The organism is Serratia sp. 22278, from assembly GCF_052045405.1.
In the GTDB taxonomy this organism is placed as follows: domain Bacteria; phylum Pseudomonadota; class Gammaproteobacteria; order Enterobacterales; family Enterobacteriaceae; genus Serratia; species Serratia marcescens.
Map to the genome: position 1 here is coordinate 283,868 of NZ_JBQEOW010000001.1, position 57,671 is coordinate 341,538.

The following is a 57,671-nucleotide window of genomic DNA, read 5'->3' on the forward strand; positions in this document are numbered from 1 at the left end:
ATGAGTAAATGCAAGTCGGCCTGTAATCCAGACCTATTTATGTTCGAGTTTAGAGTTAAGCAGTTCCTCCAAAAACGTTATCATCCGATTCCGCTTCAAAGACGAACCTTCTAAGTACCTCCCATAAGTAATGTTTCTGAAATGGCCGCAATTGCCTCTTATGGCAGGTTTTGTAAATATATTTAAAGGTAAAAGTAATGTCTAAGAAGACTGGTCAAGTTAAGTGGTTCAACGAAAGCAAAGGTTTTGGTTTCATTGAGCAGCACGACGGCGGCAAAGATGTATTTGTACACTTCTCCGCAATCATGACCGACGGTTTCAAGACCCTGGCTGAAGGCCAGCGTGTCGAGTACACCATCCAGGACAGCCTGCGCGGGCCGGCTGCCGCCAACGTAGTTGCTCTGTAAGAAGACAGGGAACGCGTATAAAGAGATCTTAATACAACCATGGTGACGCTTCAGCGCTGAGTCATGCGGAAGATATTAAGTTCAACAAGCCCGCCTTAGTGCGGGTTTTTTATTTTTTTGCTCACGAGAGGTTTGTTACGAAAAACTTTAGGATGGGCTGGTAGCGTCCAGACAATATAAAAAATGACGTTGTCAAGGATGCTCAAGTAAAAGGATATAAGTTATGTTTAAAAATACTGTGTTAAAAATGGGTCGTGTGAAATGGTTTAATCAGGCCGAAGGCTATGGTTTTATTTCACCGGTAGATGGCAGCGACGAAATCTATGTCAACCGCAACGCTATCGCCAACACCAAAAATAAGTCGTTGAACGAAGGTCAGAACGTTGAGTTCTCGATCTATCGCAGCTCGCATGGGCTGTCCGCGGCAGACGTTATCGCGTTCTGATCGCATCCTCCTTCCTCGCCAGTGCCGGTGTCGCCACCCGCAAGCACTGGCGAAGATAAATCCCGCGATATCCACTATTATCAGGCCATTGCCTACTCGCCACGGATATCAGGATGACCACCCCGACCATTTCCCTTACCGCCGCTCGCGCGTTGCACCTTGCTGCCCAGGGGCTGCTTTCTCCGCTTAAACGCCAGGCTCGGCCCGATGACGTCGTGAGCGCGATCCAGCGCATGGGGCTGTTACAAATCGATACCATTAGCGTCGTCGCTCGCAGCCCGTATCTGGTGCTGTTCAGCCGTTTGGGAACCTATCAGCCGGAGTGGCTTGAGCAGGCGCTCGCCGGCCGCAAGCTGTTCGAGTATTGGGCGCACGAGGCCTGTTTCCTGCCGATCGAAGATTTTGGTCTGCTGCGCCACCGCATGCTGGCGCCGCATGATATGGGCTGGAAATACTCGGCCGACTGGGTGCAGCAGCACCAGGCCGCGATGGACAACCTGCTGCGGCACATCGAACAACAGGGGCCGGTGCGTTCCGCCGATTTCAGCGCCGAGAAGAAAGGCAACAGCGGGTGGTGGGACTGGAAACCGGAGAAACGGCACCTGGAGATCCTGTTTACCGCCGGCAAGCTGATGGTGGCCGAGCGTCGCAACTTCCACCGGGTTTACGAGCTGACCGAAAGGCTGCTGCCGGCCTGGGACGATGCGCGTCATGCGCTGCCTGCGGAGCGGGCGCGCCGGCAGATGCTGCATCGCACATGCCGCTATCTGGGCATTTTTCGCGCCGAATGGTTGGCGGATTATTATCGGCTGAAACGCGTGGCGCCAAAAGCCTTGCTGGCAGAGCTGCAGGCGCAGGGGGAAATTTCGCCGGTGCAGGTAGAGGGGCTGGAAGGGCAGTTCTATGTGCATGAATCACTGGCGGAACTGCTGCCGCTGGCGGAGCAGGGCAAATTGAAATCGACGGTCACCAGCCTGCTGTCGCCTTTTGATCCGGTGGTGTGGGATCGCCGCCGGGCGCTCGAACTGTTCAACTTTGACTATCGGCTGGAGTGTTACACGCCGAAAGAAAAACGCCGCTACGGTTACTTCACGTTGCCGGTGCTGCATCGGGGCGAGCTGGTGGGGCGGATTGACGCCAAGGCGCACCGTCGCCAGGGCATCTTCGAGATCATCAGTTTCCATGCGGAGCCGCAGGTGCGCTTCGGCAAACAGCGAACGCAGGATATCCGGCAGGCCATCGCGCGCACGGCCAAATGGCACGGTGCGCAACGCGTCGCGCTGGGTGACATTCCGGCCGCGTTAGCCGCTGAATGGGGTGCCGGCTGGGAAGTGGGATAACGAGCGACGCCGTCGGTGGGGTAAAACGAAGTGAAGCGTCGCTCGTTACAAAGGGGCTCAGTGGCTGAAGTTAGCGAACAGAGCGATGATTTTATGCAGACGTTTGATCATGTATCACTGCTTTCTTTTGTGATTTTCATCACAAAATTCTACGCCGGGATGCGCCGCAGTTCAAGCTGTCACGCTGACGCAGTGAGGAAATATCGGCGGGTTGGCGCTGCCGATGATTAACCTGGGGCCGGGCATTATGCTATCCTCACTGCCTTTCCCAGATGACCTATCCCCTAGCGGAGGATGCATGGACCACCGTTTACTCGAAATCGTTGCCTGCCCGGTATGCAACGGCAAACTCTATTTCAATAAAGAAAACCAGGAGCTGGTGTGCAAAGCGGACGGGTTGGCTTACCCGCTGCGTGACGGCATTCCGGTACTGTTGGAAAATGAAGCGCGTGCGCTGTCGCTGGATGAGAAGCACGCATGAGTTTTATCGCTATTATTCCCGCCCGCTACGCCTCAACCCGTTTGCCGGGCAAACCGCTGGCCGATATTCACGGCAAGCCGATGGTGGTGCACGTGATGGAGCGTGCCCGTGAGTCCGGCGCCAGCCGCGTCATCGTGGCGACCGATCATCCTGAAGTCGCCAAAGCGGTGGAAGCCGCCGGCGGCGAAGTGTGCATGACCAGCCCGGATCACCATTCCGGCACCGAGCGTCTGGCGGAAGTGATCGCGCACTACGGCTTTGCCGACGATCAGATCATCGTTAACGTGCAGGGCGACGAACCGCTGATCCCACCGGTGATCGTGCGGCAGGTGGCGGAGAACCTGGCGGGCAGCCAGGCCGGCATGGCGACGCTGGCGGTGCCGATCGAGAGCGCCGAAGAGGCTTTCAACCCCAACGCGGTGAAGGTTGTGATGGACGCGCAGGGCTACGCGCTCTATTTCTCACGCGCCACCATTCCGTGGGATCGCGAGCGTTTCGCCGCGTCGAAAGAGAGCATCGGCGACAGCCTGCTGCGTCATATCGGCATCTACGCGTACCGCGCGGGCTTCGTGCGCCGCTACGTCAGCTGGGCGCCGAGCCAGCTGGAGCAGATCGAGCTGTTGGAACAGCTGCGCGTGCTGTGGTACGGTGAAAAGATCCACGTGGCGGTCGCGAAAGCGATCCCGAGCGTGGGGGTCGATACGCCGGAAGACCTCCAGCGCGTGCGCGACAGCATTCAACCTTGAGCCTGATTTCGTCGGCGCGCCGCGCAACGCGCCGACGAGGCAACACCCCCATTATTGATCCCCGTTTTGTTGATCTGCGTTGAAGAATTTTTCCGCTCGCCGTTTGATGATGTTACGCATCCCCCCTAATTAGCCTGAGGTGAATGCCTTATGGAGCAGTTACGCGCCGAACTGAGCATTGTGCTGGGTGAGTCCATCAGCCGGCTGGAGCGGGTGAGCGAACAGCCTTATGCGCATATGTATTCACTGTACGATCGGCAGGGCAACGCGATCCCGTTGATGGCGAAAAGCTTTATCTGTCGGGGCATCGCCCAGCAGGAGGCGTACAAGCTGTCGATGCTGGCGCGCGACGGGGATATTCGCCTGCCTACGGTGTATGGCGTGGTGTGCACCCACCAGGCGCCGTATACGGAAATCCTGCTGTTCGAGCGCCTGCGCGGCGTGTCGGCTGAGGCGCCGACGCGCTCGCCGGATCGCTGGAATATGCTGATGGAGCAGATCGTTGACGGGATATTGGCCTGGCACCGCATCGACAGCCACGGCAGCGTCGGCAGCGTTGACAGCACGCAGGAGAATGACTGGTTTTGCTGGTATCAACAGCGGGTCGAAGTGTTGTGGGCGACGGTGGTCAATCTCACCACCCCGCAGTTGACCATGGCGGATCGGCGTTTGCTGTACCGCACGCGCGAAACGCTGACCCATTTCTTCGTCGGCTTCGATGATCCCTGTGTTCTGGTGCACGGTAACTTATCGCTGCGCAGCATGTTGAAAGATCCCAAAACCGATCAACTGCTGGCGATGCTCAACCCCGGCGTAGTACTGTGGGCGCCGCGCGAATACGATCTTTTCCGCCTCTGCGAGGCGGGCATGCCCAGCCAGCTGTTGTTCAGCTATCTGCAGCGGGCGCCGGTCGCCGACGCTTTCCTGGCGCGGCGCTGGCTATATGCGGTATGGGAAGCGGTAGGGCGTTTGATCCATACCGGCAAGCTGGAGCGGCGGCCGTTCGACTATGCGTCGCAACAGCTGCTGCCCTGGCTGGCCGGTTGAACGGGCTTTACTCTGCGCCGGCGCTATCTGCGCCCTTCAGCCATTGCCACAGGCTACCCAGCGTTTCATACCAGGCGCGCTCGGTATGGCCGAGGAACATTGACGACGGTGTGGCGCGATCCCAGATATTCAGCGGCGAGTCGATAGCCAACTGATTGGCCGGCGCCGGGATCGGGTGCAGCCCCTTAGCCTTGAAGAAACGCATGGCGCGCGGCAGATGGTTGGCGGAGGTCACCAGAATGAACGGTTGCTCGCCGACCAACTTGGCGACCTGAGCGGCCTCTTGCTCGGTATCGCGCGGTTCCCCCAAGATCACCATATCACTGCGCGGCACGCCCAGGCTTTCGGCCACCAGCGCCGCAGTGGCGGCGTTGCTTTGCATGGGGCCGGCGGACGCGCCGGTGAACACCATCCTGGCGCCGGGATGTGCAAGGTAGAGCCGCACGCCTTCCGTGACGCGCGGCAGACTGTTGCCGAGCAGGTTTGAACTGGGCGCCCAATCGGGATTGTAGGTATAGCCCCCGCCCAACACGACGATGTAGCTGACCGGATCGTTACCGCGATAAGTCTGGTATTCGGCTTCGATCGGCCGCAGCAGCCGGTCGGCCACCGGTTGCAGGCTGAAAAGCAGTAAAAACAGCCAGCTCAGCGTGAAAATCGTCTTACCGCTTTTTTGCCAGCGGGTGAACCACAGCAGCAGCAGCGCCAGCCCCATCAGCAGCATCAACAGCGGCAGTGGCATCAGCAGGGCGCCAAAGAACTTTTTCAGGTTGAACAGCATCGAAAATCAGATCCTTTTGGGTGAAAAATCGGCATCCAGGTATAAACAGGCCGCAAGAAGATACATTCTAAGCTAGTCTGTGCCAAAATAGCAGGTTTGAATGGGCGTGCGCTTTGCCGCCGACAAGACTGAGATCAGCGGAGCCGTTGTCCATGCAGGATCGCAATTTTGACGATATTGCTGAAAAATTTGCGCGTAATATTTACGGCACCACGAAAGGAAAAATCCGCCAGGCGGTGGTTTGGCAGGATCTGACCGGGCTGCTGGCGCAGTTGCCGCAGCGGCCGCTGCGCATTCTCGACGCCGGGGGCGGTGAAGGCCATATGGCCTGCCAACTGGCAGAATTAGGACATCAGGTGTTGTTGTGCGATCTTTCTGGTGAGATGATCCAGCGCGCCGCGCAGCTGGCGGAGCAGAAAGGTGTGAGCCAGAACATGCAATTCGTACAAAGTTCTGCGCAGGATATCGCTCAACATTTGGAACAGCCGGTTGATCTGATATTGTTTCATGCAGTGCTTGAATGGATCGCCGAGCCCGAAGCGGCGCTGCAGGCGTTGTATGACTGCCTGACGCCGGGCGGCGCGCTGTCGCTGATGTTCTTCAACGCCAACGGCCTCTTGATGCGCAACGTGGTGTTGGGTAATTTCCAACTGGTGGATCCCGAGGTCAGACGGCGCCGCAAGCGTTCGCTGTCGCCGCAATATCCGCACGATCCGCTATTGGTCTACGGTTGGTTGGAACAGCTGGGCATGCGCATCGGCGGCAAAACCGGCGTGCGGGTGTTCCACGACTATCTGCAGAGCAGACAGCTGCAAACACAAAAATTTGAAGAGTTACTGGCGCTTGAACAGCACTATTGCCGGCAGGAGCCGTACGTGAGTTTGGGGCGCTATATTCACGTCATGGCGCATAAACCAAACCTGAAGGACGAACTATGAGTGAATTTTCCCAGACAGTACCCGAACTGGTCGCCTGGGCACGGAAAAATGATTTCTCTATTTCGCTCCCTACGGAGCGTCTCGCATTTCTGCTCGCCATCGCCACCCTGAACGGCGAACGACTGGATGGCGAGATGAGCGAAGGTGAGCTGGTTGATGCATTTCGCCATGTCAGCAAGGGTTTTGAACAGACGCATGAAACGGTGGCGATGCGCGCCAACAATGCGATTAACGACATGGTGCGCCAGCGCCTGTTGAACCGTTTTACCAGCGAGCTGGCGGACGGCAACGCGATTTACCGCCTGACGCCGCTGGGTATCGGCATTACCGACTACTATATTCGCCAACGCGAATTCTCCACGCTGCGTTTGTCGATGCAGCTGTCGATCGTGGCGCAGGAACTCAAACGCGCCGCCGATGCCGCCGACGAGGGCGGCGACGATTTCCATTGGCATCGCAACGTGTTCGCGCCGTTGAAATATTCGGTGGCGGAAATCTTCGACAGCATCGACATGACCCAACGCGTGATGGATGAGCAGCAGCAGAGCGTGAAGAACGACATCGCGGCGCTGCTGAGCAAGGATTGGCGGGCGGCGATCTCCAGCTGCGAGATGCTGTTGTCGGAAACCTCGGGTACCCTGCGCGAGCTGCAGGATACGCTGGATGCGGCGGGCGATAAGCTGCAGGCCAACCTGCTGCGCATCCAGGACGCAACCCTCGGCAACGTGGAGCTGGGTTTCGTCGACAAGCTGGTGTTCGATCTGCAAAGCAAGCTGGATCGCATCATCAGCTGGGGCCAGCAGGCGATCGACCTGTGGATCGGCTACGATCGCCACGTGCATAAATTTATCCGTACCGCTATCGATATGGACAAAAACCGCGTGTTCGCCCAGCGCCTGCGTCAGTCGGTGCAAACCTATTTCGACCACCCGTGGGCGCTGACCCATGCCAATGCCGATCGTCTGCTGGACATGCGCGACGAAGAACTGGCGCTGCGCAGCGAGGAAGTGACCGGGGAACTGCCGCCGGATCTGGAATTCGAAGAGTTCAGCGAGATTCGCGAACAGCTGGCGGCGATGATCGAAGAGGCGCTGAAGGTGTACCAGGAACAGCAGATGCCGCTCAACCTTGCGGCGGTGATGCGCGATTACCTGGCGCAATATCCGCGTGCGCGTCATTTCGACGTGGCACGTTTAGTGGTCGACCAGGCTGTTCGCCTCGGTGTGGCTGAAGCAGATTTCTCAGGGTTGCCGGCGGAATGGCAGGCAATCAATGATTACGGAGCCAAGGTCCAGGCCCATGTCATCGACAAATATTGAACAAGTAATGCCAGTCAAGCTGGCCAAGGCGCTGTCCAACTCGCTGTTTCCGGCGTTGGACAGCCAACTGCGCGCGGGTCGTCACATCGGTATCGATGAGCTGGACAATCACGCCTTTTTAATGGATTTCCAGGATGAGCTGGAAGAATTTTACAACCGTTACAGCGTCGAGCTGATTCGGGCGCCGGAAGGCTTCTTCTATTTGCGCCCGCGCTCCACCACGCTGATCCCGCGTTCGGTGCTGTCCGAGCTGGATATGATGGTGGGTAAGATCTTGTGCTACCTGTATCTCAGCCCCGAGCGCCTGGCGCACGAAGGCATTTTCAGTCATCAGGAGCTGTACGACGAGCTGCTGAGCCTGGCCGATGAGAACAAGCTGCTGAAGTTCGTCAACCAGCGCTCCACCGGTTCGGATCTCGATCGGCAGAAGCTGCACGAAAAGGTGCGCACTTCCCTGAACCGCCTGCGCCGTCTCGGCATGGTCTATTTCATGGGCAATGACAGCAGCAAGTTCCGCATTACCGAGGCGGTGTTCCGCTTCGGCGCCGACGTGCGCAGCGGCGACGATCCGCGTGAAGCGCAGCTGCGCATGATTCGCGACGGCGAGGCGATGCCGGTTGAAACCAGCCTGTCGCTGAACGATGAGAATGACGCTGAGGATCAGCAGGTTGATAACGCTCCTGACGGTGCAGAGGATGAACAGGAATGATTGAACGCGGTAAATTTCGCTCGTTGACGCTGGTTAACTGGAACGGCTTCTTCGCCCGCACCTTTGATCTGGATGAGCTGGTGACCACGCTGTCCGGCGGTAACGGGGCGGGGAAATCCACCACCATGGCGGCCTTCGTCACCGCACTGATCCCCGACCTGACGCTGCTGCACTTCCGTAACACCACCGAAGCGGGCGCCACCAGCGGCTCACGCGACAAAGGCCTGCACGGCAAGCTGCGCGCCGGCGTGTGTTACTCCACCCTTGACGTCGTCAACTCACGCCACCAGCGCGTGGTGGTTGGCGTGCGTCTGCAGCAGGTGGCGGGGCGCGATCGCAAGGTCGATATCAAACCGTTCACCATTCAGGGGTTGCCGACCGCGGTACAGCCGACTGAATTGCTGACCCAGACCGTGGGTGAGCGCCAGGCGCGCGTGCTGTCGCTGCAAGAGTTGAAAGAGCGCGTGGAAGAGATGGAGGGCGTGCAGTTCAAGCAGTTCAACTCCATCACCGATTACCACTCGCTGATGTTCGATCTGGGCGTGATCCCGAAACGCCTGCGTTCGTCCGCCGATCGCAGCAAGTTCTACCGTCTGATTGAGGCGTCGCTGTACGGCGGTATTTCCAGCGCCATCACCCGCTCGCTGCGCGATTACCTGCTGCCGGAAAACAGCGGCGTGCGCAAGGCGTTCCAGGACATGGAAGCGGCGCTGCGCGAAAACCGCATGACGCTGGAAGCGATCCGCGTCACCCAGTCGGATCGCGACCTGTTCAAGCATCTGATCTCCGAGGCCACCTCCTATGTGGCGGCGGACTATATGCGTCATGCCAACGAACGCCGAATCCATCTGGATGGCGCGCTGGCGCTGCGCAGCGATCTGTTGGGCAGCCGCAAGCAGCTGGCCGCCGAACAGTATCGCCATGTGGAAATGGCGCGCGAGCTGAGCGAACAGAGCGGCGCTGAATCCGATCTGGAAACCGATTACCAGGCCGCCAGCGACCACTTGAATCTGGTGCAGACGGCCATGCGTCAGCAGGAGAAGATCGAACGCTATGAAGCCGATCTTGAAGAGCTGACCTACCGTCTGGAAGAGCAGAACGAAGTGGTGGCCGAGGCGAGCGAGCAACAGGCCGAAAACGAAGCGCGCGCCGAAGCGGCCGAGCTGGAAGTGGATGAGCTGAAGAGCCAGTTGGCCGACTACCAGCAGGCGCTCGATGTGCAGCAGACACGCGCCATTCAGTACCAGCAGGCTCTGCAGGCACTGGAGCGCGCGCGCGCGCTGTGCCAACTGCCGGACCTGACTGCCGATAATGCCGAACAGTGGTTGGATACCTTCCAGGCCCGCGAGCAGGAGGCGACCGAAGCGCTGCTGATGCTGGAACAGAAGCTGAGCGTGGCCGACGCCGCGCACGGCCAGTTCGAACAGGCCTATCAGCTGGTGGGTAAAATCGCCGGTCAGGTCAGCCGCAGCGAAGCCTGGCAGTGCGCGCGCGAATTGCTGCGCGATTGGCCTTCGCAGCAGCACTTAGCCGAGCGCGTTCAGCCGCTGCGCCTGCGCCTGAGCGAACTGGAGCAGCGCTTGCGCTCGCAGCAGGACGCCGAGCGCCTGCTGCAAGAGTTTTGCAAACGCCATGGCCAAGAGTACCAGCCGGACGATCTCGACATGCTGCAGCAGGAGCTGGAAGAGCGCCTGGAAGCGCTGTCGCAGAACGTCAGCGAAGCCGGCGAACGCCGCATGGAGATGCGCCAGGAGCTGGAACAGATCCAGCAGCGCATCCGTGAGCTGACGGCGCGCGCCCCAGTGTGGCTGGCGGCGCAGGATGCCCTGAGCCAGCTCAGCGATCAGAGCGGGGAGCCGCTGGAAAATAGCCAGCAGGTGACCGAATACATGCAGCAACTGCTGGAGCGCGAGCGTGAAACTACCGTCGAGCGCGACGAAGTGGCGGCCCGCAAGCGCGAAGTGGAAGCGCAGATCGAGCGCCTCAGCCAGCCGGGCGGCGCGGAAGATCAACGCCTGGTCACCTTGGCCGAACGTTTCGGCGGCGTGCTGCTGTCGGAAATTTACGATGACGTCACTATTGATGACGCACCTTACTTCTCGGCGCTGTATGGCCCTTCGCGCCACGCCATCGTGGTGCCGGATCTGTCGCTGGTGCGCGAGATGCTGGAAGGACTGGAAGATTGCCCGGAAGATCTTTACCTGATCGAAGGGGATCCGCAGTCGTTCGATGACAGCGTATTTGCCGTCGAAGAACAGGACAAAGCGGTGGTGGTGAAGATCGCCGATCGCCAGTGGCGTTATTCCCGCTACCCGGAAGTGCCGTTGTTCGGCCGTGCGGCGCGCGAAAACCGGCTGGAGGTGCTGCATGCCGAGCGTGAAACGCTGGCGGAGCGTTACGCCACGCTGTCGTTCGACGTGCAGAAAACTCAGCGCTCGCACCAGGCTTTCAGCCGCTTTATCGGCACCCATCTGGCGGTGGCGTTCGACGCCGATCCGGAAGCGGAGATCCGCGGTCTGAACGCCCGTCGAGGCGAGATCGAGCGTGCGCTGAACAATCACGAAGCGCAGAATCAGCAGCAGCGTCAGCAGTACGACCAGGCCAAAGAGGGCATTTCCGCGCTCAACCGCCTGATGCCGCTGGTGTCGTTGCTGAACGATGAAACGCTGCAGGATCGCGTCGACGAGATCCGCGAAGAGCTGGAAGAAGCGCAGGACGCCGCGCGCCACATTCAACAGCACGGGGTGTCACTGACCAAACTGGAGCCGCTGCTGTCAGTGCTGCAGAGCGATCCGCAGCAGCATGAACAGCTGCAGCAGGACTATGCGCAGGCGCAAAGCGTGCAGCGTCAGGCTAAACAGCAGGCGTTCGCGTTGACAGAAGTGGTGCAGCGTCGCGCGCACTTCAGCTATACCGACTCCGCCGGCATGCAGAATGCCAACAACGATCTCAACGACAAGCTGCGTCAGCGTCTGGAGCAGGCGGAAGCCGAACGCGCCCGCGCCCGTGAGCAGCTGCGTCAGTATCAAACCCAGTTCACCCAATACAGCCAGGTGCTGGCCTCGCTGAAAAGCTCGTATGACGCCAAGCGCGACATGCTGAAAGAGCTGAGCCAGGAGCTGGTGGATATCGGCGTGCAGGCCGACGCCAACGCTGAAGCGCGCGCGCGCGCGCGTCGCGACGAGCTGCATGCGGCGCTGAGCAACAACCGCGCTCGCCGCAATCAGTTGGAGAAACAGCTGACCTTCTGCGAAGCTGAAATGGACGGCCTGCAGAAGAAACTGCGGAAGCTGGAACGCGACTATCATCAGCTGCGCGAGCAGGTGGTGACCGCCAAGGCGGGGTGGTGCGCGGTGATGCGCCTGGTGAAAGACAACGGCATGGAACGCCGCCTGCACCGCCGCGAGCTGGCGTATATGGATGGCGACGAGCTGCGCTCGATGTCGGATAAGGCGCTCGGCGCGCTGCGTCTGGCGGTGGCGGATAACGAACACCTGCGCGACGTGCTGCGCCTGTCGGAAGATCCGAAGCGGCCGGAGCGTAAGATTCAGTTCTATATCGCGGTGTACCAACACCTGCGCGAGCGTATCCGTCAGGACATCATCCGCACCGACGATCCGGTCGAGGCCATCGAGCAGATGGAAATCGAGCTGGGCCGTCTGACCGAAGAGCTGACCGCGCGCGAGCAGAAGCTGGCGATCAGTTCGAAAAGCGTGGCTAACATCATTCGCAAAACCATTCAGCGCGAACAGAACCGCATTCGCATGCTGAACCAGGGTCTGCAGGCCGTTGCCTTCGGCCAGGTGAAGAGCGTCCGTCTGAACGTCAATGTACGCGAAGCGCATGCCACTCTGCTGGATGTGCTCTCCGAGCAGCAGGAACAGCATCAGGATCTGTTCAACAGCAACCGCCTGACCTTCTCCGAAGCGCTGGCCAAGCTGTATCAGCGCCTGAATCCTCAGATCGACATGGGGCAGCGCACGCCGCAGACCATCGGCGAGGAGTTGCTGGACTACCGCAACTACCTGGAAATGGAAGTTGAGGTGTACCGTGGTTCCGACGGCTGGCTGCGTGCGGAAAGCGGCGCGTTGTCTACCGGTGAAGCCATCGGTACCGGGATGTCAATCCTGGTGATGGTGGTGCAGAGCTGGGAAGAAGAATCCCGCCGCCTGCGCGGTAAAGATATCTCGCCGTGTCGCCTGCTGTTCCTCGATGAAGCGGCGCGTCTGGATGCCAAGTCGATCGCCACGCTGTTCGAACTGTGCGATCGTCTGGAGATGCAGCTGATCATCGCGGCGCCGGAAAACATCAGTCCGGAGAAGGGCACCACCTATAAACTGGTACGTAAGGTGTTCCAGAACCACGAGCATGTGCACGTGGTGGGGCTTCGCGGTTTCGCCGGCGAGCCGCCGGCGCTGGGCACTGCGCCGGTTGAAACGCCATAACGCAGAAAAACGCCCTAAAAATCCGAAAATAGCCGCCGCAGGGTGGCTATTTTTTTGTGCGCGTGGATGATAGTCCTGCTTTTTTATCCGTTGAAAAGCGGTTAGTTTAATCAGATAAACAGTTATTCGACGCCCGTAGGGCGAAACGGCCTTTCTGTTTGTATACTGAAACTATATGCAATTTTTGACGTTTTTTTTGTGAGCATACAGGGGGCAAGGGATGTTGCTTAAAAAGGGAAACTCTCTACGACGTTTGGCGCTGAGTGGCGCTATCGCCTGTAGTCTTGTGTCGTCGTTTTCCGCCTTGGCCACCGTAACGGCGTTACCGGTGGCAACAGCAGGCATGTCCGTTGCGCAGAGTCGTTCTGAACTGCTGGCCGCGTTGCCGCGCGGTATGGATCTGCACTACCTTTCCACGCTGGCGCCGCTGTATGCGGCGAATCATATGCAGCCGATGTGGCAGGATCGCGAGGCCGTTCAGCAGTTTCAACAGCAGCTGGCCGAACTGGCGATGTCCGGCGTGCAGCCGCAGTTCACCCAGTGGGTGAAGATGTTGACCGATCCGGCGCTCAGTGAAGCGGGCCGCGATGCGGTGCTGTCCGATGCGATGCTGGGTTATTTGCAGTTTGTATCCGCCATCGGCGCCAACGGCAACAACTGGCTGTACAGCAATATTCCCTACAAGCTTGGTTTGCCGCCCACGGCGGTGATCAATCAATGGCAGCTGGCGGTGCGCCAGGCGCGAACCCTGAGCTACGTAAATTCGCTCGCGCCGCAGCATCCGCAATATGCCAAGATGCATCAGGCGCTGCGTGACATGCTGGCGGACAACCGCCCCTGGCCGCAGGTGGGCAGTGGCCCGAGCCTGCGCCCTGGCCAAATGAGCAACGATATCCCGGCGCTGCGTGAGATCCTGACGCGCACCGGCATGCTGGCCGCCTCGGCGCCGGAAGCGGAGCCGGAACCGGCGGTGGTTTCGGCGAAGAGCAATGAACCCGACGACGGCGGGCTGACGGTAGATGAAGAGAAAAGCCGCGTGACGGTGAGCCCATCGGCGGCGCCGGTGACGGACTTGACCGCGGAACAGACGCCGCCGCAGATCGGCAGCGTGGTGAGCGACAACCTCTATACCAACGAGCTGGTGGAGGGCGTCAAGCGTTTCCAGAAATGGCAGGGGTTGACGGCGGACGGCGTGATCGGCGTGCGCACCCGCGAGTGGCTCAACGTGTCACCGAAAACCCGCGCCGCGCTGTTGGCGCTGAATATCCAGCGCCTGCGCATTTTGCCGGGGCATGTCGGCACCGGCATTATGGTGAACATTCCCAACTACTCGCTGACCTACTATCAGAACGGCAACGAAGTGTTGTCCTCCCGCGTTATCGTCGGGCGGCCGAGCCGTAAGACGCCGCTGATGAGCAGCGCATTGAACAACGTGGTGGTCAACCCGCCTTGGAACGTGCCGACCACTCTGGTGCGTGAGGATATTGTGCCGAAGGCGATGCGCGACGGTAACTATTTCCAGAAACACGGCTATACCGTGCTGTCAGGCTGGAGCAACGATGCGGAAGTGATCAACCCGGCGATGATCGACTGGAGCATGGTTTCCGCGCGCAATTTCCCGTATCGCGTCCGTCAGGCGCCGGGGGCCACCAACTCGTTGGGACGTTTCAAGTTCAATATGCCGAGCTCGGATGCCATCTACCTGCACGATACCCCGAACCACAGCCTGTTCCAGAAAGACATCCGCGCGCTCAGCTCCGGCTGCGTGCGGGTGAACAAGGCTTCCGATTTGGCGAATATGCTGCTGCAGGATGCCGGCTGGAACAATAGCCGCGTTTCCTCCACGCTGAAAGAAGGCAATACCACTTATGTGAATATTCGCCAGCGTATTCCCGTAAAACTGTATTATCTGACCGCCTGGGTTTCGGATGATGGCCAACCGCAATTCCGTACAGATATTTACAATTATGATAATACGGTGAGATCGGGCGCACAAATTTTGGCTCAGGCCAAAAAATTAATGCAGTAAATGCAGTAATTATAAATAAATAACGGTCAGAATGTTTGGCTATACCGCAGGCCCTCGTAGGCGGGGGCCTGTAAACCTAGGCGTATCGCGGGTTGACTCAGCATACGCAGGCGGTTATGGTTCGGACAGTGCGCTGCTTTGTGCATTTATTTTGACATTCTTGCCGGGTTTAACAGAGTCATGGACAAAATTGATCATCATCGCCGTAAATGGCTGGCGCTAGGTGGCGCCGCTATGGGCATAGCGCTGCTTCCAGGGCAGGCATTTGCCAGTCTTTCCACCGCTCGACCGCGTATTTTAGTGCTGAATAACCTGAATACCGGTGAATCTATTAAAGCCGAGTTCTTTGACGGCAAAGGCTACAATAAAGAAGAGTTGGTTCGGCTAAATCATCTGTTCCGCGATTATCGCGCCAACAAGGTTAAATCGATCGATCCCAGCTTGTTTGATCACCTCTATCGCCTGCAGGGGCTGCTGGGCACCAGCAAGCCGGTGCAGCTGATCTCCGGTTACCGCTCCGTAGATACCAACAACGAATTGCGCGCACACAGCCGCGGCGTGGCCAAGCACAGCTACCATACCAAGGGCCAGGCGATGGATTTCCACATTGAAGGTATCCAATTGAGTAATATCCGTAAAGCGGCGTTAAAAATGCGCGCCGGTGGTGTAGGATATTACCCACGTAGCAACTTCGTGCACATCGATACCGGCCCGGTTCGGAGCTGGTAATCGCGGTGCCCTCAGTGAATAACGCTGCTCCTTGCAGAGGCGGCGTTATTGTCGTTGGAGCCTTATGAAATACCATCTTATTCCCGTTACCGCCTTTAGCCAGAACTGCAGCCTGATCTGGTGTGAAAACACGCAGCAGGCGGCGTTGGTTGATCCCGGCGGCGAAGCGGAAAAAATCAAAGCGGAAGTGGCGAAGCAGGGTGTGACAATCACGCAGATTTTGCTGACGCACGGCCATTTGGATCACGTCGGCGCGGCGGCGGAGCTGGCGGACCATTATCAGGTGCCGATTTACGGCCCGGATAAAGAGGACGCTTTTTGGCTGGATGGTTTGCCGGCGCAGAGCCGGATGTTCGGGCTGGAGGAGTGTGCGCCGCTGACCCCGACTCGTTGGCTGTCGGAAGGCGATGAGATGCAGGTGGGCGAAATGACGCTCAAGGTGCTGCACTGCCCCGGGCACACACCAGGCCACATTGTCTTTATCAATGAGCAGGCGCGTTTGGCGCTGGTCGGCGACGTGCTGTTTAACGGCGGCGTGGGGCGCAGCGACTTCCCGCGCGGTGATCATCAGGCGTTGATCGCCTCTATTCGCACCAAGCTGCTGCCATTGGGCGACGATATGCGCTTTATTCCCGGCCACGGCCCGATGTCGACCTTTGGCCACGAGCGCCAGACCAACCCGTTCCTGCGCGAAGAGCCGGCGGTGTGGTAACGATTATTTCCCGGCCGAAATAATCAAGGGCGCATAGAGCGCCCTTTTTTTATGATTTATGGCCTGCGTCGATGCTTTTAGAGCACGGCGACGATGGCTTCACACAGCGGCGCCATGTTGTCCGGGGTCATGCCGGCCACGTTCACCCGGCCCGAGTTCACGGCGTATACGCCGAACTCTTCACGCAGACGCAGCACCTGTTCTTTGGTCAGGCCGCTGAATGAGAACATGCCGTTCTGCTGGATGATGAAGCTGAAGTCCTGTTGTGCGCCTTTCTCCTGCAGGGTGTTCACGAACAGCTGACGCATGCGGTGAATGCGCTGGCGCATGTCGGTCAGCTCCTGCTCCCACATCGCGCGCAGGGCGTCGTTGCCCAGAATGGTGGCGACAACGGCCGCGCCGTGTGACGGCGGGTTGGAGTAGTTGGCACGAATGGCCGCCTTCACTTGGCTGAAGGCGCGATCGGCGGTTTCGGCATCGGCAGCTACAATGGTGCAAGCGCCGACGCGCTCATTGTACAGGCCGAAGTTTTTCGAGTAGGAGCTGGCGACGATCAGCTCTTGATGTTTGGCGGCGAAAATACGCAGACCCTGCGCATCCTCTTCCAGACCGTTGGCGAAGCCCTGGTAGGCGAAGTCGAACAGCGGCAGCCAGCCATTGGCGACGGAAAGCTCAGCCAGTTGTGCCCACTGTTCCGCCGTTGGATCGATACCGGTCGGGTTATGGCAGCAGCCGTGGAACAACACGACATCCCCGGCCTGAGCCTGTTTCAGACTGTTCAGCAGGCCGTCAAAATCCAGCGCGTGGTTGGCAGCGTCGTAGTAGGCGTACTCCAGCACTTCCAGGCCAACGGCGCTAAAGACGTTCTTGTGGTTCGGCCAGCTTGGGTTGCTGATCCAGATGCGCTTGGCGCTGGTCTGGTTGGCGATAAAGTCTGCCGCCACGCGCAGGCCGCCGGTGCCGCCTGGCGTCTGCGCGGTGCGCGCGCGACGATTGGTGACGATCGGGCTCTCTTTACCGAACAGCAGCTCTTGCGTGCAGCTGGCAAACGCCGGGATGCCTTCAATGCCGAGATAGTTTTTGGTGGTCTCGTTTTCCAGCAGATACTGTTCAGCTTTTTTTACGCTGGTCAGCACCGGGGTTTTGCCGGTTTCGTCTTTATAAACGCCAATGCCTAAATTGATTTTATTCGGGCGGGCGTCGGCGCGGAAAATGTCGGTCAGGCCCAGGATCGGGTCGGCGGGTGCGGCGGTGATTTTTTCAAACATGTCAGGTGCTTCCAAATCTCGGAGTTAAGCAGACAGAAGCATCAGGGTAGCGCCAGTTATCGGCTTTGCCAACCGTTTGCGATAAAAACACCGCGATCTTGTGAACGGGAAGGATTCGACAGAAAAAATGAGGGGGAAGGGGAAATCTGCAGGATAAAACGTTACCGGAAGACACAAATAAAAACAGGGCCGAAGCCCTGTTTTTTTAACTTAGCCGACGGTGAACCGCCGTTAAGCGAGACAACTTAGAACTGGTATACCAGACCAACAGCTACGATATCGTCGGTAGCGGTGCCGGTTGCTTTGGTGAACTCGTTGTCATCCAGCAGGTTGATTTTGTAATCAACGTAGGTGGACATGTTCTTGTTGAAGTAGTAAGTGGTACCAACAGAAACATATTTAACCAGATCCTGGTCAGAACCCACGCCAGGAACGTTCAGGTTTTTACCTTTAGATTGCAGGTAAGATACTTCTGGACGCAGACCGAAGTCGAACTGGTACTGAGCAGTCACTTCGAAGTTCTGAGTTTTGCTCGCGAAGCCGCCGCACTTGTCATCGGTAGCTGCACAGCCTGCACCGAAGTTACCGCCGCCGAACGGGGTCATGTTACGGGTTTCTGCGTACATCGCCGCCAGGTAAACGTTGTTGGCGTCGTATTTCGCACCTACGGTCCATGCGTCAGCCTTGTCGCCACGCTCGTTGGAACGCAGTTTCTGGTCGTCGGTACGGTTAGAAGACGCGTATGCAGCGCCGAAGCTTACGCCTTCGCCGATGTCATAAGTAGAGGAGATGCCCCAGCCGTCGCCGTTTTGTTTCTTGACGTTACGGCCGTCGTTCTGGTTTTTGCCCTGGTACTGAACGGCGAAGTTCAGACCGTCAACCAGACCGAAGAAGTTGTTGTTACGATAGGTCGCAACGCCGTTGGTACGGCCGGTCATGAAGTTGTCGGTGTAGGTGTAAGTATCGCCACCGAACTCTGGCAGCATATCGGTCCAGCCTTCCACGTCGTACAGTACGCCGTAGTTACGGCCGTAGTCGAAGGAGCCGTAGTCAGCGAATTTCAGACCCGCGAAGCCCAGACGGGTTTTGGTGCCTTCGGTGCCCTGAGATTCGGAATGGTTAGCCTGGACGTTGTATTCCCACTGGCCGTAACCGGTCAGTTGGTCAGTAATCTGAGTTTCACCTTTGAAGCCGAAACGAACATAGGTCTGATCGCCGTCGTTACCTTTGTCGTCGGAGAAGTAGTGCAGACCGTCAACTTTGCCGTACAGATCCAGCTTGTTGCCGTCTTTGTTGTAGATTTCAGCTGCGTTTGCTGCACCAGCAGCCAACAGAGCCGGGATAACCACTGCAAGAATGTTGCGCTTCATCATTATTACCCTCATTGGTGTTATTCGGACACCTTTGCCACTGCCGCCAATAATTCCTTGGGAACTATTGTAGATAGATTGGTGTCGTCCTGTGTCTGAACGCAGTGTTCCATTCACAGGCGGGTTAATCTAGGACGAAAATGATACCAATGTCGCAATGAGGTTGCAAAAGGAAAGTATGTGTAACTAAATGTAATTTTTCGGGAACTTTGTGACGTGCGTCAATATTAAAAAATGCGAAAGGCCAGCGAGGCTGGCCTTTGTTTTGTAACGAAATCGTTTAAAAAACGTGTGATCGTATGAATTAGAAGCTTGCGTTACGTGGTGTGCGTGGGAACGGGATCACATCGCGCACGTTTTGCACGCCGGTGACATAGGCGATTAAACGTTCAAAGCCCAGGCCGAAACCGGAATGCGGCACGGTGCCGTAACGACGCAGATCGCGATACCACCAGTAGTCTTCCTTATTCAGGCCCATCTCTTCCAGACGCTGATCGAGCACGTCGAGGCGTTCTTCACGCTGAGAACCACCGATGATTTCACCGATGCCCGGCGCCAGCACGTCCATGGCCGCGACGGTTTTGCCGTCTTCGTTCATGCGCATGTAGAACGCCTTGATGTCTTTCGGGTAGTTTTTCACCACCACCGGCGCCTGGAAGTGTTTCTCCGCCAGATAACGCTCATGTTCGGAAGAGAGATCGATACCCCAGGAGACCGGGTTTTCGAAGGTTTGGCCCGAGGCCAGCAGGATCTCAATGGCGTCGGTGTAGTCTACCTGGGCGAAATCGGAAGAGACGAAGCGCTCCAGACGCGCGATAGCGTCTTTATCCACGCGCTCGGCGAAGAATTTCAGATCGTCTGCACGTTCATCCAGCACCGCCTGGAACACATACTTCAGCATGCTTTCGGCCAGGCCGGCGACATCGTCCAGCGTCGCGAAGGCCACTTCCGGCTCGATCATCCAGAATTCCGCCAGGTGGCGGCTGGTGTTGGAGTTTTCGGCGCGGAAGGTTGGGCCGAAGGTGTAAACCTTCGACAGCGCGCAGGCGTAGGTTTCGCCGTTCAGCTGGCCGGAAACGGTAAGGAAGGCTTCCTTACCGAAGAAGTCTTCGCTGAAGTCGACGGCGCCCTTGTCGGTGCGCGGCAGGTTTTCCAGGTCCAGCGTGGACACGCGGAACATCTCGCCGGCGCCTTCGGTGTCGGAGGCGGTGATCAGCGGGGTGGACACCCAGAAATAGCCATTTTCATGGAAGAAGCGGTGGATCGCCTGCGCCAGCGTATGACGCACGCGCGCCACGGCGCCGATCAGGTTGGTGCGCGGGCGCAGGTGGGCCACTTCGCGCAGGTATTCGATGCTGTGACGTTTGGCCGCCATCGGGTAAGTGTCCGGATCGTCGACCCAGCCGACCACTTTGATCGCGGTGGCCTGCAGCTCGAAGCTCTGGCCTTCGCCCGGTGAAGCAACGACCTTGCCGGTAACTTCGACCGAACAGCCGGTGGTCAGGTGCAGCACTTCATCTTGATAATTCGGCAGAGAATTATTAACGACGGCCTGTAACGGATCAAAGCAGGAACCGTCATAGACGGCCAGGAAGGAGATACCAGCTTTTGAATCTCTCCGGGTACGTACCCAGCCGCGTACGGTGACTTCACTGTCAACCGCAGCACGACCTTGCAGTACGTCGACTACAGGCACTACGCTCATAGATTTCTCTCTTTAATAATTTGGTTTAGAAATAGCTTACAACCCAAGAATATGGGGGTAATGGCTATGTTACTTGCCGCGGTGCAGAGCACAAGCAGAAATCATCGGATTGGCGCAACATTTATCGCGGCTGACTGAAAAGAGGGCGTTCGGGATAAAAACAAAAAGCCGGCGCGAGAACCGGGCCGGCTTTCTCTCTTTATATAAAGAAGGCTCAGCTGGCTTTCTTCACCAGCGGCAGATCGAAGGCCTTGCGCAGAGCCCTGACGAACGCCTGGTCCTGGCAGATGGTCTTGCCGGGGCTGTCGGAGAGCTTGGCCACCGGCTTGCCTTTGCACTCGACCAGCTTGATCACGATATTTAACGGCTTAACGCCGGGAATATCGCAGGTCAGGCGCGTGCCGATGCCGAAGCCGAGATTAATGCGCTGGTAGAAATGGCGATAGAGCGCCAGCGCTTTTTCCAGATCCAGGTTGTCCGAGAACACCAGCGTTTTGCTCAGTGGGTCGATGCCCAGTTTCTGATAGTGGGCAATGGCCTTTTCACCCCACTCGACGGGATCGCCCGAATCGTGGCGAAGCCCCTGATAACGCTCGGCGAACTGCGGGCCGAAGTCGCGCAGGAAGGCATCCATGGTGATGCAGTCGGTGAGCGCTATGCCAAGCTGGTCCGGATATTCATCCAGCCAGGCCTGCAATGCGGCGCGCTGGCTGTTGGCCAGCACCGGGCTTATCTGCTGATGCGCCTGGAACCACTCATGCGCCTGCGTGCCGACCGGCGCCAGACCCAGCTGGTGCGCCAGATCGTAATTGCTGGTGCCCGACAGGTACGGGAATTCGGCCTGCAATGTGCTGACGATGGCCTGTTGCACGCCCTGAGAGAAACGGCGGCGGGTGCCGAAGTCCATCAACTTGAAGCGTGAAAGATCCAGATCGCCCGCCAACGTCTTGAACTGCGCCAGCTTGGTTTGCAGATGCGCCACCGCCTGTTCCGGCGTCGCCAGCGGCGAGCGCCGGCGGTGCACCACTTCGCTGATCACCGCCAGCAACGGCACTTCCCACATGATCACTTCACGCCAGGGGCCGGCGATGCGGATGTGCAGCTTGCCGTCGCGGTTGTCGATGGTGACCTGCTGCGGATCGTAGCGGAACGTGCGCAGCCAGTTCAGGTAATCTTGACGGAAGAAGGGCAGGCCCGAAAGATAAGCGAATTCGGCGTCGGTTAGCGCCAGCCGGCTCATCAGCGCCACCTGCGCGCGGATCTCGTCGGCATATTCGCCCAGCAGTTCGTCGCCGCGGCAGCGGAATTCCGCCGCCACGCTGATCGCGGGATAGCGATGGAACACTGCTTGCTGCATATGAAGCTTATAAGCATCGGTATCAAGCAGTGATGTCAAAATCGGGGAAGCGTATTGAGTCATAGCGCGTTACAGCATCCTCGTCAGGCGCGTGTCCAAATCCGGATAATCATAAAAGTGGGGGTGGAGTATACCCGGATTATCCTGTTATTGAAGCTGCATCACACCATAAATCACCGAAGCGGGTCGAGGATTAAACGTGCCTTTATGGCAGCCGGATAGCGGCGGGGAGGAAAAAAAGCCAGATATGCCTGTAAGGTGAATGACTTAGCCTAATTAGTCATAAAAATTATAATGTTAATTATTTTAAACAACGAATCAGATAAAGCCGGCCTGGGTATGCACGCTGACCCGATCCTTGCCGTTCTTTTTGCAAAAATAGAGCGCTTCGTCCGCCTGTTTGATCGCCGCCTGCAGCGCGGCGAACGCGCTGACCGGCGCGATGCCGCAGCTGGTGGTGAAGCGCACTTGCCGTCCGTCGGCCAGATTTAGCGTCAGGCGATGAGTACGTGCGCGCAATTGCTCCATGATGTCCCGCGCGTTGTCCAACGAACAGTTGCCCAGCAGCACCGCGAACTCTTCGCCGCCATAGCGGCAGAAGATGTCGCTGGCGCGGAACGCGCGTTGCAGCAAGTGGCCGAATGCCACCAGTGCCCGGTCACCCACGTCGTGGCCGTAGCTGTCGTTGAGTTGTTTGAAATTGTCGATGTCGATCAGGCAAAAGGCCTGCGGGTAGCTGGCGTTGCCCAGCAGTTGACATTCAAGGAAGAATTTACGGCGGTTGTAGATATTGGTGAGCGGATCGAGGAAGGAAGAGGCCTCGAGCTCTTTAATCAGCAGTTGTTTCTCGCTCTCCAGCGAGACCTTGTCCAGCTGGTATTGCCTGAGCTGCTGAATGGCGTCGCTGATGGCGATCAATTCTTGGCTGTAGAAGGCATCGTTGCGATCGATATTCATCTCACCGCGCGACAGCCGCACGATATTGTTGTGGGTCTTGGTCAACCAGCGGTTGATGCTGGTGCAGAACACCAACGCCGGCAAAATGAACAGCAAAACCACCAGGCCGGCGAGTGCGATCATGCCGTAAATGGTCGTCTGGCTGTCGTAAATCTTGTGGCGCGAGGCGAGGGTTTCCAATTCGAAACTGCGTTGATACAGCGCCTGCGAAAGCCCGCTCACATCGTCGACATAGCGAGAAATAAGCGCTGTGGGGTAGGGCTTATGGGTATCGATAGCGGTATACAGCCCATTGGTAATCTGCTGGAGGCGCTCAGCGGACACCTGGGCGAGCAACGCATTGACGATGTTGGTGATTTGTCCATCGTCGTAGTTGATCTTCATGAAGATCAATCGGGTGCTCAGTGCGTTCAGCACGCCGGTAAGCTGAATGGACTTTAGATAGGCGTCTTTGCGAACGAGCTGGCTGACGTTGACGTCGATAATCTGATCGCTCAATTCCGTCAATGACATATTTAACCGGTTATTGAGACGGATGGCCTCGAGAAACATAAAGGAGTCGGTATCCACCATCCGGGTATCGTAGGTGTAACGGTAATAACTCTTGCTGGTTTGCGAGATGTAATAGGCGCTGTTGATGTTGAACAGATTGGCGTTGGTGTTATTGACCTGCGAAAGCTGCAGGTTGTCATTATCCAGCAGCTGCTCCATCAACGCGATCATCGACAGCGCGGCGATTTTTTGCCGAACCCCGAGCTGTCTGGCGACCTCATCGTCCAGATGTTCGCGGATCCGGGTGATTCTCTCGCGTGCCACCCGATCGGCGGCCAAACATTGCGCACGGGTGATTTGCGGATCGATCAGGCTCAATCGTTTGAGGCGATGAGCCAGCAGCGCAGCCTGAAAGGCTTCGGAAATTTCTTTGGCGCGATCGATTTTGTACAGGTTCAGCTGGTTGTCGCGGTAGTCGGTATGGGCTTCGAGCAGCTCATCGACGATGAACAGAGAGAAGGAAGTCATCAGGCACAGGGTAAAAAAATAGATTGCGTATTTAATTTTCATAGTGCGAGTCATCCCTGAGCCTGATGCCGCAATTATACCACCATGCCGCCTGTGTCGCCTCAACTATGCCGGCGCGCCGCGATGGCGGCTTTTTAGCATTAAATGCTGATTTTTATTTAGCCATTGGTCACCCGCACTGCCGCCTGCCGGCCGATTTATGATTTGCCTCTGATTTCTCTCTCTTTGTCGCCCTGCGGCTCTGGGCTTTTCGGCCAGCTGTGATACAGTTTATTCACAATTCAGGCTCACCGCGCGCCGCAGGGGAACATACCGGCTGCGGTACGAAGGAGAAGCGCAGCCTGGCACCTATAACTCACTGAGACGTTTAAGGGTTTTTATGACACAACAGCCACAGGCAAAATACCGCCACGATTATCGCGCGCCCGATTACACCACGACCGATATCGATTTGGACTTCAGTCTGGATGCGGAAACCACGCGCGTGACCGCCGTCAGTAAAATCAAACGTCAGGGGGCGGCCGGTGCACCGCTGGTGCTGGATGGCGAAGATTTGACGCTGGTGAGCATTCAGGTCGACGGCCAACCGTGGAGCGCCTACCGTCAGCAGGATAACCAGCTGATCATCGAAGAGTTGCCGGCACAATTCACTCTTACCATTGTCAACGATATTCACCCGGCGAAGAACACCGCGCTGGAAGGGCTGTACCTGTCCGGCGATGCGCTGTGCACGCAATGCGAAGCCGAAGGCTTCCACCACATTACCTATTACCAGGATCGCCCGGACGTGCTGGCGCGCTTTACCACCCGCATCGTGGCCGACAAGACGCGCTATCCGTTCCTGCTGTCGAACGGCAACCGCATCGGCCAGGGCGAATTGGCTGATGGCCGCCACTGGGTGCAATGGCAGGATCCGTTCCCGAAACCTTGCTACCTGTTCGCGCTGGTGGCGGGGGACTTCGACGTGCTGCGCGACAGCTTCACCACCCGTTCCGGCCGTAAGGTCGCACTGGAGCTGTTCGTCGATCGCGGCAACCTGGATCGCGCCGACTGGGCGATGACTTCGCTGAAGAACTCGATGAAGTGGGACGAGACCCGCTTCGGCCTGGAATACGATCTCGACATTTATATGATTGTGGCGGTCGATTTCTTCAATATGGGCGCGATGGAGAACAAAGGGTTAAATATCTTTAACTCCAAATATGTGCTGGCGAAGGCGGAAACCGCTACCGACAAGGATTACCTGAACATCGAAGCGGTGATCGGCCACGAATACTTCCACAACTGGACCGGTAACCGCGTGACCTGCCGTGACTGGTTCCAGCTCAGTCTGAAAGAGGGGCTGACGGTGTTCCGCGATCAGGAATTCAGTTCCGATCTGGGATCGCGTTCAGTCAACCGCATCGACAATGTGCGCGTGATGCGCGGCGCGCAATTTGCCGAAGACGCCAGCCCGATGGCGCACGCCATCCGCCCGGACAAAGTCATCGAGATGAACAACTTCTACACCCTCACGGTGTATGAAAAGGGTTCCGAGGTGATCCGTATGATGCATACCCTGTTGGGGGAGGAGAACTTCCAGAAAGGGATGCAGCTCTATTTCGAACGCCACGACGGCAGCGCCGCTACCTGCGACGATTTCGTTCAGGCGATGGAGGATGCGTCTAACGTCGATCTGTCGCGCTTCCGCCGTTGGTATAGCCAGTCCGGCACGCCGCTGTTGACGGTGCGCGACGAGTACGACGCGGAAACCCAACAGTATCGCCTGCATGTCAGCCAGAAGACCGCGCCGACCGCCGATCAGCCGGAGAAGTTGCCGCTGCATATTCCGCTGGATATCGAACTGTACGACAGCGAAGGCAATGTCATTCCATTGCAAAAAGGCGGCCTGCCGGTCAACAACGTGCTGAACGTCACCGAAGCGGAGCAAACTTTCGTGTTCGACGGCGTGGCGCACAAGCCGGTGCCGTCGCTGCTGCGCGAATTCTCCGCGCCGGTGAAGCTGGACTATCCGTACAGCGATCAGCAACTGACCTTCCTGATGCAGCACGCTCGCAATGAATTTGCGCGTTGGGATGCGGCACAGAGCCTGCTGGCGACCTATATCAAGCTGAACGTGGCGCGGCACCAGCAGAAGCAGCCGCTGTCGCTGCCGCTGCACGTGGCCGATGCGTTCCGCGCGGTGCTGCTGGACGAAAAACTGGATCCGGCGCTGGCGGCGCAGATCCTGACGCTGCCGTCGGAGAACGAAATCGCCGAGCTGTTCGCCACTATCGATCCGGAAGCGATCGCCGCGGTGCACGAAGCGATCGTACGCTGTCTGGCGCGGGAGTTGGCCGATGAGTGGCTGGCGGTGTATCACGCCAACAAGACCGACGGCTACCGCGTGGAGCATGCCGAGATCGCCAAGCGCGCCTTGCGTAATGTGTGCCTGGGCTATCTGGCGTTCGGCGAAGATGTGGCGCTGGCGGACCAGCTGGTGAGCGAACAGTATCGCCAGGCGGACAACATGACCGACTCGCTGGCGGCGCTGTCTGCTGCGGTCGCGGCCCAGCTGCCGTGCCGCGATGCGCTGCTGGCGGCGTTCGACGAGCGCTGGCATCAGGATGGCCTGGTGATGGACAAGTGGTTCGTGCTGCAGGGCAGCAGCCCGGCGGCAGATGTGTTGAGCAAGGTGCGCGCACTGTTGCATCACCGTTCGTTCAGCCTGAGCAACCCGAACCGCACCCGTTCGCTGATCGGCGGCTTCGCTTCCGGCAACCCGGCGGCGTTCCATGCCGCGGACGGCAGCGGCTATCAGTTCCTGGCGGAGATCCTCAGCGATCTCAACCAGCGCAACCCGCAGATCGCCGCGCGCCTGATTGAACCGCTGATTCGCCTGAAGCGTTACGACGCGGGCCGTCAGGCGCTGATGCGCAAGGCGTTGGAACAGCTGAAAGGGTTGGAAAACCTGTCCGGCGATCTGTACGAGAAGATCAGCAAGGCGCTCGACGCCTGATCTTTTCGCGCTGAATAGATAAGGGGGACGGCCTGCGCCGTCCCTTTTTTTATCCGTTCAGTTCACCGCCCGGCGGGTACTGTCCGCTGCGGCCGGCGGCGATAACACCCGTTCCAGCACTTCGGCCTCCAGTTCCGCCAGCCTGGCCGAGCCTTTGCGGCGCGGCCGCGGCAGATCGATGGCCAGATCCAGCCCGATATGCCCCTCTTCGATCAGGATCACCCGATCCGCCAGCGCGATGGCTTCGCTGACGTCATGTGTGACCAGCAGTACGGTAAAACCGTGTTGTTGCCACAGCGTTTCTATCAGCCCTTGCATCTCGATGCGCGTCAGGGCATCCAGCGCTCCGAGCGGTTCGTCCAGCAGCAGCAGGCGGGGGCGGTGGATCAGCGCGCGCGCCAGGGCGACCCGCTGTTTTTGTCCACCGGACAGCGCCGCCGGCCAATCGTGGGCGCGATCCGCCAAACCGACCGCGTCCAGCGCCTGCAGCGCCGCGTCGCGCCACTGGCCGCGCAGCCCCAGACCTACGTTGTCGATCACCGTTTTCCACGGCAACAGGCGCGCATCCTGAAACATCAACCGGGTATCCTCTTTAGCGGCGGCAAGCGGCGCGTTGCCGCTGAGCAGCGCGCCGCTGCTGGCCTGTTCCAGGCCGGCCAACAGGCGCAGCAGGGTGCTCTTGCCGCAGCCGCTGCGGCCGACCACCGCCACGAACTGCCCGGCGGAAATGCGCAGCTGAATATTGTCCAGCACCGTGCGGTTGCCGTAACGTTTGCCGATGGACTCCAGCGTCACCGGCGTGCCTTGCGCAAGGCGAGCGGGAAGGGTCATAGCGCTTCTCCCTGTTTCAGTTGATAGGCCGGATGCCAGCGCAACCAGACGCGCTCCAACAGCTGCGCGCCCACGTCCGCCAGCTTGCCGAGCAGGGCGTACAGCACGATCGCCACCACCACCACGTCGGTTTGCAGAAATTCACGCGCGTTCATCGCCAGGTAGCCGATGCCCGAATTGGCCGAGATGGTTTCGGCGACGATCAGCGTCAGCCACATGAAGCCGAGAGCGAAACGCACGCCGACCATAATCGACGGCAGCGCGCCCGGCAGCACCACCTGTGTAAACAGGCGGAAACCGCTCAGGCCGTAGCTGCGGGCCATCTCCAACAGGCCGCGATCGATGTTTTTGATGCCGTGATAGGTGTTGAGATAAATCGGGAACAGCGTACCGAGCGCCACCAGAAAGATCTTGGCGGATTCATCGATGCCGAACCACAGGATCACCAACGGGATCAGCGCCAGATGAGGCACGTTGCGGATCATTTGCACCGAGCTGTCCAGCAGGCGTTCACCCCAGCGTGACAGCCCGGTAATAAAGCCGAGTATCAGTCCGATGCTGCCGCCGATGCCAAAGCCGATCAACGCGCGCTGGCTGCTGATGCTCAGGTGCTGCCACAGTTCGCCGCTTTGGCTCAGGCGCCAGAAGGCGGCCAGCACCGCACTCGGCGCCGGCAAAATGCGGTTGGACAGCCAGCCGGTTTCGACGGCGATCTGCCAGATGATCACCAGCGCCAACGGCAGCGCCCAGGGAGCCAGCCGATACAGGATGCGTTGTACGTTATTTGCCATCGGGGCGCTCCTCAGCTCTGCGATACTTTTTGCGGAACATAGATGTTGGCCACCACTTCGCCCTGCGGGCGCACCGGTTGAAGGCGAGCGGGCGTTTCCTCCTGCGCCAGATCGAGGTGCGGGAACAGCAGTTCGCCGACGCGGTAGGCCTCTTCCAGATGCGGATAGCCGGAGAGAATAAAGGTGTCGATGCCCAGATCGGCATATTCCTGCATGCGCGCCGCGACCGTCGGGCCATCGCCCACCAGCGCGGTGCCGGCGCCGCCGCGCACCAGGCCGATGCCGGCCCACAGGTTCGGGCTGATCTCCAGGTTATCCTTTTTGCCGCCGTGCAGCGCCGCCATGCGCCGTTGGCCGACGGAGTCGAAGCGCGCAAAGGCCTGCTGCGCGTTGGCGATGGTTTCCTCATCGAGGTGCGCGATCAGCCGATCGGCGGCGCGCCAGGCCTCTTCGGTGGTTTCCCGCACGATGACGTGCAGGCGGATGCCGAAACGCACCTGTCGGCCCTTCGCCGCCGCTTTGGCGCGTACTTCCTCGATCTTCTCTTTGACCTGCGCCGGCGGCTCTCCCCAGGTGAGGTACATTTCTACCTGTTCGGCGGCCAGATCCTGCGCGGCGGCGGAGGATCCGCCGAAATAGAGCGGCGGGCGCGGCTGCTGCACCGGCGGGAACAGCAGCTTGGCGCCTTTCACCTGAATATGCTTGCCGTGGAAATCGACGGTTTCCCCTTCCAGCACCCGGCGCCAGATATGAGTGAACTCGGTCGAGGCCTCGTAACGCTCTTCATGACTGAGATGTAACCCCTCCGCCGCCAGCTCTTCCGGATCGCCGCCGGTGACCAGATTGAACAGCGCGCGCCCGTTGGACAGGCGATCCAGCGTCGCCGCCTGACGCGCCGCCAGCGTAGGGGAGATGATACCCGGCCGCAACGCGACCAAAAATTTCAGCCGCTGGGTGACCGGGATCAGCGAGGCGGCCACCAGCCAGGAGTCTTCGCAAGAGCGACCGGTGGGGATCAGCACGCCGCCGAATCCCAGCCGATCCGCCGCCTGGGCGATCTGCTGCAAGTAACCGTGATCGACGCTGCGAGCGCCCTGCGCGCTGCCAAGATAGTGGCCGTCGCCATGGGTGGGTAAAAACCAGAAAACGTTCAGGCTCATCGTCAATGTTCCCCCGTATTTATTGCGCGCTTGGGCGCCAGATGCGTTGCGAGATGTCGACCTTCACCGGCACCAACCGGTTGGCGTAAAACAGGTCGGCGGTTTGCTGCTGCGCGGCGATCGTATGCGCATCGAGCGGTGTGATGGCGGTCGGAGGGCGGTGATCCAGATAGCTGGCGATCACCGGTTCCGGCAGCCCCATGGCGTTGGCCAGCAGGGTCACGCTTTGCGCCCGGTCGCTGCGGGTGAGCGCATCGGCCTGGGTCAGCACCGTCAAGACCTGGCTGATAAAGGCACCGTTGGCTTCGACATAGGGGCGCGCCGCCAGATAGAAGGAACCGGTCTGATTCAGATCGGTGCCGTCGCCAAGCACCCGCACGCCGCCCTGCAGCAGCGCGGCGGAATAATAAGGATCCCAGATCGCCCAGGCATCGACGTTGCCCTGCTGGAATGCAGCGCGCGCATCGGCGGGCGTTAAATAGGCGGGCTGGATATCCGTAAATTTCAGTCCGGCTTTTTGCAGCGATCGCAGCAGCAGGTTATGTGAGCTGGATCCTTTCTGGAACGCGACCTTATGGCCTTTCAGATCGGCGACGGTTTTGATCGGGCTGTTTTCCGGCACCAGGATCACTTCCGCCTTCGGTTTGGGCGGCTCAACGCCGACATACAGCAGATCCGCCCCGGCGGCCTGCGCGAAGATCGGCGGAATATCGCCGGTGCTGCCCAGATCGATGCTGCCGACGTTCAAGGCTTCCAGCATCTGCGGGCCGGCGGGAAACTCGATCCAACTGATGCGGGTGGCGGGGAAACGTTCCTCCAGCAGCCGGTGGCTCTTCGCCAGCACCAGACTGACCGATCCTTTTTGGTAGCCGATGCGGAATTGCGCCGGATCCTGAGCGACGGCGGCGTTGGCCCAAATCAGCGACAGCAGGCCGGTGAAGGCGGCGGCGCTCAGCCAACGCCGCAAAGCGATGCGTTGTTTCATTCAGGCTCTCCTTTTCCAGGCGTTTCAGGCGGTTTGACGCGCCGCCAGTGGCGAGGCGACGCGCAGCGCAGGCGGTTTGCGGCGGCCAAGCGCCAGATAGAAACTGGCCAGTGCCTCTTCCAGCCGGGCGGCCACGGCGTCGGTGAGCGTGGCGCTTTCTTCGGTCAACTGGATCTGGCTGTCGTCGGCGAACACGCCGTGCAGCACCTCTTGCGCTTTCAGCGCCGCCAGCACCGGTTTCAACGCATAGTCCACCGCCAGCATGTGGCCGACAGATCCCCCGGTCGCCAGCGGCAACACCACCTTATGATCCAGAGCGCGTTCCGGCAGCAGATCCAGCAGGGTTTTCAGCGCGCCGGAGAACGACGCTTTATAAACCGGCGTGGAAATCAGCAGGCCGTCGGCCTGCGCCAGCTGCTCGGCAAACGCCTTGATCGCCGGACTGTTGAAGTTGGCGTACAGCAGATCTTCGGCGTCAAAGTCGTGCAGGGTATAGGCCGTCACTTCCACCCCTTGCTGCCGCAGCCAGTTCTGACTCAGCGAGAGCAGCGCGGCGGAACGTGATGGGATGCGTGGGCTACCGGCCAGTGATATAACGCGCATTGCCACTCCTTATAACTAAAAGTTAGGTTTAATTAGAAAATCAATGGGAAGTGTTTTAAACCTACCAGCAACCGGGCGCGTTTTTTAAATCTCATTTTTTGATTTGGATATGCGCAAAAGCGGATTGGCAGCGATTTGGCGGCGAAGAGGGAAAACGATTGCGTAAAAACGGCTTTTTTTGCCTTTAATCAATTCCAATTAGGCGGGGGATACCGGATAATACGCCCCCGGTTTGCAACCGGGAAATCAGGAGAGTCCATGTACTACCCCCTCATCAGGAAAGCGTTGTTCCAGCTCGATCCGGAGCGCGCGCACGAAGTGACCTTTCGTCAGCTCAGCCGTATTACCGGCACCCCATTAGCGTTTCTTGTCCGTCAGTCCGTGCCGACCAAACCGGTCAACTGCATGGGGCTGTCGTTTAAAAACCCGCTGGGATTGGCCGCCGGTCTGGATAAAAACGGCGAATGCATCGATGCGTTCGGCGCGATGGGCTTCGGCCATGTGGAGGTCGGCACCGTGACGCCGCGTCCGCAACCGGGCAATGACAAGCCGCGCTTGTTCCGCGTGGTTGAGGCGGAAGGCCTGATTAACCGCATGGGGTTCAATAACCATGGCGTGGACAATCTGGTTGAAAACGTTAAGAAATCCCATTTCGGCGGCATTCTTGGGATCAATATCGGCAAGAATAAAGACACGCCGGTCGAGCAGGGCAAAGACGATTATTTGATCTGCATGGATAAAGTTTATCCGTATGCCGGATATATCGCGATTAACATCTCTTCACCGAATACGCCGGGGTTACGATCCTTACAGTATGGCGAAGCGCTGGACGATCTTTTGGCTGCGATTAAAAATAAGCAGCAGGAATTACATGCGCGTCATCACAAATATGTGCCGGTGGCGGTAAAGATCGCGCCGGATCTTTCAGAAGAAGAATTGATCCAAATTGCCGATAGCCTGGTGCGGCATAATATCGATGGCGTGATCGCCACCAATACCACGTTGGATCGAAAATTGATCCAAGGGCTGAATTACTGCGAACAAGCGGGCGGGTTAAGTGGGCGTCCGTTGCAATCACGCAGTACCGAAGTGATCCGTCGCCTCTCCACCGAACTGCAAGGGCGTCTGCCGATTATCGGCGTAGGCGGCATCGATTCGCTGACGGCGGCGCGCGAAAAAATGGAGGCCGGCGCGAGCCTGCTGCAAATTTATTCCGGATTTATCTATCACGGCCCGCGTTTGATTAAAGATATCGTTACCCATATCTAATATTTTTCCTCTCATTTTATTCCGGGGGTTTATTTCTGCCCCCGGCTCGTCTATATTTTGTTCGTTAGCATAAATATCGTTCGCGGAATTATCCGATGTTTAAGCTATTTTATCGGTGATAAAATCGCCTTTTAGGGTGAGTGCGGCGTTGGCATAGGCAGCGAGAAGGATACGAAATGAAGATAAAACCTGACGATAATTGGCGTTGGTATTTTGATGCCGAACACGATCGGCTAATGCTGGATTTAGCTAATGGTATGATCTTTCGTTCACGTTTCCCGGCCAAAATGTTAACGCCGGACGCCTTCGATGAATGCGCTTTTTGCGTAGATGACGCCGCCCTCTATTTCACCTATGAAGAACAGTGCAAGCAGGTCAAGCTGAGCCATGAACAGCGCGCCGAGCTGGTGTTGAATGCGCTGGTCGCCTACCGCTTCCTGAAACCGCTGATGCCGAAGAGCTGGCATTTCTCGCAGCAGCATTACCCGCTGCAGCCGAAAAACGGCGAGCTGGCGGCGGTGAAAGTGATGGAGAGCGGCGCGGAAGCGCGCTTGCTGGTGGTGGAGGCCGGGGATAACGCCAGCCTGTGCCTGCTGGCGCAAAATCAGCTGACGGTCGCTGGCCGTACCATGGTATTGGGCGACGCCATCAAGGTGATGCACGATCGGCTGAAACCCTGCGCGCAGGATGAAAGCGCCGCCCCGGCTTACGACAGGGCGGTATAAGGCGGATTACGCCAGGGTCAAATCACTTTTCGGGATGCAGCTGCAGCACAGGATGGTGCCGTTGTCGCCCAGCGCGCTTTTCTTCAGGGGCGCGACTTCACCGCTCAGCAACGTAATGCGGCAACTGCCGCAAATCCCGGCGCGGCACGAGTAAGGCACGCGGATGCCTTGCTGCTCCAGCTGTTCGAGCAAAATCTGCTGGTTGTTGCCGGTAAACACCTTTCCTTCATATTCGATGGTGACGCTGTGCGCGCTGTCTTGCGGCGCTTGCACGCTCTCCACCACTTTGCCTGCGCCATAAGGGCGCGGCGGCTTGGTCGACAGCACTTCCACCGTATCGCCCACGCGGATGATGCCGCTGTTGCGCGCGATCATATTCTGGCCGAAATCGATGTCGCCGTTGTCGGCGGAGCGGAATTTTTGCAGCGTGCTGAGCGGTTCGCCGCTCGGGTGCTTGCGGCCACGCTCGGTGCTGACGGTGGTGAGCACGCAGCGGCTGCAGGGTTTCACCAGATCGAACATGACGTCGCCGACGCGGATCACCTGCCAGCCGTCTTCAGCCCAGGCGGTAGCGCCGCTCACCACCAGATTGGGGCGGAACTGTTCCAGCTTGATGCTGCCGGGGCAACGCTGCTGCAGATCGTTGAACGAAGCCTGGTTAATCAGCAGATAAGGGTAGCCGTCGGCAAACGTCAGCGGGATTTCAGGGTGCTTCTTGACCCGGCGGGTCAGCTCCGGCCCCAGCCAGCGCAGCTGCACGTCGCGCTGGAAATAGCCGCTCAGCCAACGGTTGATCTCATCTGGCGCAGTCAGCGCGGTGAAATGGTTGCCCCATACCTCGGTCGGCTGCGGCGCGGCGGCGAAGTCGCTGAAGCGAATGGCGGCGCTTTCGCCGTCCGGCGCGGTCAGGAACAGCCCGTCCGGCAGCAGCGCCGGCGTGAACAGCACCATCTGCGGATATTGGCGCGCGGTAATAAAGGTGCCGTCCGGCTCGGTGATCATAAAGTTGCGGTCGAAGGCCAGACCGCTGCTGCCGACCTGGGCGTAAGAAAGCTGCAGGCCGCGCAGTGATTTAACCGGATGGACGTAGAGTTTGGAAAGCGTGATCACCCTTATCTCCGTGCGATGATTAAATAGAAGGGAGCAACTTTATGACAAGCGGTGCGGATTAGCTATAATGCGCAACAATTTTCTTTTTGGTGATAAGTACGATATGAACTCTCTGTTTGCCAGCACGGCGCGTGGATTGGAAGAACTGTTAAAAAGCGAGCTGGAAGCGCTTGGCGCTCACGACTGCAAAGTGGTGCAGGGCGGGGTACATTTTCAGGGTGACGATCGTCTTCTGTACCAAAGCTTGCTGTGGAGCCGCCTGGCTTCGCGCATTCTGTTGCCGCTGAACGAATTCCGCGTGCACAGCGATCTGGATCTGTACCTCGGGGTGCAGGCGATCGACTGGCCGAGCATTTTTGGCGTGGATAAAACCTTTGCCGTGCATTTCAGCGGCGTGAACGAAGAGATCCGCAACAGCCAATATGGCGCGCTGAAGGTGAAAGACGCCATCGTCGACAGCTTCACCCGCAAACTCGACCAACGCCCGACGGTCGCCAAACAGCAGCCGGACATTCGCGTTAACGTCTTCCTGCAGCGCGATATGGCCAGCGTGGCGCTCGATCTGAGCGGCGAAGGTCTGCATCAGCGCGGCTACCGCGATCTCACCGGCCAGGCGCCGCTGAAGGAAAACCTGGCGGCCGCCATCGTGCTGCGTTCCGGCTGGCAGCCGGGCACGCCGATGCTTGATCCGATGTGCGGCTCCGGCACGCTGTTGATCGAAGCGGCGATGATCGCTGCCGATCGCGCGCCAGGCCTGCACCGTCAACACTGGGGCTTCAGCGCCTGGAATGGCCACAACGCCGAACTGTGGCGTGAAGTCACCACCGAAGCGCAGGTGCGCGCGCGCCGCGGCCTGCAGGAAACCGCCTCTCGCTTCTTCGGTTCCGATATCGATCGCCGGGTGATTGAAATGGCGCGCGGCAACGCCCGCCGCGCCGGCGTCGCCGAGCTGATCACCTTCAACGTCGGCGACGTCGCGCGCTTGACCAACCCGCTGCCGGAAGGCCCGCAAGGCACGGTGATCAGCAACCCGCCGTACGGCGAACGCCTGGAAAGCGAACCGGCGCTGATCGCGCTGCACAACATGCTGGGCCGCGTGATGAAAAGCGCCTTCGGCGGTTGGCAACTGTCGCTGTTCAGCGCCTCGCCGGAGCTGTTGAGCTGCCTGCAGCTGCGCGCCGAGCGCCAGTTCAAGGCGAAGAACGGCCCGCTGGAGTGCGTGCAGAAAAATTATCAGCTGGCGGCAAGCCCGGCCGGTAGCGCCACCGGCGGCGTGCAGGTGGCGGAAGATTTCGCCAACCGTCTGCGCAAGAATTTGAAGAAGCTCGACAAGTGGGCGAAACAGCAGGGCATTGAATGCTACCGCCTGTACGATGCCGATCTGCCAGAATACAACGTTGCGGTGGATCGCTACGGCAGCAAGGTGGTGGTGCAGGAATATGCGCCGCCGAAAACCGTCGATGCGCAGAAAGCACGTCAGCGTCTGTTCGATGTGATCAACGCGACGCTGGCGGTGCTGGAGCTGCCGTCGAATCAGCTGATCCTGAAAACCCGCGAGCGGCAGAAGGGCAAAAACCAGTACGAGAAGCTGGCGCAGAAGGGCGAGTTCCTGCTGGTGGAAGAGTATAACGCCAAACTGTGGGTCAACCTGACCGACTATCTCGATACCGGTCTGTTCCTCGATCACCGCATCGCGCGCCGTATGCTGGGTGAGATGAGCGGCGGCAAGGATTTCCTCAACCTGTTCGCCTACACCGGCACCGCCAGCGTGCACGCCGGGCTGGGCGGCGCGCGCAGCACCACCACGGTGGACATGTCGCGTACTTACCTGGAATGGGCGGAGAAGAACCTGCGCGCCAACGGCCTGACCGGCCGTCAGCATCGGCTGATCCAGGCCGATTGCCTGTCTTGGCTGAGCAACGCCAATGAACAGTTCGACGTGATCTTCATCGATCCGCCGACGTTCTCCAACTCCAAGCGGATGGAGAACACCTTTGACGTGCAGCGCGATCACCTGGCGCTGATGAAAGATTTGAAACGGTTGCTGCGCCGCAACGGGACCATCATGTTCTCGAACAACAAGCGCGGTTTCCAAATGGATATGGCAGGGCTGAGCGCGTTGGGTCTGGAGGCGAAAGAGATCACCGCCAAGACGCTGTCGCAGGATTTTGCCCGTAACCGTCAGATCCACAACTGCTGGCTGGTGACTCACGCCGGCGAAGGAAAATAATTACTATGTCGTTAATCAGCATGTCCGGCGCCTGGCTCTCTTTCAGCGATGCGCCACTGTTAGACAACACCGAAATTCATATTGAAGACAACGAGCGCGTGTGTCTGGTCGGGCGCAACGGCGCCGGCAAATCCACGCTGCTGAAGATCCTCGGCAAAGAGATCCCGCTGGACGATGGCCGGGTGATCTACGAACAAGATCTGATCGTGGCACGTCTGCAACAGGATCCGCCGCGCAATATCGGCGGCAGCGTATTCGACTTCGTAGCGGAAGGCGTTGCGGAGCAGGCGGAACACCTGAAGGCCTATCACGCGATCTCTCACCTGGTGGAAAGCGATCCAAGCGAGAAAAACCTGGCGCGCATGGCGCAAATCATGGAGATCCTCGATCACCAGGGGCTGTGGCAGCTCGACAGCCGCATCAGCGAAGTGCTGCTGCAGCTGGGGCTGAACGGCGACGCCGAGCTTTCCTCACTGTCCGGCGGTTGGCTGCGTAAAGCGGCGCTGGGCCGCGCGCTGGTGAGCTCACCGCGCGTGTTGTTGCTCGACGAACCGACCAACCACCTGGACATTGAAACCATCGATTGGCTCGAGGGCTTCCTGAAAGAGTTCGACGGCAGCATCGTCTTCATCTCGCACGACCGTTCGTTTATCCGCAACATGGCGACGCGCATCGTCGATCTGGATCGCGGCAAGCTGGTTTCCTGGCCGGGCAACTACGATCTGTATCTGCAGAGCAAAGAAGAAGCGCTGCGGGTGGAAGAGCTGCAAAACGCCGAGTTCGACCGCAAGCTGGCGCAGGAAGAGGTCTGGATCCGTCAGGGCATCAAGGCGCGCCGCACCCGCAATGAGGGCCGCGTGCGCGCGCTGAAGGCGCTGCGCGCCGAGCGCTCGCAGCGCCGCGAAGTGATGGGCACCGCCAAGATGCAAGTGGAAGAGGCGACCCGCTCCGGCAAAATCGTATTCGAGCTGGAAGACGTCAATTATCAGGTTGGCGAAAAAGTGCTGGTGCGCGGTTTCTCCGCCCAGGTGCAGCGCGGCGACAAGATTGCGCTGGTGGGGCCGAACGGCTGCGGCAAAACCACGCTGCTGAAACTGATGCTCGGTCAGCTGAAAGCCGACAGCGGCCGTGTGCACTGCGGCACCAAGCTGGAAGTGGCCTATTTCGACCAGCACCGCGCCGATCTCGATCCGGAACGCACGGTGATGGACAATCTGGCGGAAGGCAAGCAGGAAGTGATGGTCAACGGCCGTCCTCGCCACGTATTAGGCTATCTGCAGGACTTCCTGTTCCACCCGAAACGCGCGATGACGCCGGTGAAGGCGCTGTCGGGCGGTGAGCGTAACCGCCTGCTGTTGGCTAAGCTGTTTCTTAAACCGAGCAATCTGCTGATCCTCGATGAACCAACCAACGATCTCGACGTCGAAACGCTGGAGTTGCTGGAAGAGCTGATCGACGGCTATCAGGGCACCGTACTGCTGGTCAGCCACGATCGTCAGTTCGTCGACAACTCGGTGACCGAGTGCTGGATCTTCGAAGGCAACGGCGTGATCAATGCCTTCGTCGGCGGTTACTACGATGCGCATCACCAGCGCGCGACGGCGAAACCGATTCGTCAGGCGGCGCCGAGCGCGAGCAAACCGGCGGCGGAGAAAAAGGCCGAACAACCGAAGAAAACGGCGGCCAAGCTGAGTTACAACCTGCTGCGTGAGCTGGAACAGTTGCCGCAGCGGCTCGAACAGCTGGAAGCGGAAATCGAAGCGCTGCAGGCGCAGATGAGTGACGCGGATTTCTTCACGCGGCCGCACAGCGAAACGCAAGAAGTGCTGACGGCGCTGGCTGATGCCGAGCAAGCGCTGGAACAGGCTTTCGCCCGTTGGGAAGAGCTGGAAGCGATGAAAAACGGCTGACCGTTGCGATGCCGCCCGCGCGCTGCTGCGGGCGGCATCGACGTGCCGGTGAGCAACGTTATTTAGGAGGAATATGGTGTGTTCCCACAACAATCATCAGCAGCATAGTCATTCCGCACCCTCGGCGGCGCAACAGGATAACCTGATGCTGTGTCCGCAGTGCGACATGCTGGTGGCGCTGCCGCCGCTGGCCTATGGCAGCAAAGCGGTATGCCCGCGCTGCAAAACCACGCTCAGCGCCCGCTGGGACGAGCCGCGCAAGCGGCCGATCGGTTACGCGCTCAGCGCCTTGTTCATGCTGGTGCTGGCCAACATTTTCCCGTTTATCAACATGCGCGTCGCCGGCCTCGGCAACGAAATCCGGCTGATCCAAATCCCGGAAGTCATGGTGGCGGAAGACTACGCCAGCATGGCCACCTTGTTTATGGTGTTCGTGCAGCTGATCCCGGCGTTTTGCATGGTGGCGATCATCCTGCTGTGCGCCAGAGTGCGTTTGCCACTGGGCCTCAAAGAATGGATGGCCCGGGTGCTGTTCCAGTTCAAGACCTGGTGCATGGTGGAGATTTTCCTCGCCGGGGTGCTGGTCAGCTTCGTCAAGCTGATGGCCTACGGCGATATCGGCATCGGCAGCAGCTTCGTGCCTTACTGCCTGTTCTGCCTGCTGCAGGTGCGCGCCTTCCAGTGCGTGGATCGGCGCTGGTTGTGGCAGGATATCGAACCGGCACCGCGACTTAATCGCCCGCTGACGGTGGGGCGCACCGGCATGCGCCAGGGCGTGCGCTCTTGCGCGTGCTGCACGGCGATCTTGCCGGCCGATCAGGTGCGCTGTCCGCGCTGCCACACCAAGGGCTACGTGCGGCGTCGTCACAGCCTGCAGTGGACGCTGGCGCTGCTGGTGACCTCTGTCATGCTGTATATTCCGGCCAACCTGATGCCGATCATGGTGACCGAGGCGTTGGGCAACAAGATGAACTCCACCATCATGGCGGGGGTGATCCTGCTGTGGGGGGACGGCTCTTATCCGGTGGCGATGGTGATTTTCATCGCCAGTATCATGGTGCCGTCGCTGAAAATGTTGGCGATCGGCTGGCTGTGCTGGGATGCGAACGGCAGGAAGAAACCGCGCGCCGACAGCGAGCGTATGCATCTGATTTATGAAGTGGTCGAATTCGTTGGCCGTTGGTCAATGATCGACGTGTTTGTGATCGCCGTGTTGTCGGCGCTGGTGCGAATGGGGCAGTTGATGAGCATTTATCCCGCGACGGGCGCCGTGCTGTTCGCGCTGGTGGTGATCCTCACCATGTTCGCCGCCATGACATTTGATCCCCGGCTGACCTGGGATCGCGCAAGTGAAACAATCAACAAGGAGCCGCAAGGTGACGGAAAATAATCATAGCGTCGCGGACGTCGAGAAGATCAAACGCTGGTCGCCGGTGTGGATCATTCCCATCGTGACCGCGCTGATCGGCGCCTGGATCCTGTTTTACCACTTCAGCCATCAGGGGCCGGTGGTGACGCTGGTGACCTCGACGGCGGAAGGGCTGGAAGCGGGTAAAACCAAAATCAAAAGCCGCAGCGTTGACGTCGGCGTGGTGGAAACCGTCACGTTGAGCGATGACCTGAGCAAGGTGATGGTGCAGGCTCGCCTCAATTCCGGCATGGAAAAATTGCTGCGCCAGGATTCCGCTTTCTGGGTGGTGAAGCCGCAGATCGGTCGTGAAGGCGTCTCCGGGCTGGGCACGCTGCTCTCCGGCGCCTATATCGAACTGCAGCCGGGCAACAAAGGCAAAGACGGCAAAGACAACTATCAGCTGCTCGATGCGCCGCCGCTGGCCTCCCCGGATGCCAAAGGGTTGCGCATCGTGCTGGACAGCGAGAAGTCAGGCCAGCTCAACGCCGGCGATCCGGTGCTGTTCCGCGGTTATCGCGTCGGGTCGGTGGAAACCAGCTACTTTGATCCTAAAGAACGCGCTATGCGCTATCAGCTGTTCATCACCGCGCCTTACGATCAGTTGGTCACCACCAACGTGCGTTTCTGGAAAGACAGCGGCGTGGCGTTTGACATGTCGGCGCAGGGCATGCGGGTGGAGATGGGCTCGTTGACCACGCTGTTCAGCGGCGGGGTCAGTTTTGACGTGCCGGACGGCTGGGATCGCGGCGAACAGGCGAAAGAGAAGGCGGAGTACCAGCTGTTCGACAACCAGCGCAGCACGCAGGATTCACTGTATACCGTGCATAAGGATTACCTGCTGTTCTTCTCCGACTCGGTACGCGGCCTGCAGCCGGGCGCGCCGGTCGAGTTCCGCGGCATCCGTCTGGGTACGGTGGCGCAGGTGCCGTTCTATAAAGACGGCATGGCGCAGCGTCTGGATAACGATTACCGCATTCCGGTGCTGATCCGCATCGAGCCGGATCGCTTCCAGAAACAGCTGGGCGGCAACTTCGATATTGAAGGGCACCTGAAAGATGCGGAGTCTCGCGGCATGCGCGCCTCGATGAAGTCCGCCAACCTGCTGACCGGTTCGCTGTACATCGATCTTGACTTCTATCCGCAGGAAAAACCGTGGAAAGGGCCGCGCGAGCTGTTCGGTTATCCGCTGATGCCGACCACCAGCGGCGGTCTGGCGCAGATCCAGCAGAAACTGATGCAGACGTTGGATAAGATTAATTCGATGCCGATCAATCCGATGATCAACGAAGCGACCAAGACGCTGGCGGAAAGTCAGAAAACCATGAAGTCGACGCAGCAGACCATGAAGTCGCTGAACGACATCATCGCCAGCAAAGAGATGCAGGCGCTGCCGCAGGACATGCAGAAAACGCTGCTGGAGCTGAACCGCAGCATGAAAGGGCTCCAGCCTGGTTCACCGGCTTACAACAAGATGGTGGGCGACATGCAGCGCCTCGATCAGGTATTGCGTGAGCTGCAACCGGTGCTGCGCACCCTGAATGAGAAGAGCAACGCGCTGGTGTTTGAAGCCGCCGGCAGCACTGACCCTCAGCCGAAGAAGGCCACGAAATGATGAAATGGATCCCGGTAGCCCTGGCGCTGTTACTCAGCGCCTGCAGCAGTTCGCCACAGAAGACTTACTATCAGTTGCCGGCGCTGGGTGCGCCTGCTGCAGCCAGCAGCAGCGGCGCTTCCACGCGCCAGCTGTGGCTGGAACACGTGAGCGTGGCGGATTATCTGGCGCAGAACGGCGTGGTGTATCAGACCAACGACGTACAGTATGTGATAGCCCAGAACAACCTGTGGGCCAGCCCGCTCGACCAGCAGCTGCAGCAAACGCTGGTCACCAACCTGAGCAGCGCGCTGCCGGGCTGGGTGGTCTCTTCGCAGCCGATGAGCAGCGATCAGGATGTACTGAACGTGACCATCAGCGGCTTCCACGGCCGTTTTGACGGCAAGGCGATCATTCGCGGCGAGTGGGTGCTGAATCGCCAGGGGCGCCTGATCAAACGGCCTTTCAGCCTGGAATTGAAACAGGGTGAAGACGGCTATGATGCCCTGGTGCGCACCCTGGCGCAGGGATGGCAGCAGGAAGCTCAGGCTATCGCAGCACAGATGGGCGGCATTTAGTCATAATTTGGTCTAAAATCATCTAATCCCTGTCGGCGTGAAAATCCATTTTTTCTCGCTGGCAGGGATTTATATTTCATTTCAAACAGTTAAACCCTTTCCCGGCAGATCAGCCACTTAGCTTTTTCCTCGGGCGTAGCTCACAAATATGACATTGGCGTGAATTTTGCGCATTGATCTTCTCTTCTTTTAGCGCTATTGATTACTCGTGGCTGCGCAAAAAGCAGCCATTGTTTTCTTTCCACCAGACCAAAATGAGGGAAACGAGGCATGAAGAGACAGAAACGCGATCGTCTGGAAAGGGCGCATTCGAGAGGGTATCAGGCAGGTATTTTAGGGCGTTCCAGGGAACATTGTCCCTACCAATCATCAGTGGACGCCCGGTCTCAATGGCTGGGAGGTTGGCGAGAAGCCATGGAAGACAGGGTTGTGACCGCTTAAGCGGCTCCCTGTCAAATAAAAGGAATAACCTCCGCCCTTTGGCGGAGGTTTTTGTTTGTGCCGTTTATTCGTCCTGCCAGCGTTTCAGTAGAATACTCGCATTCACGCCGCCAAAGCCGAAGCCGTTCGATAAGGCGTAGGTTATGCTCATCGATTCAGCCCGTTTCGCGACCAGGTGCAAACCTGCCGCCGCCGGATCGGGATTGTCCAGATTCAGCGTCGCCGGGGCGATCTGGTCGCGCAGAGCCAAGGCGGTAAAGATGGTTTCCAGCCCGCCGGCGGCGCCGAGCAGGTGCCCGGTGGCGGATTTTGTCGAGGTTACCGCGACGCTCCCTGTCGTGCCAAACAGGTGTTTGATGGCATTGATTTCACCCAAATCCCCTACGGGTGTCGACGTCGCGTGAGCATTTAAATGCTGTACCTCCTCGGGAACGACGTTCGCCTGCTTCAACGCGATTTTCATCGCCCGATAGGCGCCGTTGCCGTCTTCAGCGCCGGATGTCATATGGTAGGCGTCGGCGCTGGTGCCATAGCCGACGATTTCCGCGAGCGGGGTGGCGCCACGCGCCAGCGCGTGTTCCAGCGTTTCAATGACCAGCATGCCGGCACCTTCCCCCATGACAAATCCGTCCCGGGCGCTGTCGAAGGGCCGAGAGGCCTGTTGCGCCAATTCGGCCGGAGCGGTGGACATGGCGCGCGCGGCGGCGAACCCGCCCAGGCTGACGGTATCTATAGCGGCTTCGGTACCGCCGCACACGGCGATATCGGCTTCATCATTGCGGATCATACGCACTGCATCGCCAATGGCTTGCACGCCGGCGGCACAGGCGGTGACCGGCGCGCCAATCGGCCCCTTGAAGTGGTGTTTGATTGAAACGTGGCCGGCCGCCAGATTGACCAGGAATGAGGGGATGGTGAACGGCGACAGCCGCTTGGCGCCGCGGCTGTCGGTTGTGCGCACCGCCTGGGCAATCGCCGGAAAGCCGCCAATGCCCGAGGCGATGACGGTGGCGGTGCGCTCTTGTTTTTCCTCCGTATCGGCTATCCAGCCGGCCTGACGAACGGCTTCATCCGCCGCCGCCATGGCAAACAGGATAAAGCGATCCATTTTCTTTTGGTCTTTGGGGGCGACGGAAGCATCGGGGTTGAAGCCCGCTTCAGCATCCTGCGCCAGCGGCGGAACCTGACCTCCGACCTTGATCGGTAAATCTGCAACGATCTCGTCAGGCAAAGCCCGAATGCCTGACTCTCCTTTTAACAAACGTTGCCAGATGGTCTCCACGCCGCACCCTAACGGTGAAACGGCACCCATGCCGGTAATAACGATACGACGATTGCTCATGACGACTCCTTGGTAAGTTCGGATAAATCGGCGAGGCGCCGTTGCCGCATCAGTGCGGCGCGTTGATGTATGCCTTCATTTGCCGCAGGCCCTGGCGCCAGCGTAATAAACTGCGGCGGCACCGGTTGTTGGCTATCGATATTGACCAACTGGACCTGGATCGGCCGATCGGTGCGGCTGTCGACTAACAAGGCGCTAATGTCACCGTCGATCAAATGGCGATTGCCCCATTCTGAGAGAGCTGCCAGCACGGGGAGAAAATCGTTGCCGCGTTCGGTGAGCAGATACTGATAGCGGACCGGCCGCGTTTGATAACGTTGCTTATGCAGAATGCCGTGGGCCACCAAATCCTTCAGGCGTCGGGCCAGGAGAGTCGGTGACATCCCCAGGCTTTGTTGGAATTCGTCGAACTTGGACAACCCCTGAAAGGCATCACGCAGGATCAGGATGCTCCACCATTCTCCGACACGATCTAATGAACGTGCGACGGGGCAAGGTGCATCGCTAAAGCGGGTTTTTTGCATATCGGCTCTTTGTCGGTACATTTATTGTAGTTACGTGGATGGTTATACTAGGTGATTTTAAGGGGCAAGAAAATAACCGGACGCAAAAACCGCTATCGTGTCGATAGCTGGCTGTGGGGAGGGGGCGCTCAACCGGCCTGTGGCTTTGACCGTTTCGGTAGAGACATGCGGGATAAACCGGTTCGGTAGCGGGCGATTAAAGGAGGTGGGTAGTCTTTAAACGGTAAGAGAAAGAAATGCCATCACGCTGGGCGTGATGGCATGCATGCGAAGAGCATTAGCAAAGAAGACGATGGCCGCCCTCTTTTCTGCGTGATTAGAACGCTGTGGTATCCTTGAACAGACCCACTTTCAGATCGGTGGCGGTATAGATCACTTCACCGTCAACCAGCACTTCGCCATCGGCGACGCCCATGATCAGCTTACGGGTGATGACGCGTTTGAAGTTAATACGGTAGGTCACTTTTTTCGCGGTTGGCAGCACCTGGCCGGTAAACTTGACTTCACCAACGCCCAGCGCGCGGCCTTTGCCTTCGCCACCCAGCCAACCGAGGTAGAAACCGACCAACTGCCACATCGCATCCAGGCCCAGACAGCCTGGCATGACCGGATCGCCGATAAAGTGGCAACCGAAGAACCATAGGTCCGGATTAATATCCAGCTCCGCTTCCACATAACCTTTGTTGTGAGTCCCGCCGTCTTCGGTCATCTTGACCACGCGGTCCATCATCAACATGTTACCTGCCGGCAACGGTGGGCCACCGGCGCCGAACAGCTCGCCACGGCCGGATGCTTCGAGGTCTTCTTTCGTATAGGAATCGCGTTTATCTACCATGTTCTCAGTAAGCCTTATTTTAATGAAGGACGCAGGTTAGCTAACACGTGTACGCTGAACAAGTCCGATCAGCCGTGGTTGAACCAGTTGAGCCAGCGCAGCGGCCACGGACGACGGCGTTCCTGCAGGCTCACCTGCGCAATCCGTTCCTGAATGGCCGCCAACAAATTCGGCTGTTGTTCGTCAGAGTAGAGGCAACCTGTGAGCAAAGGCAAGGCTTCCGCCGCGCTCTCTACCGCCCACAGATGGAATTGCCCTTCGCGTACCGCGTCGACGATATCCTGGCGCAGGCACAGGTGGCGCACGTTGGTCGCGGGCAATATGACGCCCTGTTTGCCCGTCAGACCGCGGCGTACACAAACCTCGAAGAAACCTTCGATCTTTTCGTTAACGCCACCTATCGGCTGTACGTTGCCGAATTGGTCGACGGAGCCGGTGACGGCGATCTGCTGGGTGATCGGTTGCTGTGACAGGGCGCTGACCAATGCGCACAGCTCAGCCAGCGAGGCGCTGTCACCGTCCACTTCACCGTAAGATTGCTCAAAGACGATGGAAGCGGAGAAGGGCAGTTGCTGATCAAGATCCAGTTCGGCGATCAAGAACGCCTGCATGATCATCATGCCTTTAGCATGCAGGTTGCCGCCCAGTTCGGCTTTGCGCTCGACGTCGGTGAACTCGCCGTCGCCGAGATGCACAACGCAACTGATGCGCGACGGTTCGCCAAAGCTGCGTGGATGACCGGGATAATCCAGGACTGACAGACCGTTGATCTGTCCGACCACTTCACCCTCGGTCTCAATCAGGATCTGACCCAACTCAATCTCATCCTGCATACGCTCGGCCAGATAGCTTTCACGCCATTCTCGGGCATTTAACGCCGCCTCGAACGCTTTGGCCGTAATGCGATCTTCTTCGGCATACAGTGCGGCTTCGGATAGCTGCTGGCCAATCCAAACCGGCGAGAGTGGCAGTATGCCCTGATCGCCACTGTAACGCACAGCCTGGACGATCAGCGGCGGCCAGGCGTCGGTCGCCAGCATCGGCAACTGCTGGTCGGCAATCACGCCGTTGACGTAACCGCACCACTGCGCCATATCATCAACTTCAGTCAGCTGCAGATCGTCTTCGAATTCACCGTAGATCGCTTGTTCGCTCAGTTCCGGCTCGATATCGTGAAAATCGGCCAGGCCGTGACGGTCGCCGACTACAATCAGCCGCAGATCCAGCGGCATCGGTGGAATGGCTACCGGCAGCGGGCGGGTTTCGTCTGGCGATACCCAGTGGAACTGACGCTGGCCGATCATCTGTTTCAGCCGCAGCCACAGCAACGGCTGAGCAAGCAGCGCCCGCGCCGACAGAATCAGAATGCCGCCGTTGGCCTGGTGCACCAGACCCGGTTGCAGGGTAATGTCGCCATTGTGGATCCGTACGCAGCCAAACAGCTGTTCCGGCTCAATCCACTCCTGGAACAGACAAGCGCCGCCGGCGGCAAAAGGTTCATCGCCACGGCTGGCAGGCTCGACGCTGACCTTGCCATCCTGAATGACATAGTGGCTGCCGCGGCATGCCGTATTTTTCGGCAGCAGTGGTTTGACGGCGTGAGCGATCAGTTCCAGATACTCACGCGTTTCTTGCGCTTTCAACAGCATGAAACGCGGTGGCGATTGGGGGTGGCAAAATAGCGTCAGGGCATTTTCCAGCCGAGGCTGAATGGCGGAAAAGGGCACGGGTGCCAACTGAGCGGCGGTATCAAATATCGCCTGATAAGGCGTTACGTCCGGCAATAAAGATTGCCATTCAAGTCGGTTATTGGTCAAAGTGTTAGATGCAATCGTTAAAAAGGGAAAGGGCGATTATACAAGAATAACGGCGGCTTGATACATGCGGAGTGCCAGTTGGCATCAGGGAGTTTGACATCGCGCGGTGACTGTGCAAAAAACAGTCTAAAAGACGGTTTAATTGCCGGGGAAATTCGGCGCAAAGCTGTTATGCTTATTTGAAGTTACGCGGTCACTGAAGAGCTCAAGATGAAATATCAGCAACTGGAAAATCTGGAGAGCGGTTGGAAATGGAAGTACCTGGTGAAGAAGCACCGGGAAGGGGAACTCATTACCCGCTACATTGAAAACAGCGCTGCTCAAGAGGCGGTTAACGAGCTGCTGAAGCTGGAAAATGAGCCGGTCAAGGTACTTGCATGGATTGCCGCTCATATGAATCCGGAACTGGATAACCGGATGAAACAAACGATCCGCGCCCGCCGCAAACGTCATTTTAACGCAGAACATCAGCATACGCGTAAAAAATCTATCGATCTGGAGTTTTTGGTTTGGCAACGATTGGCAGCCCTGGCGCGCCGCCGTGGCGTTACGCTGTCGGAAACCGTCGTGCAGCTTATCGAAGACGCTGAACGCAAAGAAAAGTATGCGAACCAGATGTCGTCGTTGAAAGAAGACTTGAAGGCGATTCTGGGCAAAGATCCCAAGTAAGCGCGTGAGAACGCCTCTATGGCGCCAGGCATTGAATGTTCTGGCAACAAGAGGACGAAAAAAAACCCCGCATTGGCGGGGTTTTTTATTAGGCGAGTAAACTTAGCCCTGAGGCTGAGTTACAACGTCTTTGATACCTTTAACTTCGATCTCTACGCGACGATCTGGTGCCAGGCAAGCGATCTGAGCTTTGGTAGCGCGGCCAGATTTGTAGCCACAGGTGTTGCCTGTAACTGCATCTGCTTCACCCATACCACGTGCAGAGATTTTGTCTGACGGGATGCCTTTGGAGACCAGGTAGTCAACAACGCTCTGTGCGCGTTGTTCAGACAGTTTCTGGTTGTACTGGTCAGAACCAACGGCGTCGGTGTAACCCAGAACAACTACGGAGCCGTCTTTAGGATCCATGGAGCTCAGCTGGGTGTACAGCTGATCCAGAGCCTGCTGGCCTTCTGCTTTCAGAGTAGATTTGTTGAAGTTGAACAGCACGTCAGACTTCAGAGTGAAACGCTTGGTTTCAACAACTGGAGCTGGAGCCGGAGCTGGTGCTGGAGCAACTACGTCATCCTGACCGAAGCGGTAAGAAACGCCCAGGCTCAGCATGGTGTTGTCTGGACGTGCGCCAACGGTACCTGCGTCACCGATGTTGCTTACGAACTGGTAATCCAGACGGGTAGCCCAGTTTTTGGTCAGTGCGTATTCAACACCAACAGCAGCCAGCGGAGAAACGCCGGTGTCGTGGTCGCTCAGACGCTGACCAGTACGGCCGTAGTTAGCTTTGGAGTCTGCACGCCATACCATACCACCCAGACGAGTGTAGATGTCCAGATCGTCAGCAATTGGGTAGCTCAGTTTAGCAGCCAGTTGAACGCCCTGCGCTTTGAAAGCACCGTTGTTCACGCTGCCTTTGTAAGGCATGCGGCCGAGCCAGTCATAGCCCAGCTCGAAGCCCAGGTATTGGTTTGCCTGGTAGCCCAGGAACGCGCCGGCACCCAGCTGATCTTTATGGGTTGGGCCGTTGCCGATACCGTTCTGGTAACCGTTGCCGTAGAAGCCAACGTCATGGTACTGGGACCAGCCCAGTTTAGCACCGGTGTACCAGGTGTTATCTTTTGGAGCGGCTTGCGCTACGGTAGCGAAACCTGCCAGTGCCACTGCTAATGCGATAGCTGTCTTTTTCATTTTGCGCCTCGTTATCATCCAAATAGGCAATGAGCTTTAAAGCTGTTTAAGCCCTTGGTTAAATTCCTTCGCCAAGGTTTAAGCCCTCGTTTGTTACTCGCCAGTTTTTCTGACGTTATAGAGCAACCTTGGCGATGTAAAGTCTACAACGTGGCGCGAAAGTTACAAGTGTGATGTGATAAGGCTCTAAAAAAAAACGCGGAATCGTACATATTTGCTAACATTCTTAGCCTAAAAAAACGGCGATTCATCGCGCGCTTTTGCCTGCCAAACCGCAGCCGGACTAGCTTTTTGCCTTCCCCCGCAAAGGTTCCGCTTAGGGGGTGCGAAAATGATGGGAAAAATCCTAAATTTACTTAATGATACAAAGAAGAGTGAATTTTTAGGGTGGAACAGTGTCCGTGAGTCGGGCTAATGTCACGTTGAGGGCGCATGATAAACCCATAGGCATTACCCAATTCTGCCGCACGTCTTAATTTTAGACGATCCTCCTCCGTTAGCTCGGGCAACCAGCCGAGAACCACGCTGTAATTTCCCGTTTGCAGCGCTTTTTCCATCGCCTCAACCGTATTCACCGGGCTGATCTGGCTCAATTGCACCATTTTATCTACAGGCAGGCCGGATTGCTGCAGCCATTGCTTGCTTAATTTTTGTTGCGGCGTCAGCCACAGAAGCCAGCGAGACTGCTTGCCCAATTGCAGCAGCAGGGGCAACAGTAATTGAGCCACTGCGGGCTGGCGCTCGTTGTAAACAAGTTCACTGATCAAGCCATTCTCTTTGCCGATATCCGTGTTCTTCGCAACATTGCGCGTTGTATAAGAGCCATGGCCGAAATGAGGTTGGTAGAGTGATTGAGTACGCATAAAGTTCCCGCCCGTCGTGTTACTGTATGTTTATACAGTATCCCTGATTTAGGATAAGATCAACCCAAATTTTCGTAGCGGCTCGCATAATTGCGATCATTTTTTGTACCGACGATTTTTGTGATTGGCAGGCGGGCGGATAGTGCGTATTTTCCTAATTAGTTGTTCACGTTACTTTTTTCATTGATGAGAGAAATAATACGGCCAGAACCTAAAAAGGAGGAACGCTATGAAAAGGATGTCGACGAGAAGAATCGCGCAGGCTAAAAATTGCTTTGCGGCGCTGGGCGCCATCACCACACGATCACAGTTTGGCGGCTATGGGCTGCTGGCTGAAGGGGTAATGTTTGCGGTGGTAGCAGAAGGTGAATTGTACTTGCGGGCTACGGCGAGCATGGAACCGGCCTTTCGCGCCCGGGGCATGGTCAATATGGTCTATTCCAAGCGCGGTGTGCCCATCACCTTGCGCTATTACTGGGTTGACGAGTCGCTGTGGCGGGAACGCAATGAGCTGGTAGGGCTGGCCTGGCAGGCTATCAGGGAAGCGCGCCGAGAACAGCGGCTCAAGGCCGGCGATCACGGCAGATTGAAGGCGTTGCCAAATATAGATGTCAACATGGAGCGCTTGCTATGGCGAGCGGGTATTCGCAATGCCTATGACCTGCGGCTGCATGGCGCTAAACGTAGCTATCTTCGCCTGCTGCAACAGCAGACCAATCTGGGTCTGCGCGTGCTGCTGTCGCTGGGCGGCGCGATAGCCGGTTATCATCAGGCGGCGTTGCCGACCGAATTGCGCAACGAACTGGTGCGCTGGTTCGATCATACGATGGCTATGCGTCGTCATGGCCATGAGCCAGTAGTTCAGGGCCCATCAAGCGGGCCCTGAATAATTAGGTTGCCTTATTGATTTGGGTATGGAGTGCGGTGAGTTCCGGCAGCAGCTCGAGCATTAGCCCCACCTGCTGCAAGACCAACTGTTCTTTGCTTTCAGGTTCTGGAACGGCTTTGCGAATACGCTCCGCCAGCTGTTCCAGCGCTTGCGCAATGCGCTGGCTGTTCCGTTCTTCCTGATGTAAGGCGCTGTCCACGTAACACACGGCATCATTGAGCAGATCGAGTGTGGCAGGAGTATTCAACCGCTCGCGGTGCGCCCCCAACGCCGAGATATAACTCAGGAGAGTATGGTTCAGGCAGAGCAGACGGAAGGCGGCTTCCTGCAACGCCTTGTCGGCCTTGGGATCGGCGGACATGTTGGAGATGACCGAAGCCAGTTCGGCATCGCTGTTGTGGGCATCTCGCCGCGCGATGCGGTAAGCGAGCCCGTTATCCTTACCCTGATGATATTGCACCAGAATGGCGTCCAGATAGCGACAGTTGGCATTCAGCGTTTTATCCACCACCGCCGGCAGTTGGCGGAACTTCCAGTCCGGCCAGATAAAGCTGACCGCCGCCCAGGCGATGGCGCAACCCAATAAGGTATCGTAAACGCGCGGGGCTGCTACTTCGAAACCTTCACCCAACAGGTTAAAGCACAGCAACACAAGCAGCGTGATGAACATCGTTGCATGGGCATACTGTACGGTGCGAAAAGCGAAGAACAAGACACCGGTGATGACGATCAACACCAGTTGTCCTTCCACTGAAGGCACGAAATAGAGGATTGGCAGGCCGATCAGGATACCGGCCAGGGTGCCGATGATGCGCAGCGCCAGGCGCCGGCGGGTCGCGTTGTAGTTCGGTTGGCAGACAAACAGGCTGGTCAACAGGATCCAGTAACCGTGCTGCATGCCGGTGAGCTGGATGAAGGCGTAACCCACGCACAGCACTGCCGACATGCGGATCGCATGGCGGAACAGGGCCGACTGCGGCGTCAAATGGCGGCTGATGCGCAGTCGGATGTCGCTCCAGCCGGTTAAGCGATCGTCGGCCAGGCTGTTCTCTTCCGCCTGCCCGTTGGCCAGCGTCTGCTCTGACTCGATATTAGCCAGCTGCGCATCGATCGCATGCAGGTTTTTCAGCAGGTGCGCCAGCGCTTTGGTTTGCTCTGAATTGCCCTGGGTTTCGGCTATGCGCGCCAAGGCCTCCTGAATGCGGCTGAAGGCTGGCTCAAAACGCGGGTTGTGCTGGTATTTTTGCCGCAGCAGGATCGATTGTGCCAACTGGCGGCAGGCGCGCGCCTGCATGCTCAGCAAACGCTGGAAGCGGAATAAAATATCGCTGTGACGGAATTGCCGGCTGAGCGCGTGGTACTGAACGTGGGAAGAGCTGGCGCGTTCGTGGATATCCTGCGCGACAAAATAGTAGTGCAAGGTGCGGCGGGTGCCGCGCTGGCCGCGGTCGCCTTTCAGGCGCGTCAGCAGCGAGGCTTTGGTCTGGTTCAGCAACGCGACCAACGCGCTGTTGGCCATCGCGACATCCATCCATGGCAGGTCGGCGGCGCGTTCGGCGTCGGGATCGAACAGATTGGCCTTGGCATCCAGATAGTTGGCCAGTTGATCGTAACAGCGCGCCAGGTTCTCTTGCAGCGGCCGGATAGGGAACAGCAGGTGGCCCGCCAGCGTCAGCAAGTTGTACCACAGCGCGCCGATCACCAGCAGCAGCGGTTGCTGATACCAGGCATCGTACATCGAGGTGCCGAGCATGGTGTAAACCGCGATCAGCAGTGCGCCGAAGGCGATGGTGGCGTAACGCTGCCCCAAGGCGCCCAGCAAGATAAAACCGCAGGTCGACGTGGTTAAGCCGAGGGCGAACAACCAGGGATAAGGGAACAGCAGCTCGATCGACGCGGAGGCAACAAAGAAGCACACCAGCGTGATCAGCAGGTTGCGTAACCTGCCGGCCAGGCGGTCGTCCAAATCGGTCAGTGCCGCTGCCACCACGCCCAGCGTCAGCGGGATAGTCAGCTTGGGAATGCCCAGCCACCAGGGAACGGCGGTGGTGCCGATCAGCGCAATAAGAATGCGCAGGTGATACAGCAGATTGCTGTTGTAGGTATAACGACGTACTGCGGGTGCAAAAGAGCGCACGAAAAACTCCTCAAACGGAGAAAAAATTAACGCTGATGATAGTGGCGGCGAGCATTCTCAATACGCGCTTGCTGAGCCATTTCGACCGAGACGACGCGGCGCCCCACCGGCCACAGCGCGATGGCGGCTATTTTGAAATTGGCGATACCGACCGGAATGCCGATGATTGAAACGCATTGCACGATACCGGCGGCGATGTGCGACAGGCACAGCCACCAGCCGAACAGCACCAGCCAAATAATGTTGAGCAGCCAGCCGCCGGCGGAGAGCAGCGCATTGCTTTTTTCCGGATACAGTTCATCGACGTGTATCGCTTCGTTGCCGAACGGCACCAGCGACAGCTTGGTGATTTCCCAACAGGAGCGGGTAAGCGGCAGTGTGATGACCAGCAGCACGCTGAACACCGTAGCAATAAGCCAGCCTAGCGTGGTGAAGAAACCGCCCAACACAAAATTAAGAATATTCAGTACAGTACGCATAGACGTCATTCTGCTCTAATGATAGCCAAACCGCGATGCGGGCGTATTCACGATAAAAACGCAAAATCTATTCTACCCTTTTTTTAGCGCTAGAGTGCCACTGCTTATCGCAGGTAAACTGGCAGATATCCGTTATTTACTCTCAACATAGTCATGGCGCGACGATATGGAACTTAAAGCGACATCGCTGGGGAAACACCTGGCTCAGCACCCTTATAACCGCGTGCGGTTGCTGCACGCCGGCGTTGAGGTGAGCGGGGAAAAACATGAATACCTGATCCCCTTCAATCAACTGATTCAGGTCAGGTGCAAACGCGGCATCGTCTGGGGCGAGCTGGAATTTGAATTGCCGGACGAAAAAGTGGTGCGGCTGCACGGCACCGAATGGCAGGAAACGCAGCGTTTTTATCACTATCTGCAGCAGGCGTGGCAGCAGTGGAGCGCCGAAATGAGTGAGGTCAGCGCCGGCGTGTTGCAACAGCAGGTGGCACAGATTCAGCGCATAGAACAGCAAGATAAATGGTTCAAAAAGTCTGAGCTGGGCAAGCTGCAACAGCAAATCCGTGAGGCTTTCTCCGCGCTGCCGATGCCGGTAGCGCGCCTGGATGAATTCGATAACTGCCGGGCCGATTACCATCTGTGTCTGCAATGGCTGCAGCAGGGGCAACGCAGCGTTGAACAACGCAACCGGCAGTGGACCGATCGCATGCTGGAGCAACATCACGACTTCTTCCAGACCGTCGAAAGCTCACCGCTCAACGACGCCCAGAGCCGCGCGGTGGTCAACGGCGAGGATTCCGTGCTGGTGTTGGCCGGCGCCGGCAGCGGCAAAACGTCGGTGCTGGTGGCGCGCGCCGGCTGGCTGCTGCGCCGTCAGGAGGCGGAACCGGGGCAAATCTTGCTGTTGGCGTTCGGCCGTCAGGCTGCCGGCGAGATGAACGACCGCATCAAAGAACGTTTGGGCGATGTCGGCATTCAGGCCAAGACCTTCCATGCCTTGGCGCTGCAAATCATTCAACAAGGCAGCCGCAAAGCGCCGGCCATCAGCCGGTTGGAAACCGATGCCAAAGCGCGCAAAGAGCTGCTGATTACCCATTGGCGCCAACAGTGCGCAGAGAAGAAAGCGCAGGCCAAGGGGTGGCGTCAATGGTTGACCGAAGAGCTGGAGTGGGAAGTGCCGGAAGGCGACTTCTGGCAGGATAAGCGCCTGGCGGATCGCCTGGCAAGCCGGTTGGAACGCTGGTTGGGGCTGATGCGCATGCACGGCGGCAGCCAGGCGGAAATGATTGAGCTGGCGGATGAAGAAATCCGCGATCTGTTTTCAAAACGCATCCGGCTGATGGCGCCGCTGCTGAAAGCCTGGAAAAGCGCCTTGAAAGAGGAAGGGGCGGTGGACTTCTCCGGCCTGATCCATCAGGCAGTCAACATTCTCGACAAGGGGCGCTTCGTCAGCCCGTGGAAACATATTCTGGTCGACGAGTTTCAGGATATCTCACCGCAGCGTGCACTGTTGCTGGCGGCATTGCGCCGACAGAACAAGCAGACCTGCCTGTTTGCGGTGGGGGATGACTGGCAGGCGATTTATCGCTTCAGCGGCGCAGAATTGACGTTAACCACGGCCTTCGCCACGAACTTTGGCGAAGGCGCGCAGTGCGCGCTGGATACCACCTATCGCTTCAATGAACGTATCGGCGAGGTGGCCAACCGGTTCGTGCAGCAAAACCCGCACCAGCTGAAAAAACCGCTCAACAGCCTGAGCAAGGGCAATAAAAAGTCGGTGGCGATCCTGCCGCACGAACAACTGGAGCCCTTGCTGGATAAACTGAGCGGCTATGCCAAGCCGGATGAGCGCATCCTGGTGCTGGCGCGTTACCACCATCTGAAACCGGAAGCGCTGGCGAAAGCGGCCACCCGTTGGCCTAAACTGAATCTGGAGTTTATGACCATCCATGCCAGCAAGGGGCAGCAGGCGGAATACGTCATCATTGCCGGTTTGCATGAGGGGCGTGACGGCTTCCCCGCCGTGGCGCGCGAGTCGGTGTTGGAAGAGGTGCTACTGCCGCGGCCGGAGGATTTCCCGGATGCCGAAGAACGCCGTCTGCTGTATGTCGCGTTAACTCGAGCTAAACATCAGGTATGGCTGTTGCAGGATCGTGAACGCCCTTCGGTATTCGTTGAACACCTGCAGGATCTTGGCGTACCGGTGCAGAAAAAACCGTAAGCTCGGGCCTGGCGGCAGCCAGGCCGTGAGGACTATTTCAGGCGGTCTTGCAGGTAGCGTTGATAGTCGGGAATAGCGATCTCCACCTCGTTTTTGAACAGCGGAGAGTCGATCAGAAAGTCTGCGGTCGAGCGGTTGGTGGCCACCGGAATATTCCATACGGTCGCCAGCCGTAGCAGCGCCTTCACGTCCGGATCGTGCGGCACCGCGTTCAGCGGATCCCAGAAGAAGATCAGCATGTCTATTTTGCCTTCCGCAATCAGTGCGCCAACCTGCTGATCGCCGCCCATCGGGCCACTCAGCATGCTGGTGACGGGAATGCCGCTGGCGCGCTGGATCAGATTACCGGTCGTGCCGGTGGCGTAAAGCTGATGCTGCGCAAGAATGGTCTTGTGGCTTTCTACCCACTCCAACAGGGCCTGTTTGCGGTGATCGTGCGCCACCAGCGCAATATGTTTGCGCGCGGCGATAGTGCGGGTAGTCAATTCCATCTCGGTGTCCTTCGCTAATCAGGGGATGTGCGACAGATTACTGAAACTGTTTTTCACTGCCTAGCGTTTGCGCCTGAAAATGCGAAGAAAAGGCGCCTTTGCGGGGAAAGACGCCGGGAGGGATCAGCGAATCGGTTGTTTATTGGCCCAGCGCAGAAAGCGCTTCTGTGTTTCCTTGTCGGCCTGTTGGAACCAGTATTGCAACATCTGTTCCGACACGTTCTCACCTTTCAACGTCACCGTCGGGGCATTCAGCGGCGCGCCGGCCAACGCGAGGGTTGAGGGATTGCCTGCGTTCGCCTGCACAAAGGCCGGAACGGAGGCCGGGCGGTTCTGGCGGTTGTAATCGGTCATCACCTTTTCCAAATCGGTATTGAAGGTGACGCTGTCGGGATGCAGCGCATCATGCCGGAATGGCAAGGCGTTGCCGTCTTTATCGACCACCAGATAATTTAACGTTCTGTCAAAGCGTTGCGCATCACGATCGTTCTCGATGCGCGGCAGTTCGATCGCCACTTGGCTGATCTTTTGCGTATTGAAGGTGGCAACCAGCGGCAGGGACGTATAGGCCTGTGTATGCTGGCCGGAGCGAACGGTTTTGGTCACTTTAAACAGCAACTGGTGCTGCCCGCCGTCCAGTTCAAGGCTGTCGGCACCTTTTAACAACGAACCTGTCATTTTCTTGCCGTCGACCACCAGCAGGTCGATGTCCGGGGAGAGTTTCAGGGTCGTAGCCGCGGCAGGCATACTGATGCTGAGCAACGCCGCAACCACCAGACCAAATTTCATCATTATCTCCTTATAAAGTGACGTAGCTCTAAGTGTTGAACACGGCATAGGTTGTGTCAAAATTTTTCAATTGGGCATTTTGTTTACATTTTTACATATTTTATCGCGATTAGACACGACCGTGCGCAGCTGAACCGCGACAGCCTCTGACCATAAGATTGCGGTGAAGTTTCCCTCGCGTTGCGTTTAACCGAGCGAATGCCGATCGGTTACACTCGAAATGGAAAGTGACGCAATGATAAACGGGAGTTGAAGATGCAAGATCAAGAGATTGTTGAGCTGTTGCAGCAAGTGAAAACTATCGCGCTGGTCGGCGCCAGCGATAACCCGTCGCGGCCCAGCTATGGGGTGATGGCGTATCTGTTGGCACAAGGGTATCAGGTGATACCGGTCAGCCCAAAACTGGAGGGGCAGACGCTGCTGGGGCAGCCGGTTTACCCTACGCTGGCCGCTATCCCACAGCCGGTGGATATGGTTGACGTGTTTCGCAATTCAGAGGCGGCTTACGGCGTGGCGCAAGAGGCGATAGCGATCGGCGCCAGGGCGCTGTGGCTGCAGATAGGGGTGATTAACGATCAGGCGGCGGCGCTGGCGCAACAGGCTGGGCTGCGCGTGGTGATGGATCGCTGCCCGAAAATAGAAATACCGCGTTTAGGGCTGGAGCGCTAAATAAAAAAGGGCCTGGCGCGATGCCGGGCCCTCTCGGGGTTTCTCAGGTCTTGGCGCGGTCAATTGCGCAAACGTGGCGCCTGTAACTGGTGACGGATGGATTCCGCCAGTTCATCCAGCGATGGTTGCTCGGGGTGCGCTTCCTGGGGCTCGCCATCCAGCTGCGCTTCCGCCAGATAGGTGTGCACCGGTTGGCCTTCCTCGTCTTCCATCACCACGTGGTACCAAGGGGCGGAACGCAGTTCGTCGTTCGCCGCTATCTCGTCAGCTTTGGGTTGTTCTAAAGAGTATTCCGGGTCGATATCGATCACGACGCCCAAATACCC

49 protein-coding genes (1 of these 49 cut by a window edge) are annotated in these 57,671 nt (G+C 58.1%); 26 read left to right on the forward strand and 23 right to left on the reverse strand.

Features of this window, described 5'->3' with window-relative positions:
* Positions 1-197: 197 nt before the first annotated feature.
* The 6 genes from cspE to ACTJJ6_RS01315 all read left to right on the forward strand — a co-directional run bounded on the left by cspE (position 198) and on the right by ACTJJ6_RS01315 (position 4,466).
* A complete protein-coding gene (gene cspE, locus ACTJJ6_RS01290) occupies positions 198-407 on the forward strand; it encodes a transcription antiterminator/RNA stability regulator CspE (RefSeq protein ID WP_440801796.1) in 210 nt (69 codons plus the stop codon).
* Between the two features lie 223 nt (positions 408-630).
* Complete coding sequence (locus ACTJJ6_RS01295; protein WP_004928241.1) at positions 631-852, forward strand: cold-shock protein; 222 nt, start codon at positions 631-633, stop codon at positions 850-852.
* Positions 853-965: 113 nt separating this feature from the next.
* Positions 966-2,192, forward strand: coding sequence for a winged helix-turn-helix domain-containing protein (locus tag ACTJJ6_RS01300; RefSeq protein ID WP_079449438.1), 1,227 nt, complete (start codon positions 966-968; stop codon positions 2,190-2,192).
* Between the two features lie 298 nt (positions 2,193-2,490).
* A complete protein-coding gene (locus tag ACTJJ6_RS01305; protein ID WP_004928237.1) occupies positions 2,491-2,673 on the forward strand; it encodes a Trm112 family protein in 183 nt (60 codons plus the stop codon).
* A complete protein-coding gene (gene kdsB, locus ACTJJ6_RS01310; protein WP_004928235.1) occupies positions 2,670-3,419 on the forward strand; it encodes a 3-deoxy-manno-octulosonate cytidylyltransferase in 750 nt (249 codons plus the stop codon). Before ACTJJ6_RS01305 ends, kdsB begins: the two co-directional genes overlap by 4 nt.
* Before the next feature lie 150 nt (positions 3,420-3,569).
* On the forward strand, positions 3,570-4,466 hold the full coding sequence (locus ACTJJ6_RS01315) for a YcbJ family phosphotransferase (protein WP_337055418.1): 897 nt from the start codon (positions 3,570-3,572) through the stop codon (positions 4,464-4,466).
* Positions 4,467-4,473: 7 nt separating this feature from the next.
* Here ACTJJ6_RS01315 and elyC read toward each other — a convergent pair whose 3' ends face one another.
* The gene (gene elyC, locus ACTJJ6_RS01320) at positions 4,474-5,247 is read right to left on the reverse strand and encodes an envelope biogenesis factor ElyC (protein WP_015377333.1); all 774 of its coding nucleotides are present in this window, start codon (positions 5,245-5,247) and stop codon (positions 4,474-4,476) included.
* Positions 5,248-5,399: 152 nt separating this feature from the next.
* Here elyC and cmoM point away from each other — a divergent pair, with 152 nt between their 5' ends.
* The 7 genes from cmoM (at position 5,400) to ACTJJ6_RS01355 (ending at position 16,128) form a co-directional block, all read left to right on the forward strand.
* On the forward strand, positions 5,400-6,185 hold the full coding sequence (cmoM, locus tag ACTJJ6_RS01325; RefSeq protein ID WP_015377334.1) for a tRNA uridine 5-oxyacetic acid(34) methyltransferase CmoM: 786 nt from the start codon (positions 5,400-5,402) through the stop codon (positions 6,183-6,185).
* Positions 6,182-7,504 (forward strand): chromosome partition protein MukF, encoded by a 1,323-nt coding sequence (gene mukF, locus ACTJJ6_RS01330; RefSeq protein ID WP_004928228.1) that lies wholly within the window; start codon positions 6,182-6,184, stop codon positions 7,502-7,504. Before cmoM ends, mukF begins: the two co-directional genes overlap by 4 nt.
* Positions 7,485-8,213: a chromosome partition protein MukE gene (gene mukE / locus ACTJJ6_RS01335; protein WP_004928226.1), complete on the forward strand. Its 729-nt coding sequence runs from the start codon at positions 7,485-7,487 to the stop codon at positions 8,211-8,213. Before mukF ends, mukE begins: the two co-directional genes overlap by 20 nt.
* Positions 8,210-12,658: a chromosome partition protein MukB gene (mukB, locus tag ACTJJ6_RS01340; protein ID WP_440801803.1), complete on the forward strand. Its 4,449-nt coding sequence runs from the start codon at positions 8,210-8,212 to the stop codon at positions 12,656-12,658. The genes mukE and mukB overlap by 4 nt, the downstream gene beginning before the upstream one ends.
* 220 nt (positions 12,659-12,878) lie before the next feature.
* Positions 12,879-14,687, forward strand: a complete 1,809-nt coding sequence (gene ldtD, locus ACTJJ6_RS01345; protein ID WP_072009677.1) for a L,D-transpeptidase — start codon at positions 12,879-12,881, stop codon at positions 14,685-14,687.
* 180 nt (positions 14,688-14,867) lie between these two features.
* Positions 14,868-15,416 carry a YcbK family protein gene (locus tag ACTJJ6_RS01350; protein ID WP_004928217.1) on the forward strand — a complete coding sequence of 183 codons (549 nt, stop codon included), beginning with the start codon at positions 14,868-14,870 and terminating at the stop codon, positions 15,414-15,416.
* Between the two features lie 64 nt (positions 15,417-15,480).
* Positions 15,481-16,128 carry an MBL fold metallo-hydrolase gene (locus ACTJJ6_RS01355; RefSeq protein ID WP_048796528.1) on the forward strand — a complete coding sequence of 216 codons (648 nt, stop codon included), beginning with the start codon at positions 15,481-15,483 and terminating at the stop codon, positions 16,126-16,128.
* A 77-nt stretch (positions 16,129-16,205) separates the two neighbouring features.
* Here ACTJJ6_RS01355 and ACTJJ6_RS01360 read toward each other — a convergent pair whose 3' ends face one another.
* The 5 genes from ACTJJ6_RS01360 to ACTJJ6_RS01380 all read right to left on the reverse strand — a co-directional run bounded on the left by ACTJJ6_RS01360 (position 16,206) and on the right by ACTJJ6_RS01380 (position 23,847).
* Positions 16,206-17,396, reverse strand: a complete 1,191-nt coding sequence (locus ACTJJ6_RS01360; RefSeq protein ID WP_033640808.1) for an amino acid aminotransferase — start codon at positions 17,394-17,396, stop codon at positions 16,206-16,208.
* Positions 17,397-17,641: 245 nt separating this feature from the next.
* The gene (gene ompC, locus ACTJJ6_RS01365) at positions 17,642-18,769 is read right to left on the reverse strand and encodes a porin OmpC (RefSeq protein WP_015377340.1); all 1,128 of its coding nucleotides are present in this window, start codon (positions 18,767-18,769) and stop codon (positions 17,642-17,644) included.
* Positions 18,770-19,070: 301 nt separating this feature from the next.
* Positions 19,071-20,471 (reverse strand): asparagine--tRNA ligase, encoded by a 1,401-nt coding sequence (gene asnS / locus ACTJJ6_RS01370; protein WP_004928205.1) that lies wholly within the window; start codon positions 20,469-20,471, stop codon positions 19,071-19,073.
* 214 nt (positions 20,472-20,685) lie between these two features.
* Positions 20,686-21,891 (reverse strand): nicotinate phosphoribosyltransferase, encoded by a 1,206-nt coding sequence (pncB, locus tag ACTJJ6_RS01375; RefSeq protein ID WP_028127363.1) that lies wholly within the window; start codon positions 21,889-21,891, stop codon positions 20,686-20,688.
* Between the two features lie 255 nt (positions 21,892-22,146).
* Complete coding sequence (locus ACTJJ6_RS01380; RefSeq protein ID WP_033640805.1) at positions 22,147-23,847, reverse strand: GGDEF domain-containing protein; 1,701 nt, start codon at positions 23,845-23,847, stop codon at positions 22,147-22,149.
* A gap of 337 nt (positions 23,848-24,184) precedes the next feature.
* Here ACTJJ6_RS01380 and pepN point away from each other — a divergent pair, with 337 nt between their 5' ends.
* Entirely contained in the window at positions 24,185-26,803 is a 2,619-nt protein-coding gene (gene pepN, locus ACTJJ6_RS01385) for an aminopeptidase N (RefSeq protein WP_079449435.1), read from the forward strand.
* 57 nt (positions 26,804-26,860) lie between these two features.
* On the opposite strand, the gene ssuB is transcribed toward pepN, so the two are convergent.
* Genes ssuB through ssuE form a run of 5 tightly spaced genes read right to left on the reverse strand, consistent with a single transcriptional unit; the run spans position 26,861 to position 31,173 of the window.
* Positions 26,861-27,634 carry an aliphatic sulfonates ABC transporter ATP-binding protein gene (gene ssuB, locus ACTJJ6_RS01390; protein ID WP_016928303.1) on the reverse strand — a complete coding sequence of 258 codons (774 nt, stop codon included), beginning with the start codon at positions 27,632-27,634 and terminating at the stop codon, positions 26,861-26,863.
* The gene (ssuC, locus tag ACTJJ6_RS01395) at positions 27,631-28,425 is read right to left on the reverse strand and encodes an aliphatic sulfonate ABC transporter permease SsuC (RefSeq protein ID WP_033640803.1); all 795 of its coding nucleotides are present in this window, start codon (positions 28,423-28,425) and stop codon (positions 27,631-27,633) included. Before ssuC ends, ssuB begins: the two co-directional genes overlap by 4 nt.
* Before the next feature lie 11 nt (positions 28,426-28,436).
* Positions 28,437-29,585 (reverse strand): FMNH2-dependent alkanesulfonate monooxygenase, encoded by a 1,149-nt coding sequence (gene ssuD, locus ACTJJ6_RS01400; RefSeq protein ID WP_016928301.1) that lies wholly within the window; start codon positions 29,583-29,585, stop codon positions 28,437-28,439.
* A 19-nt stretch (positions 29,586-29,604) separates the two neighbouring features.
* Positions 29,605-30,570, reverse strand: a complete 966-nt coding sequence (locus ACTJJ6_RS01405) for a sulfonate ABC transporter substrate-binding protein (protein ID WP_143778798.1) — start codon at positions 30,568-30,570, stop codon at positions 29,605-29,607.
* Positions 30,571-30,594: 24 nt separating this feature from the next.
* A complete protein-coding gene (gene ssuE / locus ACTJJ6_RS01410; protein ID WP_016928300.1) occupies positions 30,595-31,173 on the reverse strand; it encodes an NADPH-dependent FMN reductase in 579 nt (192 codons plus the stop codon).
* Positions 31,174-31,431: 258 nt separating this feature from the next.
* Between ssuE and pyrD the strand changes: the two genes are divergently transcribed.
* Positions 31,432-32,442: a quinone-dependent dihydroorotate dehydrogenase gene (gene pyrD / locus ACTJJ6_RS01415; protein WP_015377348.1), complete on the forward strand. Its 1,011-nt coding sequence runs from the start codon at positions 31,432-31,434 to the stop codon at positions 32,440-32,442.
* A gap of 176 nt (positions 32,443-32,618) precedes the next feature.
* Positions 32,619-33,167, forward strand: a complete 549-nt coding sequence (locus ACTJJ6_RS01420; protein ID WP_004928171.1) for a cell division protein ZapC — start codon at positions 32,619-32,621, stop codon at positions 33,165-33,167.
* 6 nt (positions 33,168-33,173) lie between these two features.
* On the opposite strand, the gene ACTJJ6_RS01425 is transcribed toward ACTJJ6_RS01420, so the two are convergent.
* A complete protein-coding gene (locus tag ACTJJ6_RS01425) occupies positions 33,174-34,277 on the reverse strand; it encodes a YcbX family protein (RefSeq protein ID WP_016928298.1) in 1,104 nt (367 codons plus the stop codon).
* 103 nt (positions 34,278-34,380) lie between these two features.
* Here ACTJJ6_RS01425 and rlmKL point away from each other — a divergent pair, with 103 nt between their 5' ends.
* From rlmKL to rmf, 6 genes are all read left to right on the forward strand, one after another.
* On the forward strand, positions 34,381-36,507 hold the full coding sequence (gene rlmKL, locus ACTJJ6_RS01430) for a bifunctional 23S rRNA (guanine(2069)-N(7))-methyltransferase RlmK/23S rRNA (guanine(2445)-N(2))-methyltransferase RlmL (protein ID WP_028127997.1): 2,127 nt from the start codon (positions 34,381-34,383) through the stop codon (positions 36,505-36,507).
* A gap of 5 nt (positions 36,508-36,512) precedes the next feature.
* The gene (locus ACTJJ6_RS01435; RefSeq protein WP_143778799.1) at positions 36,513-38,417 is read left to right on the forward strand and encodes an ABC transporter ATP-binding protein; all 1,905 of its coding nucleotides are present in this window, start codon (positions 36,513-36,515) and stop codon (positions 38,415-38,417) included.
* 76 nt (positions 38,418-38,493) lie between these two features.
* Complete coding sequence (pqiA, locus tag ACTJJ6_RS01440; RefSeq protein WP_369825817.1) at positions 38,494-39,807, forward strand: membrane integrity-associated transporter subunit PqiA; 1,314 nt, start codon at positions 38,494-38,496, stop codon at positions 39,805-39,807.
* Positions 39,794-41,440, forward strand: coding sequence for an intermembrane transport protein PqiB (gene pqiB / locus ACTJJ6_RS01445; RefSeq protein ID WP_016928295.1), 1,647 nt, complete (start codon positions 39,794-39,796; stop codon positions 41,438-41,440). Before pqiA ends, pqiB begins: the two co-directional genes overlap by 14 nt.
* Complete coding sequence (gene pqiC, locus ACTJJ6_RS01450; RefSeq protein ID WP_016928294.1) at positions 41,437-41,997, forward strand: membrane integrity-associated transporter subunit PqiC; 561 nt, start codon at positions 41,437-41,439, stop codon at positions 41,995-41,997. Before pqiB ends, pqiC begins: the two co-directional genes overlap by 4 nt.
* Before the next feature lie 270 nt (positions 41,998-42,267).
* Positions 42,268-42,438: a ribosome modulation factor gene (gene rmf / locus ACTJJ6_RS01455; RefSeq protein WP_440801817.1), complete on the forward strand. Its 171-nt coding sequence runs from the start codon at positions 42,268-42,270 to the stop codon at positions 42,436-42,438.
* Between the two features lie 64 nt (positions 42,439-42,502).
* On the opposite strand, the gene fabF is transcribed toward rmf, so the two are convergent.
* The 4 genes from fabF to ACTJJ6_RS01475 all read right to left on the reverse strand — a co-directional run bounded on the left by fabF (position 42,503) and on the right by ACTJJ6_RS01475 (position 46,956).
* The gene (gene fabF / locus ACTJJ6_RS01460; protein ID WP_049300503.1) at positions 42,503-43,780 is read right to left on the reverse strand and encodes a beta-ketoacyl-ACP synthase II; all 1,278 of its coding nucleotides are present in this window, start codon (positions 43,778-43,780) and stop codon (positions 42,503-42,505) included.
* The gene (locus tag ACTJJ6_RS01465; protein WP_028127999.1) at positions 43,777-44,304 is read right to left on the reverse strand and encodes a winged helix-turn-helix transcriptional regulator; all 528 of its coding nucleotides are present in this window, start codon (positions 44,302-44,304) and stop codon (positions 43,777-43,779) included. The genes fabF and ACTJJ6_RS01465 overlap by 4 nt, the downstream gene beginning before the upstream one ends.
* Positions 44,305-44,620: 316 nt before the next feature.
* Complete coding sequence (gene fabA, locus ACTJJ6_RS01470) at positions 44,621-45,139, reverse strand: bifunctional 3-hydroxydecanoyl-ACP dehydratase/trans-2-decenoyl-ACP isomerase (protein WP_004928144.1); 519 nt, start codon at positions 45,137-45,139, stop codon at positions 44,621-44,623.
* Between the two features lie 68 nt (positions 45,140-45,207).
* The gene (locus ACTJJ6_RS01475) at positions 45,208-46,956 is read right to left on the reverse strand and encodes an AAA family ATPase (RefSeq protein ID WP_049300502.1); all 1,749 of its coding nucleotides are present in this window, start codon (positions 46,954-46,956) and stop codon (positions 45,208-45,210) included.
* A gap of 210 nt (positions 46,957-47,166) precedes the next feature.
* On the opposite strand from ACTJJ6_RS01475, the gene matP reads away from it, so the two are divergent.
* Positions 47,167-47,625, forward strand: coding sequence for a macrodomain Ter protein MatP (gene matP, locus ACTJJ6_RS01480; RefSeq protein ID WP_004928138.1), 459 nt, complete (start codon positions 47,167-47,169; stop codon positions 47,623-47,625).
* Between the two features lie 102 nt (positions 47,626-47,727).
* Here matP and ompA read toward each other — a convergent pair whose 3' ends face one another.
* Together ompA and sulA are read right to left on the reverse strand one after the other, a co-directional pair.
* Positions 47,728-48,807, reverse strand: coding sequence for a porin OmpA (gene ompA, locus ACTJJ6_RS01485; RefSeq protein ID WP_004928134.1), 1,080 nt, complete (start codon positions 48,805-48,807; stop codon positions 47,728-47,730).
* A gap of 356 nt (positions 48,808-49,163) precedes the next feature.
* The gene (gene sulA, locus ACTJJ6_RS01490) at positions 49,164-49,670 is read right to left on the reverse strand and encodes an SOS-induced cell division inhibitor SulA (RefSeq protein ID WP_015377359.1); all 507 of its coding nucleotides are present in this window, start codon (positions 49,668-49,670) and stop codon (positions 49,164-49,166) included.
* A gap of 229 nt (positions 49,671-49,899) precedes the next feature.
* On the opposite strand from sulA, the gene ACTJJ6_RS01495 reads away from it, so the two are divergent.
* Positions 49,900-50,556: a TfoX/Sxy family DNA transformation protein gene (locus tag ACTJJ6_RS01495; RefSeq protein ID WP_028128001.1), complete on the forward strand. Its 657-nt coding sequence runs from the start codon at positions 49,900-49,902 to the stop codon at positions 50,554-50,556.
* 4 nt (positions 50,557-50,560) lie between these two features.
* Here ACTJJ6_RS01495 and yccS read toward each other — a convergent pair whose 3' ends face one another.
* Both yccS and ACTJJ6_RS01505 read right to left on the reverse strand, forming a co-directional pair.
* Positions 50,561-52,696 carry a YccS family putative transporter gene (gene yccS, locus ACTJJ6_RS01500; protein WP_440801820.1) on the reverse strand — a complete coding sequence of 712 codons (2,136 nt, stop codon included), beginning with the start codon at positions 52,694-52,696 and terminating at the stop codon, positions 50,561-50,563.
* Between the two features lie 26 nt (positions 52,697-52,722).
* A complete protein-coding gene (locus tag ACTJJ6_RS01505; protein WP_049300500.1) occupies positions 52,723-53,175 on the reverse strand; it encodes a YccF domain-containing protein in 453 nt (150 codons plus the stop codon).
* A 166-nt stretch (positions 53,176-53,341) separates the two neighbouring features.
* On the opposite strand from ACTJJ6_RS01505, the gene helD reads away from it, so the two are divergent.
* A complete protein-coding gene (gene helD / locus ACTJJ6_RS01510) occupies positions 53,342-55,396 on the forward strand; it encodes a DNA helicase IV (protein ID WP_151254375.1) in 2,055 nt (684 codons plus the stop codon).
* Between the two features lie 32 nt (positions 55,397-55,428).
* Here helD and ACTJJ6_RS01515 read toward each other — a convergent pair whose 3' ends face one another.
* The gene (locus tag ACTJJ6_RS01515) at positions 55,429-55,887 is read right to left on the reverse strand and encodes a methylglyoxal synthase (protein WP_016928284.1); all 459 of its coding nucleotides are present in this window, start codon (positions 55,885-55,887) and stop codon (positions 55,429-55,431) included.
* Positions 55,888-56,010: 123 nt separating this feature from the next.
* Positions 56,011-56,676 (reverse strand): DUF2057 family protein, encoded by a 666-nt coding sequence (locus ACTJJ6_RS01520; RefSeq protein WP_016928283.1) that lies wholly within the window; start codon positions 56,674-56,676, stop codon positions 56,011-56,013.
* A gap of 255 nt (positions 56,677-56,931) precedes the next feature.
* Between ACTJJ6_RS01520 and ACTJJ6_RS01525 the strand changes: the two genes are divergently transcribed.
* A complete protein-coding gene (locus ACTJJ6_RS01525; RefSeq protein ID WP_151254376.1) occupies positions 56,932-57,345 on the forward strand; it encodes a CoA-binding protein in 414 nt (137 codons plus the stop codon).
* A 59-nt stretch (positions 57,346-57,404) separates the two neighbouring features.
* On the opposite strand, the gene hspQ is transcribed toward ACTJJ6_RS01525, so the two are convergent.
* Positions 57,405-57,671 carry the 3' portion of a heat shock protein HspQ gene (gene hspQ / locus ACTJJ6_RS01530; protein ID WP_004928104.1) on the reverse strand. Its footprint extends 51 nt past the window's final position, so the window shows 267 of its 318 coding nt (coding positions 52-318); the start codon falls outside the window, past its right edge; it ends in the stop codon at positions 57,405-57,407.

Bases quoted from the DNA above. Each gene is read 5' to 3' on its own strand.
- pepN (WP_079449435.1), top strand. From the start codon at position 24,185: ATGACACAACAGCCACAGGCAAAATACCGCCACGATTATCGCGCGCCC.
- ACTJJ6_RS01315 (WP_337055418.1), top strand. From the start codon at position 3,570: ATGGAGCAGTTACGCGCCGAACTGAGCATTGTGCTGGGTGAGTCCATC.
- ACTJJ6_RS01355 (WP_048796528.1), top strand. From the start codon at position 15,481: ATGAAATACCATCTTATTCCCGTTACCGCCTTTAGCCAGAACTGCAGC.
- rlmKL (WP_028127997.1), top strand. From the start codon at position 34,381: ATGAACTCTCTGTTTGCCAGCACGGCGCGTGGATTGGAAGAACTGTTA.
- ldtD (WP_072009677.1), top strand. From the start codon at position 12,879: ATGTTGCTTAAAAAGGGAAACTCTCTACGACGTTTGGCGCTGAGTGGC.
- ACTJJ6_RS01525 (WP_151254376.1), top strand. From the start codon at position 56,932: ATGCAAGATCAAGAGATTGTTGAGCTGTTGCAGCAAGTGAAAACTATC.
- ssuD (WP_016928301.1), bottom strand. From the start codon at position 29,585: ATGAGCCTGAACGTTTTCTGGTTTTTACCCACCCATGGCGACGGCCAC.
- ACTJJ6_RS01420 (WP_004928171.1), top strand. From the start codon at position 32,619: ATGAAGATAAAACCTGACGATAATTGGCGTTGGTATTTTGATGCCGAA.
- cmoM (WP_015377334.1), top strand. From the start codon at position 5,400: ATGCAGGATCGCAATTTTGACGATATTGCTGAAAAATTTGCGCGTAAT.
- ACTJJ6_RS01465 (WP_028127999.1), bottom strand. From the start codon at position 44,304: ATGCAAAAAACCCGCTTTAGCGATGCACCTTGCCCCGTCGCACGTTCA.
- ACTJJ6_RS01305 (WP_004928237.1), top strand. From the start codon at position 2,491: ATGGACCACCGTTTACTCGAAATCGTTGCCTGCCCGGTATGCAACGGC.
- helD (WP_151254375.1), top strand. From the start codon at position 53,342: ATGGAACTTAAAGCGACATCGCTGGGGAAACACCTGGCTCAGCACCCT.
- ACTJJ6_RS01360 (WP_033640808.1), bottom strand. From the start codon at position 17,396: ATGTTTGAAAAAATCACCGCCGCACCCGCCGACCCGATCCTGGGCCTG.
- ACTJJ6_RS01505 (WP_049300500.1), bottom strand. From the start codon at position 53,175: ATGCGTACTGTACTGAATATTCTTAATTTTGTGTTGGGCGGTTTCTTC.
- fabA (WP_004928144.1), bottom strand. From the start codon at position 45,139: ATGGTAGATAAACGCGATTCCTATACGAAAGAAGACCTCGAAGCATCC.
- ACTJJ6_RS01380 (WP_033640805.1), bottom strand. From the start codon at position 23,847: ATGAAAATTAAATACGCAATCTATTTTTTTACCCTGTGCCTGATGACT.
- sulA (WP_015377359.1), bottom strand. From the start codon at position 49,670: ATGCGTACTCAATCACTCTACCAACCTCATTTCGGCCATGGCTCTTAT.
- cspE (WP_440801796.1), top strand. From the start codon at position 198: ATGTCTAAGAAGACTGGTCAAGTTAAGTGGTTCAACGAAAGCAAAGGT.
- pncB (WP_028127363.1), bottom strand. From the start codon at position 21,891: ATGACTCAATACGCTTCCCCGATTTTGACATCACTGCTTGATACCGAT.
- rmf (WP_440801817.1), top strand. From the start codon at position 42,268: ATGAAGAGACAGAAACGCGATCGTCTGGAAAGGGCGCATTCGAGAGGG.
- elyC (WP_015377333.1), bottom strand. From the start codon at position 5,247: ATGCTGTTCAACCTGAAAAAGTTCTTTGGCGCCCTGCTGATGCCACTG.
- ACTJJ6_RS01295 (WP_004928241.1), top strand. From the start codon at position 631: ATGTTTAAAAATACTGTGTTAAAAATGGGTCGTGTGAAATGGTTTAAT.
- ssuC (WP_033640803.1), bottom strand. From the start codon at position 28,425: ATGGCAAATAACGTACAACGCATCCTGTATCGGCTGGCTCCCTGGGCG.
- fabF (WP_049300503.1), bottom strand. From the start codon at position 43,780: ATGAGCAATCGTCGTATCGTTATTACCGGCATGGGTGCCGTTTCACCG.
- pyrD (WP_015377348.1), top strand. From the start codon at position 31,432: ATGTACTACCCCCTCATCAGGAAAGCGTTGTTCCAGCTCGATCCGGAG.
- mukF (WP_004928228.1), top strand. From the start codon at position 6,182: ATGAGTGAATTTTCCCAGACAGTACCCGAACTGGTCGCCTGGGCACGG.
- ompA (WP_004928134.1), bottom strand. From the start codon at position 48,807: ATGAAAAAGACAGCTATCGCATTAGCAGTGGCACTGGCAGGTTTCGCT.
- ACTJJ6_RS01405 (WP_143778798.1), bottom strand. From the start codon at position 30,570: ATGAAACAACGCATCGCTTTGCGGCGTTGGCTGAGCGCCGCCGCCTTC.
- matP (WP_004928138.1), top strand. From the start codon at position 47,167: ATGAAATATCAGCAACTGGAAAATCTGGAGAGCGGTTGGAAATGGAAG.
- pqiC (WP_016928294.1), top strand. From the start codon at position 41,437: ATGATGAAATGGATCCCGGTAGCCCTGGCGCTGTTACTCAGCGCCTGC.
- ACTJJ6_RS01350 (WP_004928217.1), top strand. From the start codon at position 14,868: ATGGACAAAATTGATCATCATCGCCGTAAATGGCTGGCGCTAGGTGGC.
- ssuB (WP_016928303.1), bottom strand. From the start codon at position 27,634: ATGACCCTTCCCGCTCGCCTTGCGCAAGGCACGCCGGTGACGCTGGAG.
- kdsB (WP_004928235.1), top strand. From the start codon at position 2,670: ATGAGTTTTATCGCTATTATTCCCGCCCGCTACGCCTCAACCCGTTTG.
- asnS (WP_004928205.1), bottom strand. From the start codon at position 20,471: ATGAGCGTAGTGCCTGTAGTCGACGTACTGCAAGGTCGTGCTGCGGTT.
- mukE (WP_004928226.1), top strand. From the start codon at position 7,485: ATGTCATCGACAAATATTGAACAAGTAATGCCAGTCAAGCTGGCCAAG.
- ssuE (WP_016928300.1), bottom strand. From the start codon at position 31,173: ATGCGCGTTATATCACTGGCCGGTAGCCCACGCATCCCATCACGTTCC.
- ACTJJ6_RS01435 (WP_143778799.1), top strand. From the start codon at position 36,513: ATGTCGTTAATCAGCATGTCCGGCGCCTGGCTCTCTTTCAGCGATGCG.
- mukB (WP_440801803.1), top strand. From the start codon at position 8,210: ATGATTGAACGCGGTAAATTTCGCTCGTTGACGCTGGTTAACTGGAAC.
- ACTJJ6_RS01515 (WP_016928284.1), bottom strand. From the start codon at position 55,887: ATGGAATTGACTACCCGCACTATCGCCGCGCGCAAACATATTGCGCTG.
- ACTJJ6_RS01520 (WP_016928283.1), bottom strand. From the start codon at position 56,676: ATGAAATTTGGTCTGGTGGTTGCGGCGTTGCTCAGCATCAGTATGCCT.
- ompC (WP_015377340.1), bottom strand. From the start codon at position 18,769: ATGATGAAGCGCAACATTCTTGCAGTGGTTATCCCGGCTCTGTTGGCT.
- ACTJJ6_RS01300 (WP_079449438.1), top strand. From the start codon at position 966: ATGACCACCCCGACCATTTCCCTTACCGCCGCTCGCGCGTTGCACCTT.
- ACTJJ6_RS01495 (WP_028128001.1), top strand. From the start codon at position 49,900: ATGAAAAGGATGTCGACGAGAAGAATCGCGCAGGCTAAAAATTGCTTT.